Consider the following 54,167-nt stretch of genomic DNA (forward strand, 5'->3'; position numbering starts at 1 on the left):
CGTCCTCGTCCGCCCCGACGGCCACCTCGCCGGGGCCTGGACCGAGCAGGACGACACCGAGCTGCGCGCCGCCGTGGACGGCGCCCTCGCCACCGCCCTCGGCCGGGCCGTCCCGGCCTGACCGCAGGCGGCGCCCGGGAGCTCAGCCCAGCCTGCTGCGCACCACGCCGGGGCCGGGCCGGGACCGGCGGGACAGCGGCGGACGGGACGGGCGGACGTCGAAGCGGGCCGGCTGCTCGGCCGCCTCGGCGGCCCGCCCGGCCAGCGCGGCCCGGGCGGCGGCCAGCGCGACCCGGGCGAGCAGCGGGTCCTCCCGGACGCCGGCCGCGCGCTTGGCGCCCTGGCAGTCGGTGCACCAGACCGGCGAGGCCGGCCCGTCCGGGTACACCATCTCCTCGGGCGGCAGGTAGTGCCCACCGCACTCGACGCACTCGAAGACGAACCTCATCCGACGATCACCGTCCCGGATCCGTGGCACCGACCGCAGGGCGACCAGAAGGTGTGGACGCTGGGCACCATGCTTCCTTCCTCGTCCAGTTCGACCGTTGCCTCGGTCTTCTGGGTCCCCCCGGACCCGCCGCAACCGGAACAGGACTGAACCTCGGGCATATGCCGTCCCTCCGTAGCGGAGCACCACCGTAGCGCGATTCTCCGTCAGGAAGCACCGCCCGCGGCGATCCGCCACCCGTACGGGGAGCGCGAACTCCCGCCGCACGCCCCGCCGGAGGGACGTCGGCCCCCGCCTGAGCACCAGAGCGGGGGCCGACCGTCCGGGGTCGGACGGTACCGGGGGGAGTCGTCAGCCGCGGGCGGCCCGCAGGAACTCCCGGTTCATCGCCGCGATGCTGGGCAGCGGGATGCCCTTGGGGCAGGCGGTGGCGCACTCGCCGGTGTTGGTGCAGCCGCCGAAGCCCTCGGCGTCCATGGCCGAGACCATGTTCCGCACCCGGGCGGAGCGCTCCGGCGCGCCCTGCGGCAGCACGTTGAGGTGCACCACCTTGGCGGAGGTGAAGAGCATCGCCGAGCCGTTCGGGCAGGCCGCCACGCAGGCGCCGCAGCCGATGCACTCGGCGTGCTCGAAGGCGGTGTCGGCGGCCTCCTTGGGGACGGGCGTGGCGTGCGCCTCGGGGGCGCTGCCGGTGGGCGCGGTGATGTAGCCGCCGGAGCCGATGATCCGGTCGAAGGCCGAGCGGTCCACCACCAGGTCCTTGACCACCGGGAAGGCGGCCGCCCGCCAGGGCTCGACGTCGATGGTGTCGCCGTCCTGGAAGTGCCGCATGTGCAGCTGGCAGGTGGTGGTGCGCTCGGGGCCGTGCGCCTGGCCGTTGATGACCATGCCGCAGGCGCCGCAGATGCCCTCGCGGCAGTCGTGGTCGAAGGCGACCGGCTGGTCGCCGCGGGTGATCAGCTCCTCGTTGAGGGTGTCCAGCATCTCCAGGAAGGACATGTCCGGGCTGATCCCGTCGACCCGGTAGGTGGTCATCGAGCCGGGTGCGTCCGGGCCCGCCTGGCGCCAGATGCGCAGGGTGAGGTTCATGCGTAGCTCCGCTGGGTGGGGTGGACGTACTCGAAGGCGAGGTCCTCGCGGTGGAGGACGGGTGCCTCGCCGGTGCCGGTGAACTCCCAGGCGGCGGCGTAGGAGAACTCCTCGTCGCGGCGGGCGGCCTCGCCCTCCGGAGTCTGGCTCTCGGTGCGGAAGTGGCCGCCGCAGGACTCGGCGCGGTGCAGCGCGTCCAGGCACATCAGCTCGGCCAGCTCGAAGTAGTCGACGAGCCGGTTGGCCTTCTCCAGCGACTGGTTGAGCTCCTGCCCGGTGCCGGGGACCTTGATCCGGCGCCAGAACTCCTCGCGCAGCCGCGGGATCCGCTCCAGCGCCCGGGTGAGCCCGGCCGCGTCGCGGGCCATCCCGCACTCGTCCCAGAGCAGTTCGCCGAGCTCGCGGTGGAAGGAGTCCGGGGTGCGGTCGCCGTCCACCGCGAGGATCAGGTTGAGCCGGTCCTCGACCTCGGCCTGCGCCTCGGCGAGCACCGGGTGGTCGGCGGGCACGGCCGGCAGCGGGTGGCGGGCCAGGTAGTCGTTGATCGTGGGCGGCAGCACGAAGTAGCCGTCGGCCAGGCCCTGCATCAGCGCGCTGGCGCCGAGCCGGTTGGCGCCGTGGTCGGAGAAGTTGGCCTCCCCGATGGCGAACAGGCCGGGCACGGTGGTCTGCAGGTCGTAGTCGACCCAGAGCCCGCCCATCGTGTAGTGGATCGCCGGGTAGATCCGCATCGGCACCCGGTACGGGTCCTCGGCGGTGATCCGCTCGTACATCTCGAAGAGGTTGCCGTACCTGGCCTCGACGGCGTCGCGGCCCATCCGGCGGATCGCGTCGGCGAAGTCCAGGTAGACGCCCTGGCCGCCGGGGCCGACGCCGCGGCCCTCGTCGCAGACGTTCTTGGCGGCCCGGGAGGCGATGTCGCGCGGCACCAGGTTGCCGAAGGCGGGGTAGATCCGCTCCAGGTAGTAGTCCCGCTCCTCCTCGGGGATCTCGGCCGGCGGCCGGGTGTCGCCCTGGGCCTTGGGCACCCAGATCCGGCCGTCGTTGCGCAGTGACTCGCTCATCAGGGTGAGCTTGGACTGGTGGTCGCCCGAGCGCGGGATGCAGGTCGGGTGGATCTGGGTGAAGCACGGGTTGGCGAAGTACGCGCCGCGCCGGTGCGCCCGCCAGACCGCGGTGGCGTTGGAGTTCTTGGCGTTGGTGGAGAGGTAGAACACGTTGCCGTAGCCGCCGGTGGCGAGCACCACGGCGTCGGCCGTGTAGGAGCGGATCTCCCCGGTGACCAGGTCCCGGGCGACGATGCCGCGGGCCCGCCCGTCGACCACCAGCAGGTCGAGCATCTCGGTGCGCGGGTGCAGTTCCACGTTCCCGGCGGCGACCTGCCGGGAGAGCGCCTGGTAGGCGCCGAGCAGCAGCTGCTGGCCGGTCTGGCCGCGGGCGTAGAACGTCCGGGACACCTGGACGCCGCCGAAGGAGCGGGTGTCCAGCAGGCCGCCGTACTCGCGGGCGAAGGGCACGCCCTGGGCCACGCACTGGTCGATGATCTCCACCGAGACCTGGGCCAGCCGGTGCACGTTGGACTCGCGGGCGCGGAAGTCGCCGCCCTTGACGGTGTCGTAGAACAGCCGGCGGACCGAGTCGCCGTCGTTGCGGTAGTTCTTGGCCGCGTTGATGCCGCCCTGGGCGGCGATCGAGTGGGCGCGCCGGGGGGAGTCCTGGAAGCAGAACTGGACGACGCGGTAGCCCTGTTCGGCCAGGGTGGCGCCGGCCGCGCAGCCGGCCAGGCCGGTGCCGACCACGATCACGGTGTGCTTGCGCCGGTTGGCGGGGTTGACCAGCCTGGCGTCGAACCGCCGCTGGTCCCAGCGCTGTTCGATCGGGCCGGCGGGGGCCTTGGCGTCGGCCACCGGCTCGCCGACGGTGTAATCCAGGTAGCTCACTTCACCACTCCGGTCATCACGGCGACGGGGACGGACAGGAAGCCGACCGTCAGCACCAGGGCCAGTCCGTTCGCGATCAGCTTGAGCGCCCGGTCGCGGCGGGCGTTGTTGGCACCGAGGGTCTGGGCGGCGCTCCAGAACCCGTGCCGGATGTGCAGGCCGACGGCCAGCATCGCGACGACGTAGAACACGTCGACGTACCAGCGGCCGAAGGAGGCCACGACGTTCTGGTACGGGTGGCCGTGCTCGGCGGCCGGGTTCACGGTCAGCGTGGTGAGGTCGAGGACGTGCCAGACGATGAACAGCGCCAGGATCACCCCGCCCCAGCGCATGGTGCGGGTCGCGTAGCTCGCGCGGCGGCGCTTGTGCACGTACCCGCTCGGGCGGGCCGCGAGGTCGCGGCGGCTGAGCTGGTACGCGGACACGCCGTGCAGCACCACGGCGGCCAGCAGGCCGGCCCGGGCGATCCACAGGAACCACTCGTGGCCCAGGAAGGGCTGTCCGATGGTGCGCAGCCAGGCCGCGTAGCCGTTGATGTCGTCCGGGCCGGCGAACACCTTGAGGTTCCCCAGCATGTGCGCGACCAGGTACAGCAGCATGACCAGTCCGGTGACGGCCATGACCGCCTTCTTGCCGACGGTCGACCGCCACAGGGTCGCCAGGGTGGACGGGTGCCGGGCCGTCCGAGTCGCGGTTGTCATGGCAGCAACGCTAGGGGCGGGGGCCGGGGTGCGTCCAAGACATGATGCGGCTCGCGACGATAGGTGTCGGCTATCGAAGCGGCCTATCCTGGCCCTGTGCAGCTCCAGCAACTCCGCTACTTCCTGGCCGTCGCCGAGACCCGGCACTTCACCCGGGCGGCCGAGGCGGCGCACGTCGCCCAGCCGTCGCTCTCACAGCAGATCCGGGCGCTGGAACGGGAGTTGGGCGCCGAACTGTTCCACCGCGCGCGGGGCAACATCGCGCTGACCGACGCCGGGGACGCCCTGCTGCCGCTGGCCCGGCGCATCCTCGCCGACACCGAGAGCGCCCGGCTGGCCGTCCAGGAGACGGTCCAGCTGCGCCGCGGCCGGGTGCGGCTGGGCGCCCCGCCGAGCCTGTGCACCAGCCTGGTGCCGGACGTGCTGCGGGTGTTCCGGGACCGCTACCCGGGGGTGACCCTGGTGGTCCGCGAGGGCGGCTCGCGCGACCTGGTCGGCTGGCTGGGAGCGGGGGAGCTGGACCTCGCGCTGATCATCACCCGGCCGAGCGGCGAGCAGGCGCCCGCCCTGGCGGTCACCGAACTGCTGCACGAGGAGCTGGTGCTGGTCGCGGCCGAGCGGCGGGCCCGGCGCAGGGTCCGGGTGGCGGAGCTGGAGGGCCGACCGCTGGTGATGTTCCGGGAGGGCTACGACGTCCGCGAGGCGACCCTGGCGGCCTGCCGGGCGGCCGGGTTCGAGCCGGAGTTCGCGGTGGAGGGCGGCGAGATGGACGCCGTCCTGGGCTTCGTCCGGGCCGGGCTCGGGCCCGCCGTCGTCCCCGGCATGGTGGCCGCCCGCTCCGGCCTGGCGGTCACCGCGTTCGCCGGGCCGGGCCTGGGCCGCACCATCGCCGTCGCCCACGGCCAGGAGGTGCCGCTCACCCGCGCGGCGGAGGCGCTGCGCACCACCCTGCTGGCGCACCTCCACGACGCCGCCCGGGACGGCGAACTGCCGCCGGGCACCCGGCTGTTGCTGTGACCTCGCGCGGCTGCCGCGGGGTGGAAGCGGCCGGCCCGGGGCCGCGGCACCATCCGCAGTGGACGGTGCCGCTGCCCCGGGCCGTGGGCTCTGATCGGCGGGCGGGTGCTCAGCCGCCGCCGTAGGTGGCCTGGGTGACCGCGAAGACGTTGCGTCCGCCTGTGGTCTCCTGCAGCGACCACAGCAGGTCGGCGGCGGTGGCGTCCTCCCAGTAGGAGAGGCTCTCGCCGCCGCCCACCCAGGGGAAGGTGGCGGGGCCGGCGGTCGGGGTCCAGTAGTAGAGCTGCTTCTGCCGCGAGGAGTTGAACCACCAGCGGCCGTTGTGGGAGGCCACGCCGTTGAGGTTGTACCAGGGCAGCTGGAGGGCCTGGGTGGCGGTCGTCGTCGCGGCGAAGGTCGTCGCCCCGGAGGCGAACGGGAAGCGGACCGCCCGCGGCGGGCGGTTGGGGTACTTGGTGCAGTCCGCCTGGCAGGTGTACTCCGTCATCACGATCGACTTGCTGACCCGGTCGAGGGAGACCGACGACCACACCAGGCCCTTGCCGGACGGCGCGTGGGAGGTGATCGTGCCGACCTGGGGCAGCACGTAGGCGTAGTTGTGGGCGTAGTAGACGGAGCCGGACTGGCGGCCGATCTGGTCGGCGGTGCCTCCGGTGTCGGTGTTGAGGATCTTGCGCATGTCGAAGACGCGCATGCCGCTCCCGGTGTCGGCGACGTAGAGGTAGTCGCCGTACCAGGAGACGCCGCCGGCGTGGATCGGGATGTCCTTGAAGTCCGGCGCCGCCGCGGTGCCGGTCGGCTCCACCAGGAGGATCTTGCGGTAGGTGTTGGGGTAGGTGGCGTCCCAGTCGACCAGGGTGATCCGGCTGCGCTGCTGGGCGCCGCCGCAGCCGTCCGTGGTGTACCAGCTCACCAGGACGAGCTGGTGGCCGTCGTAGTTGCCGCTGTTCGCGGTCCCCACGGCGTCCCGGCTCGTGGTGATGCCCTGCGGGACGCTCTGGCAGTCGGAGTCGTCGCCGTCGTCGAACCGGAAGCCGGTGGACAGGCCGTTGACGGAGAAGGACGAGGGGAGCGCCTGCCGGTCGTGGTTGGCGTTCTCCATCACCGTGTGCACGGCGGAGGTCCCCAGGGCGGTGACGAGCGCGGAGTTGAGCGTGTCGAACCGGTGGTAGTCCGCGGTGAGGGTGTAGTCGGAGGCGGTCAGGGCCGTCGGTGCCGCGGCGGCCGCGGCCGAGGGCGGTGCGCCGACGAGCGCGCCGGTGACGAGCAGACCGGCCGCGAGCAGCGCTCGGGCGGCGGTCCTGAGGTGACGAGTGATCAAGGCGGTCCTCTCCGCGGGAACGGGGTCGACGGGCACTCACGCTAGGGTCTGTCTTCAAACTCCCGTCGTTCGCCCGGAGGGCGGGCGGGGCGGCGTTGGGGTGCGTGCATCGCAAGGCGGAGGAGGGAGCCACTGCGGAGCATTGGCGACCGACGACAACGCGGCGAGGTGCGTGCCCCGGCGTCGCCCCGCAGACGCGAGTTTGAAGACAGACCCTAGGGGCGTGCTGAGCATGTCCGCAACATCGGGCCGGTTCCGGTCGCCGTCACGCCCCGCCGTCACGCCCCGCCCGCGAGGTCGCGCAGGGTCTCCTCGGCCTTCGCGGTCAGGACGAGCGGGCCCTTCCCGTTCGTCCACACGGCCCGCACGTCCAGGCTGCGCAGGCGCCAGCCGTCGGGGGTGCGCACCGCCTCGCCGGTGAACGTGCCGCCGACGTCGAAGTGGCCGCCGGGCTCCTCGCCCCGCGCCCGCTGGGTCGAGGCGAGGTGGACGTGGGTCATCAGGGCGTTCCAGCGCACCGTGGCCCGGTCCCCGTCCAGGTCGATCATGTAGTTGGCGCCCACGTGCTGGGTGCGCTCGAACTTCCCGAGGGTGGCCTGCTCGGACTCGGCCAGTCCGTCGATCCCCTCGTGCTGCCCCACCGGCGAGGTGATCCGCACGTCGGGGGTGAAGTAGCGCCGTGCCCACGCCTCGTCGAACCGTCCGCCGCCGTGGGGCACCGTGTCGAGGCTGAGCAGGTAGCCGTCGATGAGACCGGTGAGGTCGGCGCGGTCGGTGAGGACCCGGACGCGCTGCTCGAGGGCGGCGAAGTCCGCGGCGGTGGGGGTGACGGGGGCGGGGGCGGTGGTCATGGCGGTGGCTCTCCCGGGGATCGCGGCGGGTGTCGCGGCCGCTCCGGCCGCACACCAGGGAGACTAGGACCTCAAGTCGACTTGAGATCAAGGCCCGGTTCCAGGGATCCGCTGACCGCCCCGGGAGGCGGCGCCCGGCGGACGCGCGACGACCCGGAGCGCGGGGCGCTCCGGGTCGTCAGGCGAGGAGGGGGGTGTCAGGCCGGGAGGACGGCTTCGAGGGCGGTGATCAGCTCGGGGGCCTCCGGGTCGACGCCCGGACGCAGGCGGGCGGCGACGGTGCCGTCCGGGGAGACCAGGAACTTCTCGAAGTTCCAGCTGATGTCCCCGGCCTGGCCCTCGTCGTCGGCGACCTCGGTCAGCCGGGCGTACAGCGGGTGCCGGTCCTCCCCGTTGACGTCGATCTTCTCGAACAGCGGGAAGGTCACCCCGTAGGTGGTGGAGCAGAAGGTCCGGATCTCCTCGGCGCTGCCCGGCTCCTGCCCGGCGAACTGGTTGCAGGGGAAGCCCAGCACGGTGAAGCCGCGCCCGGCGTACCGCTGCTGGAGCCGCTCCAGGCCCTCGTACTGCGGGGTCAGGCCGCACTTGGAGGCGACGTTGACGATCAGCAGCGCCTTGCCCTTGTACTCGGCGAGCGAGGTGGGCGCGCCGGCGAGGGTGCGCAGCGGGATGTCGTACAGGCTCACGGTGGTGGTCCTTTCGGAGGGTCGTCGGGCCGGGCCTCTTCCGGGGCCACGGTAGCGGCCGCGACGGGATCAACCGTGGTCGGCGTGCCGGTGTTCCGGGCGCGCGGGGGCGTACGGAGCCTCGCGTACGCGCCCGCGCGACCGGTGCGCGCGACCGGTCAGGGCACCAGCGGCCTGATCGCCGTCGGGGCGTGCTCCGGGCGGGTGGCGAGCTCCTCGAACTCGGTGACCTTGTCGATGTCGGCGGCGCCCATCGAGATGTCGGTGACCCGCTCCAGGATCGCCTCGACCACGACGGGGACGCGGAACTCGGCGGCCAGTTTCTTCGCCTCCTCGAAGGCCGGCAGCAGGCCCGCCGGCTCGGTGACCCGGATCGCCTTGCAGCCGAGGCCCTCGACGACCTTGACGTGGTCCACGCCGTAGGCGCCCAGCTCCGGCGCGTTGACGTTCTCGAACTCCAGCTTGACCTGGAAGTCGATGTCGAAGGCGCGCTGCGCCTGGCGGATCAGCCCCAGGTAGGAGTTGTTCACCAGCACGTGGACGTACGGGATGCGGTGCTGGGCGCCGACCGCCAGCTCCTCGATCATGAACTGGAAGTCGTAGTCGCCGGAGAGCGCGACGACCTGGGCCCCGGGGTCGGCGGTGGCGACGCCCAGGGCGGCCGGGACGGTCCAGCCGAGCGGGCCGGCCTGGCCGCAGTTGATCCAGTGCCGCGGCCGGTAGACGTGCAGCAGCTGCGCGCCGGCGATCTGGGACAGCCCGATGGTGGTGACGTAGCGGGTCTCCGGGCCGAAGGCCCTGTTCATCTCCTCGTACACCCGCTGCGGCTTGATCGGCACGTCGTCGAAGTGGGTGCGGCGCTGGAGCCGGGCCCTGCGCTCCTGGACGGAGGCGGCCCAGGCGCCGCGGTCCCTGAGCGTGCCGGCGGCCCGCAGTTCGCGCGCCACCTCGACGAGGAGTTCCAGGGCGGCCTTGGCGTCGGAGGCGATGCCGAGGTCCGGGGCGAAGATCCGGCCGAGCTGGGTGGGTTCGATGTCGATGTGGACGAAGGTGCGGCCCGCGGTGTAGACGTCCAGGCCGCCGGTGTGGCGGTTGGCCCAGCGGTTGCCGATGCCGAGGACGAAGTCGGAGGCGAGGAAGGTCTCGTTGCCGTAGCGGTGGGAGGTCTGGAGGCCGACCAGCCCGGCGTTCAGCTCGTGGTCGTCCGGGACGACGCCCCAGCCCATCAGCGTGGGGACCACCGGGACGCCGGTCAACTCGGCGAACTCCAGCAGCAGTTCGGAGGCGTCGGCGTTGATGACGCCGCCGCCCGCCACGATCAGCGGGCGCTCGGAGCGCTGGAGCAGGGCGACGGCCTTCTCGATCTGGACGCGGTTGGCGGCGGGCTTGTGGACGGGCAGCGGCTGGTAGGCCTCCGGGTCGAACTCGATCTCGGTCAGCTGGACGTCGACCGGCAGGTCGATCAGCACCGGGCCGGGGCGGCCGGAGCGCATCAGGTGGAAGGCCTGCTGGAACACCCCGGGGACCTGTGCGGCCTCCAGCACGGTGGTGGCGGCCTTGGTGACGGGCCGTGCGATCGAGGCGATGTCGACGGCCTGGAAGTCCTCCTTGTGCAGCCGGGCGACGGGCGCCTGGCCGGTGATGCAGAGGATCGGGACGGAGTCGGCGATCGCCGAGTACAGGCCGGTGATCATGTCGGTGCCGGCCGGCCCGGAGGTGCCGACGCAGACCCCGATGTTCCCGGCCCTGGCGCGGGTGTAGCCCTCGGCCATGTGGGAGGCGCCCTCGACGTGCCGGGCCAGGGTGTGCCGGATCCCGCCGGCGGCTCGGAGCGCGGCGTAGAAGGGGTTGATGGCCGCGCCGGGCACGCCGAACGCGACGTCCACGCCCTCGATCTTCAGGATCTCCACGGCCGCGCGGGCGGCTGTCATACGAGGCATCGGATCTCTCCTGCGTCGGCCCGCAGGGGCTCGGAGGGCTCATCTCACGAATTCCACCATACGGAAGAATGGTTTCTCTATGTGGAAGCACGGTAGGGCGGGGCCTGTCGGGCCGTCAAGGGGGCTTCAACAGAATGTGGACGCCGGGAGGGGCGGCCCGAGCGGCCCGGATTCGTACGCCCGGACGGCGTTCGCGCTGGTGTACCCGGGGAAGCGGACGTTCCGCGCCGGGAAGCGCAGCCGGTGTGCAGTGCCGGTGAAGGGACGGTGCGGGGTGTCGGGCCGCCCCGCCGCACTGGGTACCGTCGGTGGCACGCCGGGCCCGTGACGTCCGACTGAGGCCGCGGCGGGGGGATTCGGGAGCGCCGAGGAGCGGGGGAACTCCGCCGGCGGCCCCGTCCAGGACCGGCACGCCCGGTCCGCCGCACCCGAGCGAGGGACGCACCCCCCGACCGCACCGACCCGACACCCGCCGCCGCGCGCCGCTCGATCCGGACCCGCGGCCGTACCGCTGTCGCCGCCCCTCCGCGGTCCCCTGTCCCCTTCCCCCGTGCTCCTGCTCCCCGCCCCGCAACGGCGCGCCCGCAGCGGCGGGCGCGCGGAAGGACCCCCCATGCGCTGCTGCACCCCCGACCGGTCCCTGGCGGTGACCGGGTGAACCCGCCGTCCCACCGCAGCGAGAGCCCGCCGGGCCTCCTCCGCAAGCACGGCCCGCCGGGCCGGCCCCGAACCCCGGCCGCGGCCCTGCGCGCCGTCCCCTGGCGCCACGACCTGCCGGCCTCACTGGTGGTGTTCCTGGTCGCCCTCCCGCTCTGCGTCGGGGTGGCCGTCGCCTCCGGCGTCCCCGCCGAACTCGGGCTGGTCACCGGGATCGTCGGCGGCCTGGTGGCCGGCCTGCTGCCCGGCAGCAGCCTCCAGGTCAGCGGGCCGGCCGCCGGGCTGACCGTCCTGGTCGCCGACGCCGTCCAGCGCTTCGGCGTCGGCGCGCTCGGCCTGCTGGTGCTCTGCACCGGCCTGCTCCAACTGGCGATGGGCGCCCTGCGGCTCGGCCGCTGGTTCCGGGCGATGTCCGCCTCGGTGGTGCACGGCATGCTGGCCGGCATCGGACTGACCCTGGTGTTCGGCCAGCTCTACGCGCTCGCCGACCGCCGCGCCCCCGCCACCGGGCCGCAGAAGATCGCCGGACTGCCCGACCTGCTGCACGACGTGCTGACCGGCGCCGCCACCCCGAGCGCGGTCGCCCTCGGCCTCGGCACCCTGCTGGTCCTGGTCGGCTGGAAGTACCTGCCGGAGCGCGCCGCCCGCGCCGTCCCCGCCCCGCTGGCCGCCGTCGGACTGGCCGCCGCCGTCACCGCCGCCGCCGACCTGCCGGTGGCCCGGGTCCGGGTGGCCGGGCTGCTCGACGTGGTGCACCTGCCCGACCGTGACGCGCTGGCCGCCCTGGTCGGCACCGCCGGGCTCGGCACCGTCATCGCCTTCACCCTGATCGCCTCCGCCGAGACGCTGTTCAGCGCCGCCGCCGTCGACCGGATGCACCACGGCCCGCGCACCGACTACGACCGCGAACTCACCGCCCAGGGTGTCGGCAACGCCGTCTGCGGGCTGCTCGGCGCGCTGCCGATGACCGCGGTGATCGTGCGCAGCGCGACCAACGTCCAGGCCGGCGCGCGCACCAGGGCCTCGCGGGTCCTGCACGGCGGCTGGCTGCTGCTGTTCACCGCGCTGCTGCCGGGCGCGCTCGGGCTCGTCCCGCTCACCGCGCTGGCCGCCGTCCTGGTGCACGCCGGCGCCAAGCTGGTGCCGCTGCGCCGGATCGTCGCGCTGTGCCGCGGGCACCTGGGCGAGGCGCTGGTGCTGGTGGTGACGGCGGGCGCGATCATCGCCACCGACCTGTTCGAAGGGGTGCTGGTCGGCGTCGGCCTCGCGGTGGCCAAGTCGGCCTGGCAGACCTCGCAGCTGCAGATCGCGGTGGAGGAGCAGGCGCGGCCGGACGGGGAGCCGCTGCACCGGGTGCGGCTGAGCGGCAACGCCACCTTCCTGCGGCTGCCCCGGCTGCTGGACACCCTGGAACGGCTGCCGGGGGACCGGCCGGTGGAGCTGGACTGGTCCGGGCTGCGCCACCTGGACCACGCCTGCACGGTGGCCCTGGTCTCCTGGGCCGACCAGCACCGGGCCCGCGCCACGGCTCCGCTGGCGGTCGAACCGCCGCTGCCCTCGGTGGCCTGACGTCGAGGGCGTGCCTGACGATTCCCGCCGGGTTCGCGACGCGAATTGTCAGACGCGCCCTAGCCTGGTCGCGGCCCGGGGTGGAGCTCCGGGACGCGACCAGTGCCTTTCGACGCAAGGAGCGCAGAACCGTGATCGCAGCCTTTTCGGTGACCCCGCTGGGGATCGGCGAGGACGTGGGGGAGGCGGTGGCCGCCGCCGTCCGGGTCGTGCGGGAGAGCGGCCTGCCCAACCGTACGGACGCGATGTTCACCAGCATCGAGGGGGAGTGGGACGAGGTGATGCCGGTGATCAAGGCGGCGATCGAGGCGGTGAAGGCCCACAGCAACCGGGTGAGCACGGTCATCAAGATCGACGACCGGGCCGGGGTCACCGACGGCCTCACCGCCAAGGTCGCCTCGGTCGAGCGCCACCTGGCCGCGGGCGGACCGTCAGACCGCTGAGGTCTGCTGGGCCGCCGGTTCGGCCGACGCGGCCACCGGCTGACGGGTGATCAGCCGGTCCAGGGCGTACGGGCCGGAGCCGAGCGCCGCGATGACCAGGAAGGACCAGCAGAACATCACCGAGAGCTCGCCGCCGTTCTGGATCGGCAGCAGGGCGTGCTCCTGGTGGACGGTGAAGTAGGCGTAGGCCATCGAGCCGGAGCAGAGCAGGGCGGCCACCCTGGTGCCGGCGCCGAGCAGCACCAGGGCGCCGCCGACCAGCTGGATCAGAGCGGCCCACCAGCCCGGCCACTGGCCGAGCGGGACGGTGCCGCCGCCCTTGGCGCCGCCGAGCACGCCGAACAGCGAGGCGGCGCCGTGGCAGGCGAAGAGCAGGCCGACGACGATCCGGAACGCCGTCAGGACGACGGGTCTGACGGCGTCGACGGCCTGCCGGGGGGTGGTGGGGCGGGGTGCGGGCATGCGAAGCGCCTCCCGGTGGGGAAGGAGGTGGACGGGGGAGCGGTAAGGGTAGCCTTGGCCGAGTTCCGTTGGCAATGCTCCGTCAGGCATTAGGTCTGGACCAATGGGTGCTCTTTCTTGACCGTTCGGTCCAGAAAGGGATACGGTTCTCGACATGGCGCGAACGAAGGAATTCGACCCGGACGCGGCGCTGCAGGCGGCCCTGGAGCTGTTCTGGGAGCGCGGCTACGAGGCGACCTCGATGGCCGACCTGGTCGAGCGGCTCGGAATCGCCCGGGCCAGTGTGTACGCGACCTTCGGCAGCAAGCACGAGCTGTACCTGCGGGCGCTGGAGCGCTACTGCGAGCAGAGCGACTCGGCGCGGCTGGACGAGCTGTCCCAGCCGGGCCCGGCGCTGCCGGCGGTCCGGGCGATGGTCCGCCACTACGCGACGGCGGACGGGCCGGAGCGCCGGATCGGCTGCTTCGTCACCAACACGGCGGTGGAGCTGGCCGCGCACGACCCGGCCGCGGCCCGCCGGGTGGAGGCGAGCTTCGACCGCCTGGAGACGCTGCTCACCGGCGCCCTGGTGCGCGCCGCCGCCCAGGGCGAACTGCCCGCCGGGCGGGAGCCGCGGGCGCTCGCCCGGATGCTGGTGGTGCTGCTGCAGGGCATCCGGGTGGTGGGCAAGACCGCCGACGGCGCGCCCCGGGCGCGGGACGCCGCCGAGCAGGCGCTGGCACTGCTGGACTGACACCCGGTCGTCCCGGACCGGCTTCTTCTGTTGTGCTGATTCTGGACCGAACGGTCTACATAGGGGGGAGGGTTTTACATGGCCGTCATCACTACCGGCCGGTACGGCTTCGCGCTGCTCGGCGTCGTCCAGGCGGTGCTGGTCTTCACGATCACGATCCTCACCGTGCCGCTGCCCCTGGTGGCACGGGAGTTAGGGCTCGGCCCGTCCGCGGTGCTGTTGCTCAGCGCCTCCTACGGCCTCTCCTTCAGCTCCCTGCTGCTGCTCGGCGGGAGACTGACGGACCGTCACGGCGGACGCCCGGTGCTCCGCGCGGGCCTGGCGCTGCTCGCCGTCGCCTCGGTCGCCTGCGCGCTCGCGCCCGGCTACCCCGTCCTGCTGGCGAGCCGCTTCGCGCAGGGCGCCGGAGCCGCCCTCACCGCCCCGGCGGCGGTCGCGGTGGTCCGGGTGCTGTACCCCCAACCCGCCGCCTACCGCCGGGCGATGGCCACCTGGGGCGGCCTGTCGGTGCTCGGCGCCACCGTCGGCAGCGTGCTCTCGGGCGCGGTCGCCGCCGCGGTCTCCTGGCGCTGGCTGTTCGCGGTGCCCGTCCTGGTCGCGCTGGCCGGGCTCGCCCGCTCCGCCGCCCTGCCCGCCGCCGCCCCCGCCGGGCACCGCCCGGCCAGGCCCGCCGCCGCCCCCGTCAGCCACCGCCCCGCCCTGGACCTGCGCGGCGCCGCCCTCGCCACCACCGGTGTCTGCGCGGCGAGTTACGCCCTGGTGGCGTCCACCGAACACGGCTGGCACGGCCCCGGAACGTACGGCCCGCTGGCCGCCGGGCTCGCCCTGCTGCTCGCCTTCGCCGCCGCCGAACGCCGCACCGCCGACCCGCTGCTGCCGCCCGGCTTCCTCGCCGACCGGCGTCGCGCCACCGGGCTCGCCGCCGTCATGGCCACCGCCGCCGGCACCGCGCTCACCTTCGTCCTGCTCTCGCTCTACCTCCAGCAGCTGCGCGGCTGGAGCGCCGCGGCCACCTCCGCCGCCTTCCTGCCGTACGCGGCCGTCCTGCTGCTCGCCGGCCGGCTGGCCGGGCCGCTGACCGTCCGGTACGGGCCGGTGGCGGTCACCGCCGGCGGCCTCGCCGTGGCGGCCGGCGGACTCGGCCTGCTGGCCGGGCTCGCCCCCGGCAGCGGGTACGCCCTCGGACTGCTGCCCGGACTGCTCCTGCTGCCCGCGGGCGCCGCCGCGGCCTTCGCCGGTGCGGCCGTGCTCGCCACCGGCGGTGTGCCGCCGGAGCGCACCGGGCTGGCCGCCGGAGTGTTCAACACGGCCATGGAACTCGGCCCCACCGCCGGACTGGCCGCCCTGATGGCGCTGGCCGCCACCCGCCCGAGCGTCGTCGGCGGCTACGCCGCGGCCTTCGCGGCGGCCGCCGTCGGGCTGGCGCTCACCGCCGTCGCGGTCGCCGCGCTGCCCCGGACCACCGTCCCCACCGCAACCGAACGCACCACCCGAATCAAGGAGACCACCTCATGACCACGCGTTTCGCCGACAAGTCCGTCCTGGTCACCGGCGGCGGCAGCGGCATCGGCCGGGCGATCGCGCTCGCCTTCGCCCGCGAGGGCGCCCGGGTCGCGGTCGCCGGCCGCACCGCCGGCCCGCTCGCCGAGACCGTCGACCTGGTCGAGCAGGCCGGCGGCAAGGCGGTCGCGCTCACCGGCGACGTGACGAACGCCCAGGACGCCGCCCGGCTGGTCCGGGAGACCGTGGAGAACCTCGGTGGCCTGGACGTCGCCGTCAACAACGCCGGGGTGCTCGGCGCCCTCGGTCCGGTCGCCGACATCGACGAGGCCGAGTGGCAGCGGATGTTCGACATCAACGTGACCGGCACCCTGCTCGCGATGAAGCACCAGATCGGCCACATGCGGGCCCACGGCGGCGGCGCGATCGTCAACGTCTCGTCCAACATCGGCGCCCACAAGCGGATCGCGGGCGTCGGGGCCTACGCCGCCAGCAAGGCCGCGGTCACCGCGCTGACCCGGGCCGCCGCCCTCGACCACATCGCCGAGGGCGTGCGGATCAACACCGTCAGCCCCGGCGCGGTGGACACCCCGATGTCCTCCCGGCCGGGCGAGGACGCCGCGGCCAAGGCCGGGCGGATGAGGGCCGAGGTCCCGGTCGGCCGGGCCGGCGCGACGGAGGAGGTGGCCGCCGCGGTGCTGTACCTGGCCTCGCCGGAGGCGGGCTACACCGTCGGCAGCGACCTGGTCCTGGACGGCGGCTCCTCCGCCTGACCTCGGCGGCTCCTCCGCCTGACCCCGGAGCCGCCGAGCACCGGCCCCCGTCGCCGGGCTACTCGCCCGGCCACTCCCCGGGCACCGCCCCGTAAAGCGCGTCCAGCGCCTCCGGGGTGCGTGCCCGGGCCGCCGCCCAGGCCTCCCCGGCCACGCCGACCAGCACCTCCGGCCCCCGGTACCACCGCAAGCCGCGCCCCAGCGCGGGCAACTCCTCAAGACCGTACGGCAGTTCCCCGTCCGCTCCGGGGAAGTCGGCCGGTTCGAGGAAGTCGGCCAGCTCGTGGTCCTCCAGCAGCTTCTCCGCCATCGCCATCGCCGCGGCCGCCGTCGAGAAGCGCTCCTCCCAGGGCTCCCACCGTTCCCGTGACTTGTCCGCCAGGTCGAGCCGGCCCACCGTCGGCGGGTCCTCCCGGCCGAGGTCCTCCAGCAGCACGCCCCAGTGCGCGCAGCCCTGGTTCTCCGCCCGGTACACCAGCGCGCCGTCCAGCACGTACAGCTCCGCCGGCGTCAGCAGCACGTCCTGACTGCTGGTGAGGTCCGCCCGGCGGCCGAACAGCCGGTACGCCTCCCGCAGCGCCACCGGCAGCCGCAGGCCCAGCCGTTGCTCGGCCGCGTCCAGCTCCGCGTCCGTGAAGCCGTCGCCGGGCCCCAGCGGCTCGCCCCAGTACGCGGCGAAGCCCCTGACGAGCGCCCAGGCGCCCGCGCGGGAGCGCACACTTTCGGCCATTGCGGTCGGGATGTCGAATTCCGTTTCGTCCACCCGCGCACCGTACGGCACCCCTCCGACAGCGCGGTGAACCGCTCAACGGCCGGGCTGCAGCCGGGCTGCGGCCGGTCCGCCGCCGGTCCGTACCGCACCGGCCGAATCTGACGCGAACGCGTAATCCCGGCGACACCCGTTGATCACCGCGGGGTTTCCGCGCCGTCGTGTGGGCAGGACACGGTTTCGGCCGGAACCGACATCACGAAAGGCGGACGCGCGACAGATGCCGACCGCACCGCACCCCGGGCCGCTCCCGGGCCGCCCACGACCGCGACGGGGAGGGCGCTGGGGCGAGCACGGGCTCGCCTGGGCCTTCCTGCTGCCCTCCCTGGTGGTCTTCGTCCTCTTCATCGGCTACCCGCTGGGGCGGACGGTCTACCTGAGCGCACACGCCAACGACCTCTTCGGCGCGCCCTCCCGCTACGTGGGGGCGAAGCACTACACGGACCTCTTCGCCTCGGCCGACTTCGGCCGCACCCTGACCACCACGGCGCTGTTCACGCTGCTCACCGTGGTCCCGGGGGTGCTCGGCGCGCTGGTGCTGGTGCTGCTGCTGGAGAACCGCATCCGCGGCGTGCGGCTGCTGCGCTCGGCGTTCGCACTGCCCTTCGCGTTCTCGGTGGCCAGCGCCTCGGTGGTCTTCGCGGTGTTCTTCAACCCCGCCAGCGGGGTGCTCAACGGCCTGCTCTCGCACGTCGGCCTCGGCCCGGTCGGCTGGCTGACCGACTCCCGGTACGCGCTGGTCTCGGTGGCCGTCACCACGGTGTGGATGAACCTCGGCTACAACGTGCTGGTGCTCTCCGCGGGCATCGGCTCGATCCCGGGGGAGGTGCTCGAGGCGGCCCGCATCGACGGCGCCTCCGGCCTGCGGCTGGCCCGCTCGATCACCGTCCCGATGCTCGGCCCGAACCTGTTCTTCCTGACCGTGGTCTCCACCGTCCACGCGCTCCAGAGCTTCGGCCAGATCCACATCCTCACCAAGGGCGGGCCGGACGGCTCCACCCGGACCCTCGTCTACTCCGTCTACGAGAAGGCCTTCGCCTACGGCTCCAGCGACTTCGGCACCGCCAGCGCCCAGGCCGTGGTGCTGCTCGTGGTCGTCCTCGCCTGCACGGCCGTCCAGTTCGGCGTCCTGGAGCGGAAGGTGCACTACGCATGACCACACTCACCACCGGGGCCGAGGCCGGGGCGGAGGCGCCCCGCCCGCGCGCCCGCGCCCTCGCCGGGCGCTCCCCGCACGACCTGCTCGGCCGCGCCGCCGTCTACCTGCTGCTCGCCGTCGCCGTCGTCACCGTGGCCTTCCCGGTCTACTACGCCGTCGCCGGCGCCTTCATGGGCCCGTCCGAACTCTCCTCCTACCCGCCGGCCCTGGTGCCGCACTCGGTCACCGGACGGAACTTCTCCGGCGCGGTGGAGGCCGTCCCGCTGGCCCGCCAGTACGCCAACTCGGCGATCACGGCGACCGCCATCACCCTCGCCCAGCTGTTCACCTCGGTCCTCGCCGCGTACGCCTTCGTCTTCCTGCCGATGAAGGCGCGGGCCGTGGTGTTCGGGGTGTTCCTGGCCACGCTGATGGTCCCGTGGGAGGCCATCATCATCCCCAACTACCTGACGCTGTCCGACTGGGGGCTCGGCAACACCTACTTCGGCCTGGTGCTGCCCTTCCTGGCCTCCGGCTTCGGCACCTTCATGCTGCGCCAGGCCTTCCGGCAGCTGCCCGGCGAACTGCGCGACGCCGCCCGGATCGACGGGGCCGGCCACTGGCGCTTCCTGTGGCGGATCGTCGTCCCGCTGAACAAGCCGGCCCTGGCGGCGCTGTCGATCTACGTCTTCCTGTCGGCCTGGAACCAGTACTTCTGGCCCCTGATCATCACCCGCACCGCGGACATGCAGACCCTGCAGATCGGGCTGACCTCGCTGCGCGACTCGGAGATGGCCGACCCCGGGCTGATCCTGGCCGGCGTCGTGCTCTCGCTGCTGCCCACCCTCGCCCTGGTGGTCTTCGGCCAGCGCTTCATCGTCCGCGGCCTCACCGCGGGCGCGGTCCGCTGACCCCGCCGCGCTGGTGACGCCCGGTTGGTCCCGTCCCACTGGCCCCGTCCCGTCCACGTCCCCCGCTTTCCCGGATAGAGAGAGAACCCTCGTGAAGAAGAGTGCGCGCGCGCTCGCGGCCCTGCTGGTGGCCGGCCTGTCCCTGACCGCCTGCAGCTCCAGCGGGTCCGGCTCCGGCTCCGGCGGCTCCTCCGACGCCGGCGCGCCCGGCGCCCAGGCCCTCGACCAGGCCTCCGGCGTCACCACCGTCGAGTTCTGGCACTCGATGACCGGCAAGAACGCCGACGTGCTGAACGGGCTGGTCGGCCAGTTCAACGCCGCCCACCAGGGCAAGATCGAGGTCAGGGCGCAGTTCCAGGGCAAGTACGACGAGCTGGTCACCAAGTACAAGGCCGCGGTGCAGCAGAAGGGCACCCCCGCCCTGGCGCAGGTCTACGACATCGGCACCCGGTTCATGATCGACTCCAGGCAGACCGTCCCGGCCCAGGCCTTCGCCGACAAGGACGGCTACTCGCTGGACGACCTGGACGCCAACATCCGGAACTACTACTCGGTCGGCGGCAAGCTCCAGTCGATGCCGTTCAACTCCTCGATGCCGCTGCTCTACCTGAACACCGACGCCTTCAAGGAGGCCGGGCTCGACCCGGCCCAGCCGCCCAAGGACCTCAACGAGCTGGGCGAGCTGGCCAAGAAGCTGACCAGGAAGGACGCCGACGGCAAGACCGTCCGGTACGGCTTCGGCGCCGCCATCTACGGCTGGTTCGTCGAGCAGCTGCTGGCCGAGTCCGGCGCGATGTACTGCGACAACGACAACGGCCGCGGCAACAAGGCCGGCAAGGTCGTCTTCGACTCCGCCCAGGGCGCCCAGGTCGTCCAGTGGTGGGCGGACCTGGTCAAGGGCGGCTACGCGGCCAACACCGGCCGCACCACCGACGACGCCCAGGCCGCGTTCAAGGCCGGTACGGTCGCGATGCACCTGGAGTCCACCGGCGTGCTGCGCGGCTACACCGAGGCCGCGAAGTTCGCCGTCGGCACCGCCGCCTTCCCGAAGGTCGCCGCCGGCGACCAGGGCGGCCCGGTGATCGGCGGCGCCTCGCTGTGGATCAGCGGCCCGGGCCACTCGGACGCCGAGAAGCGTGCGGCCTGGGAGTTCGAGAAGTTCGTCTCCGCCCCCGAGCAGCAGGCCGTCTGGCACACCGGCACCGGCTACTTCCCGGTCAACACGAAGTCCCTGGACGACCCCAAGGACATGGAGTGGGTGGCCAAGTACCCGCAGTTCCAGACCGCGATCGACCAGCTGAAGGCCACCAAGCCGACCCCGGCCACGGCCGGCTGCCTGCTCGGCGTCATGCCGCAGGCCCGCAAGGGCGTGGAGACCGCGATCGAGCAGACCATCGCGGGCACCAAGCCGGCCCAGCAGGCCCTGGCCGACGCGGCGAAGGAGCTCCGGCCGGCGATCGAGAGCTACAACAGCTCGGTCGGCTGACCCAAGCCGCTGAACGGCCCGAGAACGACGGCCCGCCCCGCGCCCCGCGCGGGGCGGGCCGCCGCCGTCCCGGCGGCCGCTGCGCCGTGTCGGGCGCGGAGGTCCCCGACTCCCGAGGGAAGCCGGTGAAGCCCGTTCGACGGCACCGGACGTCGACGATCCGCGTCCCGCCCGCCCCGGCCCGCGCGCACTGGCTAGGCGGAGAGCGCCTCGCCGTCCTCCGAGGGCGCGCACGCGGCCGCCAGTTCGTCCAGCGACAGGTCGAGCGCGAAGGCCAGCGCCGCGATGGTGAAGAAGGACGGCGTCGGTGCCCGGCCCGTCTCGATCTTCCGCAGCGTCTCCGCCGAGACGCCGGCGGCCGCCGCCACCTCGACCATGCTGCGCCCGCCGCGCGCCTCGCGCAGCAGCGCCCCGAAGCGCTCGCCGCGCTCGCGCTCCCACGGGGTCAGCGGAGTCCTCACCATGCCGACGAGTGTAGGGCCTGCCGCCCGGGGCGTCCCGCACCCTGCGGACCGTGATACAAATACCGGTATAAGAATTGGATCCAAGGGGAGGTCGCACCATGGTCGAACTCAAGTCGGACGCCGGGCTGGCCGCGATGCGCGAGGCCGGACGGGTGGTGGCGGACGCGCTGGCGGCCGTCCGGGAGCAGGCGGCGGTCGGCGTCAGCCTGTTGGAGCTGGACGAGGTGGCGCGGGGCGTGCTCAAGGCGGCCGGGGCCACCTCGCCGTTCCTCGGCTACCGCCCGGCCTTCGCGCCCGTCCCGTTCCCGGCCGTCATCTGCGCCTCGGTGAACGACGCGGTGGTGCACGGCATCCCGAACGGCTACCGGCTGCGCGACGGCGACCTGGTGAGCATCGACTGCGGCGCCCTCCTGGACGGCTGGGCCGGGGACGCGGCGGTCAGCTTCACCGTCGGCACCGCCCGCCCCGAGGACACCGCCCTGATCGAGACCACCCGCCGGGCCCTGGAGGCGGGCATCGCCGCCGCCGTGGTCGGCAACCGGACCGGGGACATCGCCCACGCCATCGGCACCGTCGCCCGCTCCGGCCGGTACGGCCTGCTGGACGGCTACGGTGGGCACGGCATCGGCCGCCGGATGCACGAGGACCCCCACGTGGCCAACGAGGGCCGCCCGGGCCGGGGTTACCCGCTGCGCCCCGGCCTGGTGCTGGCGATCGAGCCGATGCTGCTGGCCGGCGGCCGCGACGACCACCGCACCGACTCGGACGGCTGGACCCTGCGCACCGTCGACGGTGCCCGCGCCGCCCACGTTGAGCACACCGTCGCCATCACCGAGGACGGCCCGCGCGTCCTGACCCTGCCCTGACCGCGCCTGATCGTGCCCCGACCGCGCCCCGATCCGGTACCCCGGACGCCCGGGCAGCGCCCGGGCTAGGCTCGGACCATGATCAAAGCTGTGATGTTCGACTTCTCCGGCACCCTCTTCAGGGTCGTCTCCACCGCCGAGTGGCTGACGGCCCACACCGCCGCCGCCGGCCTCGCGCTGCCCGCCGGGGAGGAGGCCGAACTGGTGGCCCGGCTGGAGGAGTTCGGCGCCCTTGCCCGGCGGGGTGCCACCGCGGCGGATCCCGTCGGAGGTCCAGCAGGCCTGGGACACCCGGGACTTGACCCCCGAGCTGCACCGCGCCGCCTACACCGCGCTGGCCCGCGCCGCCGAGCCGCCCGCGGGCCTCGACGTGGACGCCCTCTACGAGACCCACATCGCGCCCGCGAGCTGGCGCCCGTACCCGGACGCCGTCCCCGTGCTGCGCGAGCTGCGCCGCCGGGGCCTGCCGGTCGCGGTGGTGAGCAACGTCGGCTGGGACCTGCGTCCGATCTTCCGCGCGCACGGCCTGGACGAGCTGGTCGACGTCTACGTGCTGTCCTGCGAGGTGGGCGCCCAGAAGCCCGACCCGGTGATCTTCGAGACCGCCTGCGAGCGGCTCGGCCTCGCCCCCGCCGACGTCCTGATGGTCGGCGACGACCTCGTCTGCGACGGCGGCGCGACCGCGCTCGGCTGCGGCTTCCACCCCGTCGAGCACCTGCCGGTCGACGAGCGCCCGGACGCCCTCACGGAGCTGCTGGCCGTCCTGCCCCGCTGAGCGGCCCCCGCCGGGCGGTCCGCGCGGTCCGGGAGGCCGTCCGGCCGGGGTGACGCAGGACACGCGGTGGGGCCCCGGCGGCCCGGAGTACCGTGCGGGGCATGAGTGATCAGGACTTCACCACGCACATCACCGTCCGGGGGTACGAGACCGACTCCCAGGGACACCTCAACCAGGCGGTCTACCTCCAGTACGCCGAGCACGCCCGCTGGGAGTACCTCCGGGCGGCCGGGATCCGCCAGGCGGACCTGGTCGCCGAAGGGGTCGGCCCGGTCGTCCTGGAGACCACGGTCAAGTACCTGCGGGAGCTGCGCGCGGGCGACTCGGTGGAGGTCGGCTGCTCGTTCACCTGGCGGGACGGCAAGACCTTCCAGGTGGTGCAGCGGCTGGTCCGCGAGGACGGCGTACTGGCGGCCGAGATCACCGGCGTCGGCGGCATCCTCGACCTGGCGGAACGCAGGCTGGTCGCCGACCCGCGAGAGCCGCTGCGCGCCCTGGCCACGGATCCGGGTGTGCTCGGCCTCTAGGCCTCTCACCCGCCCCCTCGTCCCGCACGGTGGGAGACCGCGAGCGCAGCGGTCTCCACCCCGCCCCCCGGGGGATTTCCCCACCCCCGACCGGCCCGCTGCCCGGATGGGCCCAAGTGCCGTACCACAGCAGACTCCTGGGCATGCCGAAGCCCACCCGCACCATCACCGCCGCGGCCACCGCGGCCGCCGCCATCGCCGTCACCGCGCTGACCGCCCTGCCCGCCGGCGCGGCCGGCACCGCGAAGCCGGGGAGCGACCGCCTCGCCTGGACCACCTGTCCGGACGCCCCGGCCGACAGCCCGCAACGCTGCGCCGACGTCACCGTCCCCCTGGACTACGCCGACCCGGGCGGCGCCCGCGTCACCATCGCCGTCTCCCGGATCACCGCCGCCGACCCGCGGCTGCGCCGCGGCGTCCTGCTGGCCGTGCCCGGCGGCCCGGGCGGCTCCAGCCTCGACCTCGTCAAGGGCATGGCCGGGCGCCTGCCGCAGTCCGTCCGCGACCGCTACGACGTGGTGGGCTTCGACCCGCGCGGCGTCGGCCGCTCCACCCCGGTCGACTGCGGGTTGGACACCGCCGACCTGGCGATGTCCAAGGTGCGCCCCTGGCCGGCCGCCGACGGCTCGATCGAGGAGAACCTGGCCACCGCCCGCCGCGTCGCCGAGACCTGCGCCCGCAACGGCGGCCCGGTGCTGCGCAGCATCTCCACCGCCAACGAGGCCCGCGACATCGACAGCGTCCGCCACGCCCTCGGCGAGCGCCGGCTGTCCGTCTGGGGCGTCTCGTACGGCACCTACGCGGGCGCGGTCTACGCCACCATGTTCCCCCAGCGCACCGACCGGATCGTGCTGGACAGCAACGACGACCCGGATCCGGCCAGGGTCGGGCGCGGCTGGCTGGAGGGCTACGGCCAGGGCATCGAGGACCGCTTCCCGGACTTCGCCAGGTGGGCGTCCGCGCCGGACAATCCGGACCGGCTGGCGAACACCCCGGAGGAGGTCCGCCCGCTCTTCCTGGACCTCGCGGCCCGCCTCGACCGGGCCCCGCTGCCGTGGGAGGGCGCCAACCCGGCGGAGCTGAACGGCAACGTGCTGCGCGAGACCCTGCTGGAGAGCCTCTACTCGGACGCCAGGTTCCCGGGCCTCGCCCGGCTGATGCTGGCCGGACTCGGCCGTGCCCCGCTGCCCGCCGCCCCGAAGCCGAGCGAGCGGGACCTGCGGGCGGTGCAGAACACCCTCGCCGTCTCGGTCGGCACCCTGTGCAACGACGTCCGGTGGCCCACCGATCCGGCCGGCTACGCGAAGGCCGTCACCGCCGACCGGGCCGCCCGTCCGCTCACCGCCGGCCTGCCGGTGAACGTGATGCCCTGCGCCTTCTGGCCGTTCGCGCCCGCCGAGCCGCCGGTGCGGGTCACCGACAGGGGCCCGTCCAACGTGCTGCTGACGCAGAACCTGCGCGACCCGGCGACCCCGTACACCGGTGCGCTCAAGCTGCGCGCGGCGCTGGGGGACCGGGCCCGGATGGTGACGGTGGACTCGGGCGGCCACGGCGTCTACCGGTCGACCGGGAACGCCTGCGGCGACGAGGTGGTGACGGACTACCTGGTCAGCGGCCGACGACCGGCCCGGGACGTCTTCTGCCCGGCGGGCTGACCGGGACGGGTGGGGCAGGCGGGGCAACGGGCCGTGGACGAACGGCCCTTGCTCCGCCGTGCACGCCCGTTCGACCCTCGGGAATGAGTCGAATCCGTCGCGATTTTGTGACAATCCTTCGCCGACACCCGCTCCCCGTGGCCTGGCCACGGCCGTAGTGTTCGATCTATGTCACCGAAGAGCCGCATACCCGCCGCCTCGGACCCGGGCGACACCTGGGTGCCGCGCCCGAGGCGCCGCGAGACCCCGCTGGGCATCCTGCGTCACGCGGCCACCTTCCTCGGCGCCAGCGCGTTGGGCGGCGTCCTGCTGGCGGGCCTGATCCTCCCGGCGGCCGGGGCTGTCGGACTCGGCGTGAAGAACGGCGCCGAGGGCTTCGAAAGCATCCCCGACGACTTCAGGACCCCGCCGCTGACCCAGGCGACGAAGATCTTCGACGCCAGGGGCGGCCTGATCGCCAAGGTGTACGAGCGCGACCGCACCGTCATACCCGCCGACCAGATGTCCCCGCTGATCCGCACCGCGCAGGTCGACATCGAGGACGCCCGCTTCTACGAGCACGGCGCCGTCGACCTCAAGGGCATCCTGCGGGCGCTCACCAAGAACGCGGAGAGCGGGGCCGCCGTCCAGGGCGCCTCCACCCTGACCCAGCAGTACGTGAAGAACGTCAACGTGGAGAAGGCCGGCGACGACCCGGACGCGGTGCGCGAGGCGCAGCGCAAGACCCTCGGCCGCAAGATCCAGGAACTCCGGTACGCCATCAAGCTGGAGGAGGACCTGACCAAGGAGCAGATCCTCACCAACTACCTGAACATCACCTTCTACGGCCACCAGGCGTACGGCATCCAGGCCGCCTCCCAGCGCTACTTCAGCAAGGACGCCAAGGACCTCAGCCTGCCCGAGGCGGCGATGCTCGCCGGGCTGGTGCAGAACCCGTCCCAGTACGACCCGAAGCTGCACCCGGTGGCCGCCCAGAAGCGCCGCGACACCGTCATCGACAAGATGGTGGAGAACAAGCACATCACCGCGGAGCAGGCCAGGGAGGCGAAGGCCGCGCCGCTCGGCCTCGTCTACAAGGACCCGCGCAACGGCTGCATCACCGCCGAGGCGGGCATGGGCTTCTTCTGCGACTACGTGCGCCACGTGGTCAAGCAGGACCCGGTGTTCGGCAAGAGCTCGGCCGAGCGCAAGAAGCTCTGGGACACCGGCGGCCTGAACATCCACACCACGCTGGACCCGGACAAGCAGGCCGCGGCCCAGAAGGCCGTCTCCACCAAGGTGTACGTCACCGACCCGGTCTCGGCCGCGATGACGATGGTCGAGCCCGGCAGCGGCAACATCCTGGCGATGGCGCAGACCCGCCCGTACGGCCTGGCCAAGGAGAAGAACGAGACCGTCGTCAACTACAACGTGGACGCGGCGATGGGCGGCGGCATCGGCTTCCAGCCCGGCTCCAACTTCAAGCCGATCGTGGCCGCCGCCGCCCTGGAGGCCGGTCTGTCGCCCACCCAGCGGTACGACTCGCCGAACCGGATGGACTGGCCTTCGATGCGGACCTGCGACGGCACCTGGAAGAACCTCAGCAAGGGGAAGAAGGAGGGGAGCATCCCCAACGAGAGCCCCCAGGAGATCGGCCCGTACGAGCTCAAGCAGGCCATGGCGCTCTCCGTGAACACCTACTTCGTGCAGATGGAGCAGGAGATCGGCCTCTGCGCGGTCAAGCAGATGGCCAACAAGCTGGGCATGGAGGGCAAGGCGGACGGCTCGGCCCTGCAGGAGGTGCCCGCGCTCGGCCTCGGCACCCAGGAGGTCAGCCCGCTGACCATGGCCAACGTGTACGCGACCTTCGCCGCCCGGGGCACCTACTGCGCGCCGCTGGCGATCAACCGGATCACCACCGTGGACGGCGCCGACGTCCCGGTGCCCCAGGCCCGGTGCACCCCGGCGATGTCCGAGAGCACCGCGGACGTGATCAACAGCGTGCTGCTCGGGGTGACCGAGAAGGGCGGCACCGCGCGGGACCTCGGCCTGGACGACGGCCGCCAGATCGCCGGCAAGACCGGGACCACGGACGAGAAGAAGTCGGCCTGGTTCACCGGCTACACCGGCAACCTGGCGGGCTCGGTCTGGCTGGGCAGCCCGGGCACCAAGGTGCCGATGCGCAACATCCGGATCGGCGGCAGGTACCAGGCCGAGGTCTTCGGCGCCACCGGCCCCGGACCGATCTGGCAGCAGGCGATGAGCGACGCCGTCCGGGACATGCCGGAGAAGGCCTTCGCCACCGTCCACATCCCGGACCCGCCCCGGCGGGACGCCAACTGCCCCACCCCCGGCGGCTCGCCGGGCCCGGCCACCTGTGCCGGCACCCCCGCCACCGGCGGCCCGGCGAACACCGGCCGGCCGCGCGGCGCCACCCCGGCGCCCGGCCGCACCGGGCCGTCCGTACCGACCGTGCCGCCCGGCGCCACCGACCCCGAGGACCGGTGAGCCCCGAGGGCCGGTGAAACCCGAGGACCGGTGAACCCCCGGCCCCGCATGAGTACGGGTACTCATGCGGGGCCGCGGCCGTTCGGCGGACGATGACCGCATGCCGCACAGCGTCCTCGGCGTCCCCGCCGTCCTCTGCCCCTCCATCGGCTACCTGGCCGGCTACCTGGTGATCGGCCTGGCCGCCGCCCACGAGCTGCGCGCCGAACCGCGCGCTTCGCCGCGTGCCGAACCGCGCGGCGGGGCGGGCCCGGCGGGCGCCGTGCGGCAGTGGACGGCGGTGGTGTGGACGATGCCGGGCTTCCTGCACGCGATGACCCTCAACCCGTTCCCGGACGGCACGGCGGCCCGCTTCCTGTCCGCCACCGCGCTGGGCGCCGCCGGCAACGCGGCCCTGCTGGCGCTCGGCGCGCACGCCCTGGGGCTGGGCTGAACCCCCGCGACCTGGCCGAACCCGGCCGGGCTAGCGCGCCTCGACCGGCTCGCCGCTGTCCTGGTCGAGGTTGAACACCCGCCGGTAGGAGTCGGTCACCACGGTGATCTGCGAGCGCCCGGTCCAGTTCGCGGTCACCAGCCGGGCGTCGCCCGGGCCCCGGCCGATGTCCGCCAGCGACCAGCGCCGGGCCGACCAGCCCGCACCGCTCTCCAGCAGCACCTGCCAGTGCTCGCCCGCGGCCGACCCGGCGGCGTACGAGCGGTGCACCACGATCAGGGCGTGCTCGGCCCCGGCCGGGGCGTCCTCCCGGCTGCGGGTCTCGGCCGCCGACACCTTGTGCGCGGCCAGCACGCCGGTCAGGAACACCACCCCGGCGGTCACCGTGACCGTCCGGGTGGCCGTCCGCACGGCGGGGCGCGAGTCGCCCAGCCAGGCGGCCGCGATCAGCGCCGCCAGCGCCCCGCCGAGCAGCGGCTCCGGCCGGTTGAGCAGGTCGGCGACCAGCATCCGCCCGCCCGAGCGGCTCTCCCACTGCCCCTCGGTGTAGAGCAGCACGGCGGCCAGCCCGGCGACCGCCAGCAGCCGGACCAGGACGCGCCTGGCCCGGGACGTCCCCCGCTTCATCGTCCCCCGGTCCATCGTCCCCCCGCCCCGGCTTCCCCCGTGGCCGCTTCCCCGGTCACCGCTTCCCCCGTGGTCGCGGTCACAGCTCGGCGAGCAGCTTGCGGCCCTCCGGCCAGTCGCCCAGCCCGGAGTCGGAGTTGAGGTGCCCGTACGCACCCGGCTCGACGTACCGGGCGCCCCAGGCGGCGGCGAACGCGCGGGCCCGCTCGGGGGAGACCCACGGGTCGTCGGTCGAGGAGACCACGACGGACGGGAACGGCAGCCGCTCCAGCGCCACCGGGCGGAAGCCGACCAGCTCCGGGACCTCGGCGGTGTCGACGTCCGCCGGGGCCACCAGCAGCGCGCCCCGGACGGCGGCGGTCCGCTCGGCGGACGCGGTGGCCGCCCAGTGGGCGGCCGTGACGCAGCCCAGGCTGTGGGCGACCAGCACCACCGGGCCCTCGGCGGCGGCCGCTGCCACCGCCGCGTCCACCCGGGCCACCCAGTCCGCCCGCTCCGGGTGGTCCCAGTCCGCCTGCTGGACCCGGCGGAAGGACTCCGGCTCGGCCTCCTCCCAGTGGGTCTGCCAGTGCGCAGGGCCGGAGTTCTGGTAGCCGGCGAGGACGAGGTAGGTGGTGCGGGCGGGCATGGGCTCCTCCGGAGCAGGGCGGTCACGGGCAGCAGGAGTCTAGGCCGCGGGCCGCCGGCCCCCGCAGCCGGGCGGCCGACCGGCGCGCACCCCCCGCAAGCGGCGCACGGTGGTCCGTACGCGCTGTTGCGCGCCCGGTGCGCCCCGTTGCCAACGGTGTCGCCGTACGGGAGGTTGGACCGGGCCCGGGCCGGTCGCCACCGCCCCTCGCCCGTACCCGACCTGAGGCTCGACCACGTGGAGGGATGTCGGCGATGACATCGAAGATCCTGCTCGTCACCGGGGACGCCGCCGAGTCACTGGAGGTGTTCTACCCCTACCAGCGGCTGCGCGAGGAGGGCTACCAGGTCGACATCGCGGCCCCGACCAGGAAGCGCCTCCAGTTCGTGGTGCACGACTTCGTCGAGGGCTTCGACACCTACACCGAGAAGCCCGGCTACACCTGGCCCGCCGACCTGGCCTTCGCCGAAGTCGACCCGGCCGACTACGTGGCCCTGGTCATCCCCGGCGGCCGTGCCCCCGAGTACCTGCGCAACGACCCGGACGTGCGGCGGATCGCCCAGCACTTCTTCGCCGGGGACAAGCCCGTCGCCCAGATCTGCCACGGCCCGCTGATCACCGCCGCCGCCGGCGTCCTGGACGGCCGCCGCAGCTCCGCCTACCCCGCGCTGGCACCGGACATCAGGGCCGCGGGCGCCGAGTTCGTGGACGGCGCGGCGGTGGTGGACGGCGTGGTCGTCTCGGCCCGCGCCTGGCCCGACCACCCGGCCTGGCTGCGGGCCTTCGTCGAGGTCCTGCGCAAGCACGCCCCTGTCACCTGACGCACGCCCCGCCGCTGGTCCCGGAGCCGTACCCCGAGCCGTCCCGGGGTACGGCTCCGGGTTCGTTCGGGGTTCGCTCCGGGTCCGTTCCGGGTCGGACACCGACCAGCGGCCGACGACCGCCGCCCGGATCCCTGACACGGTGTCAGAGGCCGGGGCCCGTAACCCGGTCGACCGCCGCCACGACCCAGACCAGGGAGACCGGCATGACCGACGCCCCGACCACTCCGACCACCCGGCGCCGCCGACCGGCCCTGCGCACCGCCGTCGCGGCCGCCGTCGGCGCGGGCCTGCTCCTCGCGCTCGCCCCCGCCGCCGCCGTCGCCCGGCCCGCCGCCGGACCGGGCACCGCCGACTGCGGCGGCCCGCACGGCGGCCGCGCCACCGGCGCCGCCCGGGCCGGCGCCGTCGCCACCCCGGAGCGCCGCGCCGACTGGGAGGCCGCCGACGCCGCCCTCGCCGGGATGACCGGCCCCGGCTACTCGACCTCCGCCCTCGGCGCCGTCCGCGAGGACGGCCGGCTGGTCTGGCGCAACGCCACCGGCGTCACCGAACTCGACGGCGCGCCCGCCGACCCCCGGGGCTCCTTCCGGATCGGCAGCGCCACCAAGCCCTTCGTCGCCACCACGCTGCTCCAGCTGGTCGGCGAAGGGCGGCTGGACCTCGACGACCGCCTGGAGTGCCTGCAGCCGGGCATCGTCCCGAACAGCACCGCGATCACCGTCCGGCAACTGCTCAACCACACCAGCGGCGTCGCCGACTACACCCAGGACCCGGCCTTCGACTTCCGGCGCCCGGAGTGGCTCGACGGCGGCCGCTTCAAGCACTACGGCCTCCGGGACCTGGTCGACATCGCCAAGCGCTACCCGCCCGCCTTCCCGCCCGGCCAGGACTGGCAGTACTCCAACACCAACTACATCCTGATCGGGATGATCATCGAGAAGCTCACCGGCCGCGGCTGGAACGAGGAGGTGACCCGCCGGATCATCCGCCCGCTCGGCCTCACCGGCACCTGGATGCCCGGCGACTCGCCCTTCCTCCCCGGCCCGCACGCCCACGGCTACTACAAGTCCGGCACCGGCCCGGTCGACGTCACCCTGTTCAACCCCTCGATGGCCGGCCCGTCCGGCGCCGGCGTCTCCACCACCGCCGACCTCACCGCCTTCCTCCACGCCCTGCTCGGCGGCCGCCTGCTGCGCCCCGCCGAACTCGCCGCCATGCGGCAGACCACCGACCACGGCGAGGGCCGGACCTACGGCCTCGGACTGCAGCGGCTGGACACGCCCTGCGGCTCCTTCTGGGGCCACGCCGGCGGCATCCCCGGCTACAGCACCATGCTGCTCGGCTCGGCGGACGGCAGGCGCGAGTTCGCCGGGAGCGCCACCGTCTACGACGCCCCGGACGAGCCCGCCAACGCGGCCTGGCAGAAGGTCTTCGTCACCGCCCTGTGCGGACCCCGGCCCGGAGCCGCCGGAACCGACCTCGCCCGCACGGCGCCGTGACCGACCCCCTACGCTGACCCGCGACCCGGGGGCACGTCCGGCGACCGGCGCCGCGCACCCGGCGGCAACCGTCGGACCCGCCCCACCGGCCACCGTCACCAGGAGGACGAGACATGGCAGAGCCGCTGATCGCCGCCGTCGCGGGCAGGACACCCGCCGTCGACCCGGGCGCCTTCGTGGCGCCGAACGCCGTCGTGGTCGGGAACGTCGCCGTCGCCGCCGGCGCGAGCATCTGGTACGGCGCGGTGCTGCGCGGCGACGCCGAGTCGATCAGCGTCGGCGCGGGCAGCAACATCCAGGACAACTGCACCCTGCACGCCGACCCCGGCTTCCCGCTGGTGGTCGGCGAGCGGATCTCGGTCGGCCACAACGCCGTGCTGCACGGCTGCACCGTCGAGGACGACGTCCTGGTGGGCATGAACGCCACCGTGCTCAACGGCGCCCGGATCGGCACCGGCTCGCTGGTCGCGGCCGGAGCGGTGGTGCCGCAGGGCATGGTCGTCCCGCCCGGCTCGCTGGTCGCCGGCGTCCCGGCCAAGGTCCGCCGCGAGCTGACCGAGGACGAGAGGTCGGGCATCAAGGCCAACGGCGCCGGCTACCAGCTGCTCGCCGACGCCCACCGGGAGGCCCAGGAGGTCCAGGAGGTCTAGGAGCCTCCCGGAGGGCCTCAGGCCGTGGCGATCGCGGCCGCCGCCGGTTCCGCCGCCACCGGGGCGGGCCGCCGGCGGTCGGCCACCCAGGCGAGCACCGCGATCAGCGTCCCGGCGGCGGCCAGGCCCGCGCCGACCAGCGTCGGCGAGGTCCAGCCGAACCCGGCGGCCAGCGCCAGCCCGCCGAAGTACGCGCCCTGGGCGTTGGCCAGGTTGAAGGCGCCCTGGACCGTCGCCGAGGCCAGGGTCGGCGCGCTGCGCGCCTTCTGCAGCACCAGGGTCTGCACGGCCGGCACGATGGCGAAGCCGAACAGCCCGATCAGCACCACCGTGACGGCCGCCGACCAGCGGGCGTGCGCGGTCACCGAGAACAGCGCCAGGGTGGCGGAGAGCAGCACGAAGGCCACGCAGACGGTGGGGCGCAGCGCCCGGTCGGCGGCGAACCCGCCCAGCACGTTGCCGATCGTCATGCCGACCCCGAACAGCGCCAGCACCAGGGTCACCGAGCCGGTGGCGTACCCGGAGACCTCGGTGAGCAGCGGCGCGATGTAGCTGTAGCAGGCGAAGAAGCCGCCGCAGCCGAACACCACGGTGGCCAGCGCCAGCCAGAGCTGCCCGCTGCGCAGGGCCCGCAGTTCGTGCCGCAGCCCGGACTGGCCGGGGGAGGGGAGTGCGGGCACCAGCCGGGCGATGGCGGCCGTCCCGGCGGCCGCGATCAGCACCACCACCAGCATGGTCGCCCGCCAGCCCAGGTGCTGGCCGAGCAGGGTCGCGGCCGGGACGCCGACGATGTTGGCGACGGTCAGCCCGGAGAACATCACGGCCACCGCCCGGGCCCGCCGGTCCGGCGCGACCAGCTCGGCCGCCGCCACCGCGCCGGCCCCGAAGAAGGCACCGTGCGGCAGCCCGGTGACCAGCCGGGCGGCGGCCAGCGTCCAGAACTCCGGGGCCAGCGCACACAGCAGGTTGCCGGTCGCGAACAGCCCGGCCAGCGACACCAGCACCGCCTTGCGCGGCCGCCCGGCGGCCAGCGCGGTGAGCAGCGGCGCACCGACGACCACGCCCAGCGCGTACGCCGAGATCAGCCAGCCGGCCTGGGGGATGGACACGTGCAGACTGTCGGCGACCTGGGGGAGCAGCCCCATGGCGGCGAACTCGGTGGTTCCGATGGCGAACGCGGTGACGGCCAGCGCGAGCAGCGCGAGAGGCAAGGGGATGACTCCGGAGTGACGCCGACGGACCAAGGGAGCGCGCGGCGGGGGGATGAGGAGAACGGATTCGTTCGTCCGGCATCCTAATCCGGTCGGATGGCGTCGCCGTGAGGTGCGGGTGACGAACGGGGGTCGCCGACGCGGCTCCCGCGCGCGAGACTGGGAGCATGTGCCGCAACATCAAGACGCTGCGACCCCCCGTCACCCCCGACGCCGACGAGGAGGACTTCCACGCCGCCGCGCTGCAGTACGTCCGCAAGGTCTCCGGGTTCCGCGCCCCCGCGGCGCACAACCGGGAGGCCTTCGACCGCGCGGTGGAAGCGGTGGCGGAGGCCACCGCCCGGCTGCTGGCCGAGCTGGAGGTCCGCGGCTCGCACACCCGGGCCGCCGAGCCCGCCGAGGCCGTCGGGTAGGCAGGAGCAGGTGCGATGAACCCCGCCGAGCGCTACGCCCTCACCTTCCCCGGTACCCCGGGCACCCAGGCCCCGCAGGACGTCGTGGTGGTCAGCCGCACCGACGCCGCGGGCCCGGGCGGCCACCCGGTGTACGAGGACGAGAGCGGGATCGTCCGGGCCGAGATCAGCGACGCCGGCGAGGTCCGGATGCTCGCCAGCGGCGGCCACCAGAGCCCGCACGTGCCGGTGCACGCCCAACCGCTGCCCTGACCGCCGGTGCCCTGCCCGAGGCTGCCGTGACCGGCGCGGCACCGACCGCTGCCGTGCACCGACCGCTGCCGTGCGCCGACCGCCACGGTGCGGACCGTCGGTCCGTGCCGGGAAGCGCGGGCGCGGCCTCCCCGAGTCGGGCACAATCGCCATATGACCACAGCGAGTTGGCAGGGCGTCGTCATCGCCGAGAGCGACGACACGGTCGTCGTCGAGGGCAACCACTACTTCCCGGCCGAGGCGGTGCGCAGCGAGTACCTGCGGCCCTCGGACACCACCACGGTGTGCGGTTGGAAGGGCACCGCCGACTACTACACCCTGGAGGTGGACGGGCGGACCAACCCGGACGCCGCCTGGTTCTACACCGACCCGAAGCCCGAGGCCGAGCACGTGCGCGGCCGGGTGGCCTTCTGGCGGGGGGTGGAGGTCGTCGAGTAGGCGGCCCCGGTCGGTGCCGTCGTCGCGAAAGGGGTACCGGATTCCCATGGCAGTCTTCCGCAGGCCGGGCCGCTCCCGGCCGTCCGCCGAGCCCGAACCGACGGCGCCCGATCCGACGGCACCCGATCCGGTGGTGCCCGTCCTGACCGAGCGGCTCGTCGAACTGGTCGAGGAGTCCGAGCAGCCCGTCGGCAGGGGCCCGGGCGCCGAGTACGCGGCGAAGCAGCGCGGCCGCGGCCGGGCCGTGGTGCTGCACGGCGCCCGGCTGCTCGGCCACGGCGGCCGGGCCGCCGCCAGGGGAGCGGCCAAGGGCGCCGCGTACGGCGGCAAGGCCCTGACCGAACAGCTGGTGCAGGCCGCGCCGCGGATCCCGGTGCGCGACCTCGCCACCCTGCGGGCGCAGCACCCGGGGGCGGCCTTCCCTGAGGAGCTGGCCGACGTGCTGGTCACCGGCGCCGTCCGGGCCTCCAGCGCGCTCGGCGCGGGCGTCGGCGCGGCGGCGATGCTGCCGGTGCCGCCCGCGATGCCGCTGGAGATCGCGGCCGAGACGCTCGCGGTGGCGGCCGTGGAGGTCAAGCTGATCGCCGAGCTGCACGAGGTCTACGGCATCCCGGCGCAGGGCACCGCCACCCAGCGGGGCGGCGCCTACCTCGGCGCCTGGGCCAACCGCCGCGGGATCGACGCCGGCCTGCTGGTCCGGCCGGCCGGCTTCGCCGCGCTGGCGATCAGCTCGGAGGTGCGCCAGCAGGTCCGCCGCCGGCTGACCCGCAGCTCGCTGCGCCACCTGCCGGCGGTCACCCCGCTGCTGGTCGGCGCCGGCATCGGCGCCACCATGAACCGCCGCGACACCCGCCGGCTGGCCGACGAGGTGCGCGAGGACCTGCGCAGGCGCCGCCCGGCGGACGGCGCCTACTGGGCCGCGGCCGCGCCCGCCCCGAAGGGCGGCACGGCTCCGTAGCGGCGGGGAGTGCCGGGAAACGGCGCGCCCGGGACCGGTCACCGGTCCCGGGCGCGCCGCGCTGCCGCTGTTCCCCGAGGTTCCTGGAGAGGTTCCCGGAGGTTCGGGTTTCCTAGGGTTTCGGCAGTGCCGGGGCACCCGCGCCCCGGCCGGCCTTGACGCCGTTCACCATCGCCTGGTGGATCGCCCGTGCGGTGGTCTCGTCGTCCGCCGGCACCGGGCTGCCGGCGACCGTGTACCAGTCCAGCGCGCCGGTGTACTGGACGGTCAGCCTCGCCTCGCCGTCCACCCACGTGGTGTGCACGGTGAGGTCCCCGGAGATCGGACCGATCTCGGTGGTGGTCACCCCGCCGGGGCCGCTGATGATCGATTGGGTGGTCCAGGTCGCCCACGACGCGCGCGGGTCCGCGGGCGGCCGGGCCTGGCGGTTGCCTGGGTCGTGTTCGGTCATGCGCCTATCCTCCCCCCGCGGGTGGTCCGCCGTCGGAGCGGCGGCACCCGCGGTCGCGGCGACCGCCCGGTCCCACCGGGCGGTCGAGTCGGTACGGCGGACGGTCAGCCGCGCCGGCCGGGTTCGTCCAGGATGGGGCTGCCCTCCGCCTGGGAGGTGTCCTGCGCGTGCAGGTTCTGCATCGAGGGGATGCCCTCCTCGGGTTCCGCGGCGCGGATGTCGTCGTCGTCCTCGGTGCTCACCTTGGACCGGTCGCTCATGTCGGTCATCGCGGGCTCCGTCTCCTTTGGCCGGCCGGGGCGCGCCGGGCCGGAGGCGCGGCGGGGCCGGTGGTGTCTCTTCGCCCCTCCAGCCTGCCCCCGCCCCGGCGCGGGGGCCAGCCGGGTGACCCGCGAAGCGTCCGCCGGCCCCGCTCCGCGGTCACCAGGTGACGGGCAGCGACCGCATGCCGTAGATGAACGAGTCGGTGCGGAACGCCAGCTCGGCGCGCGGCACCGCCAGCCGCAGCCCGGGCAGCCGCCGGAACAGCGTCGCCAGCGCGATCTGGAGCTCGGCGCGGGCCAGCGGCTGGCCGAGGCACTGGTGCACGCCGAAGCCGAAGGCCATGTGCCGCCGGGCGTCCCGGTCGAGGTCCAGCTCGTCGGCCGGCAGCCGGCCGGGGCCGCCGAACACCTCCTCGTCCCGGTTGGCGGTGGAGAGCATCGCGATCACGCCCTCCCCGGCCCGGACCGTCGTGCCGCCCAGCTCCACGTCCTCCAGCGCCACCCGGGGCACCCCGGTGTGGACGATGGTGAGGTGGCGCAGCAACTCCTCCACCGCGCCGGGCAGCGCGGCCGGGTCGGCCAGCCTGGCGACCTGCTCGGGCCGGTCCAGCAGCAGGGCGGTGGAGAGCGCGATCATGTTGGCGGTGGTCTCGTGCCCGGCGATCAGCAGCAGGATGCCGGTGGCGGCGGCCTCGCGCGGGGTGAGGTCGTCCCGGGCGGCGAGCCGGCTGAGGATGTCGTCCCGCGGCTCCTCCCGCTTGCGGGCCGTCAGCGCCTCCAGGTACTGAAGCAGCTCGTCCTGGGCCTCGAGCAGCCGCTCGAGCGTGCTGGTGTTGCTGAGCAGGGTACGGCTGACGCTCTGGAAGAACTCGCGGTCCTCGTACGGGACGCCGAGCAGCAGGCAGATCACCAGCGAGGGGACGGGCAGCGCGAAGTCGGCGACCAGGTCGGCCTCGGCGCGGCCCTCGGTCATCGCGTCCAGCGCCTCGTCCACGATCCGCTGGATGTCCGGGCGCATCGCCTCGACCCGTTTGACCAGGAAGTCCCCGGTGACCATCCGGCGCAGCCGGGCGTGCTCGGGGTCGTCGAGCCGCAGGAAGGTCGGGTTCTCGGCGATCCGTTCCCGGCTGCCGGCGACCAGCAGCGGGAAGGACGGGTGGCGCACGTCGGCGCTGAACCGGCGGTCGGACAGGATGGTGCGGACCTCGGCGTAGCCGGTGGCCAGCCAGCAGGACTCGCCCCCGGGCAGGTCGGCGCGGGTCAGCGGGGCGGTGGCGGCGGCCTCGGTGTACGCGGGCGGCGGGCCGAACGGGCAGCCGGCGGAGTGCGGGGCCGGGAGCGGGACGGCGGGGGCGGTGGGTGTGCTCGTCAAGGCGGGGTCTCCTTGCGTCGCGATGGTTCTCCGGTGGGGGTGGTGTGGTGGCCGGACGGCCCGTCAGACGGGCTGTGCCCCGGCCTGCTCGGCCGCTGCCGGCTCGTCCTCGACCACGGTGATCGCGCCGCCCGGGCAGAGCTGGGCGGCCAGTCTGAGATCGTCGAACTGGTCCGGCCGGAAGGTGGTCTGACGGAGTCTCACCAGACTGTCGTCGTCGTCCTGGTCGAAGACCTCGGGAACGTTCGTGACGCACATCCCGGAGCTGCAGCAGCGGTCCCGGTCGACACTCACCCGCATGGTCGGGCACCTCTCGCCAGTGCGCCGCCGGCTGCCCGGCGGCCGCCTCCCGTTGTCATTGCCAACCTAACCGCCGCTGATCCGTCCACGGAGGGTGCGGTGGCGGGATCGCCGAGAATGGCCGATTCGGTTCGCGCCGGAGCGGCCGGGTGGCGGGGCAGGTTTGAATCGACGTCACCCGGGCGAGCGTCGGGTGCCGCAGCCCCTTCCCTCGGCTCTCCTCACCCGGCCCCGACCCGGCTCACAGCCCCTCGGCGGCGGCGATCTCCCGTACGGTCGCGACGGTGTCGGCCTCGTCGGCGGCCTTGTCCGGCCGGTAGCGCACCACCCGGGCGAACCGCAGGGCGAGGCCGGCCGGATAGCGGGGGCTGCGCTGCAGCCCGTCGAACGCGATCTCGACGACCAGTTCCGGCCGGACCCGCACCGTCCAGGCGTCCCGCCCGGTCTCCCGGGCCAGCAGTTCGGCGGTCTGCCAGGCGAGCGTCTCGTCGGTCAGGCCCTTGAAGGTCTTGCCCAGCATCACCCACGGGCCCAGCCCCGGCTCACCCGCCGCCCGGGCGCCCAGGTGCAGGTTGCTGAGGAAGCCGTGCCGGCGCCCGCTGCCCCACTCGGCGGCCAGCACCACCAGGTCCAGGGTGTGCCGGGGCTTCACCTTGATCCAGCCCGCGCCGAGCCGGCCGGCCGCGTACGGGACCGCCGGGTCCTTCACCAGCACGCCCTCGTGGCCGAGCGCCAGCGTCTCGCGGAAGAAGGCCAGCGCCCGGTCGCGGTCGCCGGTCTCGACCCGGGCCACCCGCAGGCCGTCCGGCACCGCCTCCTCCAGCGCCGCCCAGCGCTCCCGGCCGGGGCGGTCCACGAGGTCCTCGCCGTCCCGGTGCAGCAGGTCGAAGAAGTAGGCGTCCAGCGGGACTTCGGCGCGCAGCCGGTCCGGGTCGCGCCGGGAGGCGGTGCGCGCGGCGGTCTCCTGGAACGGGCGCGGCCGGCCGTCCGGACCGAGCGCGACCGCCTCGCCGTCCAGCACCGCCGAGCGCAGCGGCAGCGCCAGCGCGGCCTCGACCACCTCGGGGACGCGCGCGGTGATGTCGTCCAGGCCGCGGGTGAACACCGCGACCTCCGTGCCGTCCCGGTGCACCTGCAGCCGGATGCCGTCCAGCTTCCACTCCAGCGCGGCCGGACCGGTGCGCTCCAGCGCCGTGGCCACGTCCGGCGCGGAGGCGGCCAGCATCGGCCGCACCGCCCGTCCGACCTCCAGCCGGAACGCCGCCAGTGCCGCCTCCCCGCCGGTCAGCGCCGCCTCCGCCACCGCCCGGGCCGACCCGCGGAACATCAGCGCCCGCCGCACCGCCGCCGCCGGCACCCCGGCCGCCTGGGCGACGGCGTCCCCGACCACGGCGTCCAGCGCCCCCTGCCGCAGGTCCCCGACCAGCACCGCTCGCAGGAACCCCTGCTCCACCTCTGTCGCCCGGGCGAACAGCCCGTGCAGCAGCCGCCGCCGCTCCGCCTGTGCCCCCGCCCCGTGCACGCCGGCGATCCGCTCCAGCTCCCGCTCCACCTCCCGCACACCGAGCGACGCCTCCACCGCGGGCTCCGGCAGCCCCCGCAGCGCCGCCGGCCCGATCCCGGTCCGCAACCGCTGCGACTCCCCGGACAGCAACGCCACCGCCGCCGGCCCGTCCACCGGCCCCAGGCCCCGCAGACACCCGGCCAGCAACCCCGTCTTCGCCCGCCGCCCCGCCTCCGCCGCCACCTCCCGCGACACCGACGCCAACCGCGACAACCCCGCCACACCACCACCTCCGCCCTCAGCATCGGCCCCCACCCCGCCCCCCGCACGGCGGCCCCGCCCCTGGGGCCGGCGGTCGCACCGCCGACGCCGCCCGGGGCGTGCTCCGCCAGTAGGGGGACGCGAGGACGACCGGGCAGGACGCCCGCCCACCTGCCCGGGTCGCCACGTGCCGCCCTCCGTCTGCACTTCCGCAGCAAGGCGGACCCAGCTCCGGGCCGGGGTGCCGGGAGCCTCCCGGGCGGCCCCGGTGAGGGGCTACCCCGGATCGGCACGGCTACGCCGGCCGCTGTTCCTCCACCTGATCGGCGTAGGAGTCGCTTCCCCTCCTCGACCGCCTCTGCCGGCAGGGAGCCTTCGGGCCCAGGGCGGCGACGGCCGCGCGCTATGAACTGCGAAGTACGGGATCGATCTCCGCCAGGATTCCGTGCAGCTGACGAGCCCCCAGGGCGACCCGATCGTCGCCGTCCCGCGACATCTCCTCACACAGCCGCATCGCGGCGTCCCGGTCGTCGGAGAAGATGCCGAACACGTCGTGGACGGCGGTGTGGATCCAGTCGGTGTGATGCGGACCGGCGACGGCCAGCGCGGACGCGACTACCGTCAGCCCGGCTCCGTCCTTCCGCCGGAGCAGGGCTTCCACGGTCCGTCGGGTGACGAAGGTGTCACCCGGGTCGAGCACGAGCTCCAGCAGTGGTCCCACGGCCTCCCACATCTCGGCGAACCCCGCGAGGCCGTGACCGGCGTCCGCCCGGTCGCGGTGGTCGTGACTCCGCCCGAGTTCTCCGAGCGCCACGACGGTCGCGTGCCGCAGGCCACTGTCCATCTGCTCGTCCGCCCCTCCTGCGGTTCCGGGAAAACTACCATCGGGGCGCTTCGGCAAGGTGCCGCGGTGGCGTGGGGGGTGGGCGGTCTTGGCCGGGGCGGTGGTCGGCGGCGGGGTGACGGGGCGGCATGCTGAGGGCTCGCATTCGCCCGCTGAGCGACGGAGACCGAGATGAGTGAGACCCCCACGACCCGCTGGAGCGTCGGCGCGCCCGAGCCCGGTGACTACGCCGCCTGGCGTGAACTCTTCCGTGGGTACTGCGAGTTCTACCGGGTGCCGATACCGGAGGAGAAGGCCGAGCTGGTGTGGTCCTGGCTGATGGACCCGGGGCACGAGCTGGCGGGCCTACTGGTCCGGGACGGGGACGGTGGACCGGTCGGGCTCGCCCACTACCGGCCGTTCGCGCGACCGTTGCACGGGGCGGTCGGGTGCTTCCTGGACGACCTGTTCGTCGCGCCGGAGGTCCGGGGCGGCGGGGCGGTGGACGCGCTGTTGGGCCGCCTGCGGGAAATCGCGGCGGAACGCGGGTGGAACACCGTCCGCTGGATCACCTCCGAGGACAATTACCGGGCCCGCGGCAAGTACGACCAGGTCGCCACCCGGACCAGGTTCCTCACCTACGACATGGCTCCGGAGGCCCCGGTCGGCTGAGGTCGCGGCCCGACCGCCGGACATTCGTTCGGAATTTCTGTTATCGGCGCCCCGCCGGGAGGTCTCCCCAGTGTCGGCACCCGACCAGTCGACCCGGAACAGAAAGCGTGGCCACGTGAACAGCGACGACAGGACGACCATCCTCCCGGCGATCGGAGGCGGCGCCGGCGACGACAGCGGGAGCGGAACCCGTGGCCGCTCGGGCGGCCGGGCGGCGCGGCGGGCTGCCGAGCGGCACGCCGGCCGGGGGCGGCGGGCGCGGCGGCGCGGCGGGATCGTGCCGGTCACCGCGGTCGTCGCCGCCGTGGCCGGTACCGGGCTGTTCGCCGCGCTGGCCGGCGCGGGCTACGCGGCGTACGGCGGCAAGCAGACCGACCGCGACATGGCCGGCCAGTCGCTGGCCGCCGACGCGCTGATCTCCGCGGAGCTGGGCACCCACGAGGGCATCCAGGTGCCCGGCACCGGGGGGACGAACCCGGACGTCCCGCCGCCGGCCGCCCCCGCTGCCCCCACCACGGACCCGGCGGCCGTCCCGAGCGCCCTGGCCGCGCCGACCGCGACCGCTCCGGCCGCCCCGACGGCCGTGGCCGTCGCCACCCCGACCGCCGTCCCCACCCCCGCGGCCTCCACGGTCAAGCCGACCCCGAGCGCCACCCGCTCCGCCACCGCCGCCCAGCCCGCGCCCAAGCGGGCCACCGCGGCCCCGCCGGCGGGCGGGGGCGCGTCTCCGTCGTACGCCCAGCAGGTCGTGGACCTGGTCAACGTCGAGCGTTCCAAGGCCGGCTGCGGTCCGGTCAGTGCCGAGCCGCGGCTGGCGAGCGCGGCCCAGTCGCACAGCGACGACATGGCCGACCGCGGCTACTTCGACCACGCCAGCCCCGAGGGCAACCACGCCGACCACCGGATCGAAGCGGCCGGCTACAGCTGGAGCACCTGGGGCGAGAACATCGCCCGGGGCCAGAAGGACCCGGCCGCGGTGATGGTGTCCTGGATGAACAGCCCGGGCCACCGGGCCAACATCCTGAACTGCTCGTTCAAGCAGCTCGGCGTGGGCGTGCGGACCGGCACCAACGGCCCGTGGTGGACCCAGGTGTTCGCCGCCCCGGCGTGAACCGGCCGCGGCTCGCACCCGACGGCTCCGGTTCTCCGGGCCCCGGCCCGGTCTGACCCCCGGACCGGGCCTGCCGATCCGGGCTGATCGTTCCGGTCCGATTTTCCGATTCCGTGCACATTGTTGTTATCTGATCACTCCCCACGGGTCTCCGAGGAGGCAGCGGCGGACGGAAACACGGCAAGACGGAGTGCGGACCATGAACGCTGATGTGCAGAACAGGACCGGGACCACCCTGGTGCTCGCGGCGCAGGCAGGTGACCGGCAGGCCCAGGAGGCGCTGGTCGCCACCTGGCTGCCGCTCGTCTACAACGTGGCCGGCCGCGCCCTCGGCGGCCACGCCGACGTGGACGACGTCGCGCAGGAGACCATGATCCGGGCCCTGGACGGCCTGGACGGGCTCCGCGAGCCGGAGTCCTTCCGGTCCTGGCTGGTCGCCATCACCATGAACCAGGTGCGCCGTCGACACGCCGCCGGCCAGCAGCAGCCGACCGTCGGCGGCCTGGACGAGACCTGGGAGGTCCCCGACCCGCGGGCCGACTTCACCGACCTCACCATCCTGCGCCTCGGCCTGTCCGGCCAGCGCCGCGAGGTGGCCGAGGCGACCCGCTGGCTGGACCCCGACGACCGCGAGCTGCTCGCCCTCTGGTGGCTGGAGGCAGCCGGCGAGCTGACCCGCGCCGAACTCGCCGAGGCCCTCGACCTGAGCCCGCAGCACACCGCCGTGCGCGTGCAGCGGATGAAGAAGCAGCTCGAAGCGGGCCGCGTCGTCGTCCGCGCGCTCGGCGCCTACCCCCGCTGCCCCGGGCTGACCGAGCTCACCGCGGGCTTCGACGGCACCCCGAACTCGGTCTGGCGCAAGCGCATCGCCCGCCACATCCGCGACTGCTCCGACTGCGGCGGCCTCGGCCGGGACCTGTTCCCCGCCGAAGGGCTGCTGGCCGGCCTCGCCCTGGTGCCGATCCCGCTGGACGCGCCCGTACTGCTGCACTTCCAGCACACCGCGGCCGCCGTCGCGTCCTCGACGACCGCCACCGGAGCGGGCTCCGGTGCGGGTATCGGAACGGGCGGCGGCGCAGGCGGCGGAACCCACGCCGGAGCCGGTGCGCACGCGGGAGGGCACGGCGGCTGGGCGGGCACCGCTGCCCGCAAGGCCGTCCTGGCGAGCGGCGCGGCCGCGGCCGTCGCCGTGACCACCCTCGCCCTGGTCTGGCCGCAGGCCGGCGAGCCGCCGCAGCCGACGGCCCCGGAGCCCACTGCCCCGGCCGCGGCCCAGGACACCCCGACCGCTGCCGCCGCACCCGCCACCGCCACCCCGGTGCCGACCCCGACACCCGCGGAGAGCCCGACGCCGACGGCGACGCCCACCCCGACGCCGACCGTGACTCGCAGCGCCACCGCGACACCGCAGCCCAACCCGGAGCGCCAGCTGGTCGACCTGGTCAACGCCGAACGCGCCAAGGCCGGTTGCACCCCGCTGCGGATCGACCCCCGGCTGCACGGCACGGCGCAGAAGCACGCGGAGGACATGGCCACCCGCGGCTTCTTCGACCACGTCAACCCGGACGGCGTCCGGACGGAGGCCCGGATCACCGCCGCCGGCTACCGCTGGTCCCAGTGGGGCGAGAACCTCGACCGGGGCCCGACCACCCCGGCCGCCGTCTTCGCCCGCTGGATGGACGGCGGAATCCACCAGTCCAACATGCTCGACTGCGGATTCAAGGACATCGGCGTCGGCTTCGCCACGAGCTCGGCCGGCACCCCCCACTGGACCCAGGACCTCGGAGCCCCGCTGTCCTGAACCCCGCTGTCCTGAAGCCCGGCCGACGGCGACCGGGCAGCGGTGACCGGCCGGAGGCCGTGGGGACTACGCGGGCGTGGCCGCCACCAGGCCGTCCGCCGACCCGGTCACATAGCCGGTGGCCTCCCCGAGGACACCGCCCGCGTCACCGACCTGCCCGGGCGCCACGTCCGTGGCACTGCTCAGCGGCCCGGGCAGCCCCTCCTGCCCGCCCACGGCACTGGCGTGCGCACTCGGCGCGGTGAGGGAGGCCACGACACCCACGGCGAGCGAGGCGACGGCAAGCATGCTGCGCTTCTTCATGGCCGGTCCAACGACGCTGCGCCGGAAGGGTTACGGCCTACCGCGGCCCCACCCGCCCCACCGGGCCCCACCATGCCCGACCGCGGCGTCAGGCCCGGTAGAACGTTCGCCCGGCGGCACCCGAGGAGACCGACCACACCTCGGTTATGAGCCCACCGCTGAGCCGCAGGGTGTCCGTCCCGCTGCGCGCCGTCACACCACCCTCGCCGTCCGGGAAGCTCGCCCGGTACGGCCGGGCCACCAGGCCGGACAGCGCGCCGTCGACCGACTCCACGTCCACCACCGGGACGCCCTCGGCCTCGAACCGCAGCCCCGGCCGCCCGGCGCGCCACCGCCCGATCAGCTCCGCCAGCCCGGCCGGCGTCCGCACGCCGTCGAACGCCTCCGTGCCCGCCTGCGCGTACCGCAGGGTGAAGTCGGGCGCCATGATCTCCTCGGCCGGCCCCGACTCACCGTTCCACAGAGCCGTCCAGCGGTCGTAGACCCCGGCCCCGGCCTCCCGCAGTTCGCCGCCCGTCAGCTCGACGCCCGCCTGCGCGCCACCCGTCAGATGGCCACCCGTCAGATCGACACCCATCACTGAACCCCCGTTCGTTCCCGATCGTGCTGGGGACGCTAGCACCGGGGACTGACAATCCGGCCGGGAGTCCTGCCGCCCGCTCACCGGCGGGGGCGCGGGGGAACGTTGGACGGCCCGCGAGCCGACCGGGGCTGTGCCGGGCGGCGGGCGGGCCGTGGGAACCACCATGGCCCCACCAGCCCCTGTCGGTCAGGGGCGTGCGAGGGGTGATCGGACGCACGGCGGCGCGCCGGGCGTGCACCAGCAGCCCCAGCCGCGCCGTTCAGAGCGTCCCGGAGCCCCGCGCCACCCCGGGCCCGCCGGCCACTGCGGCCCCACCCTCCCGGACCCGCGCCCCGGGAGCCGACACCCCCGGAGCGGCGCCCAGTCGGCCCACCGGGCCCACCACCCAGTCCGGATGCCCCGGCATCGGCGGCGTCCGCAGCCCGTACAGCCAGTCGTCGAGGAAGCCCCGCAGGTCCTGCCCGGACACCGCCGAGGCCGTCCGCACGTAGTCCTCGGTGGTCGCGTTCCCGTACCGGTACGTGCGCAGGAAGGTGCGTTCGATCCGGTCGAAGGTCTCCGCCCCGACCTTCTCCCGGAGCGCGAACAGCACCAGCGCGCCGCCCGTGTAGCGCTGGCTGTCGAAGAGGTCGGCGGCGGTGGGGGAGGCCACCGGCCCGGAGTCGTGCCGCCACTGGTCGCCCAGGCCGTAGAGGTAGCGCATCCGGTCGACCAGCGTGGTGTACCCCCAGGCGTCCGGCCAGCCGCGCTCGTAGCGGTAGGCCAGGCCGTAGAAGTCGGCGTGGCCCTCGTTGAGCCAGAGGTCGGACCACCGGGCGGGGGAGACGCTGTTGCCGAACCAGGAGTGCACCAGCTCGTGCATCATGTGCGAGCCGATCGCCGGCTCCGGCTGCCGCAGGAAGTTCGGCTTGTAGAGGGTGAGCGTCTGGGTCTCCAGGCCGGTGAAGGCGAACGCGGCCGGGTCGTCGGTGTTGACCGGCAGGATCCCGTACGTCTCGAACGGGAACGGCCCCAGGTGCGCTTCGGCCCAGGCGAGTTGGCCGGGGGTGAGGGCGAGCGCCGGCTCCAGCTCGGCGGCGCGCGCGGTCGGCACCACGTCCCGCAGCCGCAGGCCGTGCGGGCCGGTGCGCTCGCGCACCGTGTAGTCGCCGACCGAGACCTGCACCAGCTCGGTGGCCATCGGCTCGCGCGAGACGTACCGGCGGGTGGTGCGGCCGTCGCCGTGCCGCTCGGTGGCCGCCAGCTCCCCGTTGGCCACGCCGAGGAGGCCGTCCGGGGCGGTCACCGCGATGGTGAACCGCGCCTTGTCGCTCGGGTGGTCGTTGCACGGGAAGACGGTGTGCGCGCTGTTCGGCTGGCCGGCCACCGCGAAGCCGTCCGGCGTGGGGACCCAGCCGGTGTGCGGCAGCGGGGCGCGCGGGTCGGCGGTGTACTCGACGGTCAGCCGGGTGACGCCGCCCGGGAGGAACGGCCTGGCCGGGGTGACCGTCAGCTTCTCGTCGTGGGCCGCGAACTCCGCCGGCCGCCCGTCGACCCGGACGGCGCGCACGGTCAGTCCGAGCGCGTCCAGCTCCAGCCGGGCCAGCGCGCGGTCGGGCCGTACGGTCACCACGGCGGTGCCGTCCACCGTCCGGCTCCCGGCCCGGTAGTCGAAGGCCAGGTCGTACCCGAGCGCCTGGTACCCGGCGTTCCCGAGCGAGGGGAAGACCGGATCGCCCAGCCCGTCGGCGGCCCCGGCCGTCGGCACGCTCGCGGACAGCAGCACCGCGCTGAGCGCGAGCGACGGGACGAGACCGGCGCGGGGCCTGACCATGGGTGATCACCGCACTTCGGGAGCGGGAGCGGAGGCGGGGGCCGCCGGGACGGAAGGCCCGGCCACGGATGCTAGTGGACCGCCCGACCACCCCGGGCGCGATCGGCCCGGTTCGACGACGCACCGTGGTCCCCCGGACGGCCCACGGTGATGGCGGTCCACCCCCGCGCGCTCTAACGTCAGGAGTGCACCTTCCCCTGACGGACGGTGCCACGGCCGTCGGAACACCTGGCCAGGTCCGGCGGCCGTACTTCTGTGCCCTGGCGCCGCGCGCCCGGAGGCAACCCGTAGGCTGGCAGCCGAGACGACGCCCGCGTACCGGATGCCAGGAGCCGCCGTGACCAGCCCCGAATCGCCCGTTCTGGTGATCGGCGAGTGCGTCGCCGACATCGTCCGTACGGGTGAGGCCCCGGACCGGGTGCACCCCGGCGGCAGCCCCGCGAACGTCGCCTACGGCCTGGCCCGGCTGGGCCGCCCGGCCACGCTGCTCACCGAACTGGGCCCGGACGCCAACGGCCGGCTGATCCGCCGGCACCTGGAGTCGGCGGGCGTGCGGGTGGAGGCGGTCGAGGCCTCCCGGACGCCCTCGGCGGTGGTCGAGCTGGACGGTCAGGGCCGGGCCCGCTACTCCTTCGACATCCGCTGGACGCTGCCGCCGACCGAACCCGCCGAGCCGCCCGCGGCGATCCACGTCGGCTCGATCGCCGCGGTCACCGAGCCCGGCGCGTCATCGGTGCGGGCGCTGGTGGAGCGCTGGCGCGGGCGGGCGCGGATCAGTTACGACCCCAACGTGCGCCCGGCGCTGATGGGGGACCGGGCCGAGGCAGTGCGCCGGGTCGAGGGCCTGGTGGCGCTGAGCGACCTGGTCAAGGCCAGCGACGAGGACCTCGCCTGGCTCTATCCGGGTGAGCCGCCCGAGGCGGTGGCCGAGCGCTGGCTGGCCCTCGGCCCCGCCGTGGTCGCGGTCACCCTCGGCGCGGAGGGCGCCTTCGCCCGCACCGCGGACGGCGGACGCGCCGAGGCCGCGGCCCTCCCGGTACCGGTCGCGGACACCGTCGGCGCCGGCGACTCCTTCACGGCCGCCTTCCTGCACGCCCGTGCGACGGGCGCCGACCTCGCGGCCTGCCTCACCCACGCGGTGACGGCGGCGGCGCTGACCGTCGCCCGCCCGGGCGCCAACCCGCCCTCGGCGGCCGAACTCGCGGCCGCCCTGGCGGGCGGCCCGCCGCCCCGCTCCGGCGCGAGCGCCGGGTAGCCCCGGCTCAACTGCCCTGCCGCACCTCGACGGTGAGGTCCTTCCCGTACCAGACCTCGGCGTACGGCCCGCTGCTGTAAGCGGGGATCTCCCGGTACCCGTTGCGCAGGTACAGCGTGCGGGCCTCGATCAGGTCGAGGCGGGTGTCGAGGACGATCCGCTCGGCGCCCAGTGAGCGGGCGGCCCGGTCGACGGCGGCCAGCAGGACGGCGCCGCCGCCGGTGCCGCGCAGGCCGGGGCGGACGAAGACGCGGGTGAGCTCGGCGGTGGTGGCGTCGATCCGCCGCAGGCCCGCGCAGGAGTGGGCGACGCCGTCGTGGCGACCGATCAGGAAGACGCCGTCCGGGGCGGCGAGGTCGTCGCTGGGGGAGCCGGCCAGGCCGGACTCCAGCTCCTCGGGGGTGCCCTCCCGGCCGAAGTGCAGGCGGTAGTAGCGGTTGGCCACGTCGTAGTAGTACTCGCGCAGCAGGTCCAGGGCCTCGGGGGTGGTCACGTCGGCCGTGGTGATGGTCCAGAGGGCTGAGCGGCCGGGCGCGGTGTTCGTCATGGGCGCATGATCCGGTTCGGGGGCCGGCACCGCAATCGGTTTTCCCGGCGGCCCCGCCCGTCGCCGGAGGCCGCTGATCACCCGGCCGCCCGCCGCCGGGCAAAGGAACGGCAAGGACCCCGGTGCGTCGTTGCCCCGCACGGGTGACGAGGGGATTGGCGGTGGTGCGCGGCGGGGGAGCAGTGCACCCATGAACAGACCATCAGGTTGTCGCATTAGTGGGGGTCTGAGGGGGAATCAGCACCACCGGAGCGGTGTGCGGACCGGCCTGCTGGCCACCGCCTGCCTCTCCGCCGTCCTCGCCGGCTGCGCCGGTCCGGCCGCTCCCGCCGGGCCGAAGTCGGCCCCGGCCGCCGACGCCAAGGCGACGCCGGCGCCCGCCGCCGAGGCCGTCGCGGCGGCCGAGGACGCCGACCGCGCGGGCGCCCCGCCCGCGGCGCAGCTGCTGCCCGGCCTGGCCCGCAAGGAGGAGCAGAACAGCAGCGAGGCCATGGCCCGCCAGGAGGCGGCCGTCCGAGCCGCGCTGGAGACCGCCCAGCGCTGGGGCCTGGAGCGTCCGCCGCTGAAGGCCCCGCCGCGCCCGGCGACCAGGGCCGCCCTCACCCCGGTGCAGGGCGTCAAGCTCGCGGACGGCCGCCCGCCCGTCGTCTACCGGGTGCCGACCGACGACAAGGTGGTCTTCCTGACCGTCGACGACGGCGCCGAGAAGGACCCGGAGTTCTCCCGGATGGCCGAGGAGCTGGGCATCCCGCTCAGCGCCTACGTCTCCGACTACCTAGCCCGGGAGAACTACGGCTACTTCCGCGACCTCCACGCCCAGGGCGTGGAGATCAACAACCACACGATCAACCACCGCAACCTGAAGGTGCTGGACTACGAGAGCCAGCGCCAGGAGATCTGCACCCAGCAGGACCAGCTGGAGCAGCAGATCGGGGCCCGCCCCCGGCTCTTCCGGCCGCCGTACGGCGAGTACAACGACGACACCCTGCGCGCGGCGGCCTCCTGCGGGGTCGAGGCGGTGCCGCTGTGGAACGAGGAGGCGTTCCCGGACCACATGGAGTGGCGCTACGACGACCGGAAGCTCCATCCGGGCGACATCATCCTGACCCACTTCCGGGGCGCCGACATCTGGAAGGCCTCGATGCCGGACCTGCTGCGCAAGGTCCTCAACGAGGTCACCGAGCAGGGCTTCGCGCTGGCCCGGCTGGACGACTACCTGTAGCGGCCACCCGCAGCCGCCGGCCGCAGCGCCGACCGCGGGCCGGGCGGCTCAGCCGAGCGAGAGGGCGTCGAGGTACACCCAGGCGCCCTCGTGCCGCACGAAGCGGCTGTTCTCGGTGAGCACGCCCGCCTCGCCGCCCTCGGTCCAGTGCGCCCGGAAGGCGACCGTGCCCTCCGCGTGGAACGCGCCGCCCTCGGTGGTGCCGACCACCTCCAGCCCGGTCCAGCGCAGCCCCGGATCGAAGTCGACCTCCGCGGGCCGGGTGTCCGGGTGCCAGGTGCGCAGCAGGTACGCCTCGTCCTGCGCGGCGAAGGCGCTGAAGCGGGAGCGCATCAGGGACTCGGCGGTGCTGGCCTTCGCCTGGCCCCGGTGCAGCCGGCCGCAGCAGTCGCCGTAGGCGGCGGGCAGGCCGCAGGGGCAGGGGGAGGAGGGCAGCAGCCGGGGCGCGGCGGCGCGGGACTCGGAACGACGTCGGGACATGCCGTCCATTCTCCCCCACCCGTCGGACGGCTCCCCGGCGGGCCCGCCCCCGCCGCCCCTGGTCCGCCCGCGACTGCCACCCGGGTCAGCGGCCGAGCCGGACAGCGGGCCGGGGCGGGCCCAGAGCGGGCGGCGCCGACCGCGGCGGCGGCGTCGGTCGTCCCGAACCCCCTCGGGTACGGCGGGTTCACCCGTTCCGCGGATCGGGCAGCCCGGCCGCCGGCTGTCGCAGGGCTTCGCCGAACAGCGGCTGGAACGGCACCGCCGGGTCGGCGGTCAGGTGGTGCTCGTCGGCGACCTGCAGTGCGCAGAGCGCGGCCGAGGCGACCAGCTTCGGGTAGAGGTCCCGGTCGGGGTCGGTCCCGGTGCGGGCGGCCACCGCCGCCGCCAGGCCGGCCCGGGTGGCGGCGGTGGCGCGGACCACCTCGGCCTGGAGCGCGGGCTCGCCCAGGAGCAGCCGGACGGCGGCCGTCCACTGCACGTGGGGCTCCTCGGCCGCGCCGTCGAACGGCACGGCCGGCGACCGGGTCAGTGCCTCCCAGAGCGGTTCCTCCGCCGGGCGTTCTCCAGCCCCCGTTCGATCGCCGGGCACAGTGCCGCCCGGCTGAGGGCCTCCCGCGTCGCGGCCTTCTTCCGTTCCCGCAGTCCGGGTTGACCGTTCGTCCGGGTATCACTGTCCCGGCAGAGGTGCGCGGTGCCCGATCGTGCGCGGCACGCAAGATTTTCCCGGGTGTACGGGTTCTGGCGAGCCGTCCCCCCACCTGCGGTTCGTCGCTGGTAGTAGTTGCCTGGTTGCGGAGCGATCCCCGCCGGGAGCCCGTGCCCGCAGGATTTCCGACGGGACGACTCGACACGACTTGAGGAGCGGTCATGGGTGGCAGACAGCGTCCGCCGAGAGCGCGGACCCCCCGCCAGGGCAGGCCCGCCGGGGCCGGTGCCCGGGTGAACTCGCGGGCGGGGTTCGCTCGCATCGAGGGGTTCCTGGCCTGGGAGGCGGAGGTCGCGGCGGCCGAGCGGGACGCCCGCGCGTTCGCCGCGCAGTTCCCGTGGCTTCCGGAGCCGGAGCGGGAGTTCCTCGAACAGGCCTACGCCGCAGACCGGTTGCGCTACGCCGAGGAGGTCGTCGACCGCGCGGTCGAGCGCTGCCGGCGGCTGGCCGCCCGCTACCGCGTCGAGTGCCGCCGGATCTGCGCCCGCTGGGCGGCGCTCTGCCTCTCCGTCACCGTGGCGGCGGCGCTGATCGCCGTCGTCCCGGCCGTCCTGCGCGGCTGACCCGCCGTTCCGGCCGTCACCGTCCGGTGCGGCCGGGTGCGCCCGGGCCGCCGTCGACCGCCCCGGGCACGACGAGGGCCCGCTGTGCCGTCTCCGGCACAGCGGGCCCTTTCCGACGTCGGGGACCGGTCGGGGGATCAGTGGTGGCCGTGGCCGCTGGTGATCTCCTCGTGCTCCTCGACGGTGGGCTTGGCGATCTGGCTGTACTCGCCGTAGAAGCCGCGGGAGAGCTTCACCCGCGCGCGGGTCCACAGTCCGGCCTTGCGGGCCACCCCGTTCTCGTCCACCGCGGGCGGCAGCACGGAGGGCTGGGGCTGGTCGTGCGAGGTGAGGGTGTAGAGCCGGCCCTGCGGCAGCGGGGCGTGCACCTCGACGAACTCGCCGTGCTGGAGCCGGTTGATGACGCCGGTCTCCCGGCCGTGCAGCACCTTCTCCCTGTCCCGCCGCTGGAGGCCCAGGCACCACCGCTTGGTGATCACGAAGACGACCACCGGCAAGGTGAAGAAGCCGGCCCGCACCGCGTAGGTGATCGCGTTGATCGAGAGGTGGAAGTGGGTGGCCAGCAGGTCGTTGCCGCCGCCGGCCAGCAGGAGCAGGTAGAGGGCCATCCAGGCCGCGCCGAAGGCGGTGCGGACCGGCGCGTTGCGGGGCCGGTCGGCGATGTGGTGCTCACCCCGGTCCCCGGTGATCCAGGCCTCCAGGAAGGGGTAGCACCAGATCACCAGCAGCACCAGCGGGAAGACCATCAGCGGGATGAACACCCCGAGGTTGAGGGTGTGGCCGCCCCAGACGCTGATCTCCCAGCCCGGCATCACCCGGATCAGGCCCTCGGAGAAGCCCATGTACCAGTCCGGCTGGGCGTCGGTGGACACCTGGTCCGGACGGTACGGCCCGTACGCCCAGATCGGGTTGACCGTGGCGATCGCCGACATCACCGCGACCACGCCGAAGACCAGGAAGAAGAACCCGCCCGCCTTGGCCGTGTAGACCGGCAGCAGGGGCATGCCGACCACGTTGCTGTTGGTCCGGCCGGGCCCGGCGAACTGGGTGTGCTTGTGGTAGAAGACCAGGATCAGGTGCGCTGCGAGCAGGCCCACCATGACGCCCGGGATCAGCAGGACGTGGACGGTGAACAGCCGGGGGATGATGTCGGTGCCCGGGAACTCGCCGCCGAAGAGGAAGAACTGCAGGTACGTCCCGACGATCGGGATGGACAGGACGGCGCCCTCCATGAAGCGGATGCCGGTGCCGGAGAGCAGGTCGTCCGGCAGCGAGTAGCCCATGAAGCCGTCGAACATGCCGAGGATCAGCAGCAGCGCGCCGAAGACCCAGTTGACCTCCCGCGGCTTGCGGAACGCGCCGGTGAAGAAGACGCGCATCATGTGGGTCAGCATCGAGGCGACGAAGACGATCGCGGCCCAGTGGTGGATCTGGCGCATCAGCAGGCCGCCGCGCACGTCGAAGCTGATCCGGACCGTCGAGGAGTAGGCCTCGGACATCGGGATGCCCTTGAGCGGCACGTACGACCCGTCGTAGACGACCTCGCCCATGCTCGGCGTGAAGAACATGGTGAGCCAGACGCCGGTGAGGATGATGATGACGAAGGTGTAGAGCGCGATCTCGCCCAGCATGAAGGACCAGTGGTCGGGAAAGATCTTGCGCAGGTTGGCCTTGGCCAGGGAGTAGATGCCGAGTCGGCCGTCCGTCCAGTCGGCCAGGGCCTCGGCCGGGTTGGCGGGGTTGGCGCGCGTGCTGGTCACCGGTCCCGGCTGCGACTGCTGGTCGGTTCTCACGACGGGCTCCCCGGCGTCCTCGGCGTACCGTGCTGGAGGCCCGCCGGCGGGAACGCCGGCCGGCGAAGTGTTGTGATCATGGGACCTCTCGATACGGGCCCGCCGGCCGGACCGGCGCGCGGACCAGGTGTTCCGCTGGACCCGTTGCTCAGGGTGATGGAGCGCTTACTCTGTCATGCTGTCGGCAGGGGGCCGACTGTGCACGTCCATCGGCCCGTCCGGCCGCTCGTGTCGGGCCGGACGGGGGGCTCTGACGCCCGATCGGCTGGCCGCCGCTCGGCCCAACGGGTGCCGATGCTGCGGTCGGGTGCCCCCGAAGCGTGTCGGCGCGCGCCGTGTCCGGGGGTCTCCCGGTCCAGGGCCTACGCTTCGCCAATGGCGGATCACCGTGAACTCTTCGAGGACGTCACCGAGGCCCTGGCCCGCGCCGGGTTCGACACCGGCCCGGGCGCCTCACCGCTGTGGATCGACCGTCACCCCGAGGGCGTGCTGGTCGGCTGGACGCCGGGCGCGGAGCCGGGCGGTCCGCCCTCCCGGGAGGCGGTCGCGGCACTGAGCGGCGCGGCCGCGGTCGTCCTGCGCGAGTGCGGCTACCTGGTCGCCGGTACGGAGGAGGGGGATCTGCTGGTGCGTTGCGCCGAACCGGTGACGGTTCCGGACTCGCCCGAGCCGGAGCCGGTGCCGGAACAGTGGTGGGGCTGAGCGGGGCCGTCCGACGGGCAGGGGCGGGCTGCGGCGGCCGCCGGTTTCGCGCGGTGCTTCGCGGGCGTACGGTGGCCGTACGGTGGCGCGCCGCCGGGTGGGCGGGCCGCTTGGTCCGTGTCGGCACGCCCTGCCGGAGGCCGCGATGGCAGACCGGATGGCCTTCTTCACCACCCCGCGCGCGGAGCGGGCGCGGCGGGACGCGCGGGAGCGGCTGGGGGACTGGCGGGAGGTGTACCGGCCGGGGTCGCTGCTGCCGCTGGTGGGCCGGCAGGCGGGGCGGTGCATGGAGTGCGGGCTGCCGTTCTGTCACAGCGCCTGTCCGCTGGGGAACCTGGTGCCGGAGTGGAACCGGCTGGTGGCGGCGTCGGATCCGGGGTCGGAGCCGGATCCTGGGGCCGGGTCGGACCCGGGGCCGGCGTCTGGGACGGGGTCGGCGTCGGCGTCGGGGACGGGGACGGGGACGGGGACGGGGTCGGGGGAGGAGCGGGGCGCGGG

Annotated in this window: 57 protein-coding genes and 1 pseudogene (2 of these 58 only partly in view); 31 read left to right on the forward strand and 27 right to left on the reverse strand. The window is 74.5% G+C overall.

The genetic code is table 11. The features are described from left to right. Window positions 1-121, forward strand: partial view of an FAD-dependent monooxygenase gene (locus ACFY0X_RS16995; RefSeq protein WP_387755044.1) — the 3' portion only. The gene continues 1,394 nt to the left of window position 1, outside the view; the window shows 121 of its 1,515 coding nt (coding positions 1,395-1,515); its start codon lies off the left edge, out of view; it ends in the stop codon at window positions 119-121. A gap of 21 nt (window positions 122-142) precedes the next feature. On the opposite strand, the gene ACFY0X_RS17000 is transcribed toward ACFY0X_RS16995, so the two are convergent. From ACFY0X_RS17000 to ACFY0X_RS17015, 4 genes are all read right to left on the reverse strand, one after another. After that, window positions 143-448 carry a hypothetical protein gene (locus ACFY0X_RS17000; RefSeq protein ID WP_387755047.1) on the reverse strand — a complete coding sequence of 102 codons (306 nt, stop codon included), beginning with the start codon at window positions 446-448 and terminating at the stop codon, window positions 143-145. A gap of 351 nt (window positions 449-799) precedes the next feature. Next, window positions 800-1,537: a succinate dehydrogenase/fumarate reductase iron-sulfur subunit gene (locus ACFY0X_RS17005; RefSeq protein WP_387755049.1), complete on the reverse strand. Its 738-nt coding sequence runs from the start codon at window positions 1,535-1,537 to the stop codon at window positions 800-802. After that, window positions 1,534-3,477 (reverse strand): fumarate reductase/succinate dehydrogenase flavoprotein subunit, encoded by a 1,944-nt coding sequence (locus ACFY0X_RS17010; RefSeq protein ID WP_387755052.1) that lies wholly within the window; start codon window positions 3,475-3,477, stop codon window positions 1,534-1,536. The genes ACFY0X_RS17005 and ACFY0X_RS17010 overlap by 4 nt, the downstream gene beginning before the upstream one ends. Continuing rightward, on the reverse strand, window positions 3,474-4,178 hold the full coding sequence (locus ACFY0X_RS17015) for a succinate dehydrogenase cytochrome b subunit (RefSeq protein WP_387755055.1): 705 nt from the start codon (window positions 4,176-4,178) through the stop codon (window positions 3,474-3,476). The genes ACFY0X_RS17010 and ACFY0X_RS17015 overlap by 4 nt, the downstream gene beginning before the upstream one ends. Window positions 4,179-4,274: 96 nt before the next feature. Between ACFY0X_RS17015 and ACFY0X_RS17020 the strand changes: the two genes are divergently transcribed. After that, window positions 4,275-5,195, forward strand: a complete 921-nt coding sequence (locus ACFY0X_RS17020; protein WP_387755057.1) for a LysR family transcriptional regulator — start codon at window positions 4,275-4,277, stop codon at window positions 5,193-5,195. 109 nt (window positions 5,196-5,304) lie between these two features. Here ACFY0X_RS17020 and ACFY0X_RS17025 read toward each other — a convergent pair whose 3' ends face one another. The 4 genes from ACFY0X_RS17025 to gcl form a co-directional block, all read right to left on the reverse strand. Further along, a complete protein-coding gene (locus ACFY0X_RS17025; RefSeq protein WP_387755060.1) occupies window positions 5,305-6,516 on the reverse strand; it encodes a hypothetical protein in 1,212 nt (403 codons plus the stop codon). A 278-nt stretch (window positions 6,517-6,794) separates the two neighbouring features. Then, a complete protein-coding gene (locus ACFY0X_RS17030; protein WP_387755062.1) occupies window positions 6,795-7,367 on the reverse strand; it encodes a nuclear transport factor 2 family protein in 573 nt (190 codons plus the stop codon). 197 nt (window positions 7,368-7,564) lie between these two features. Beyond that, a complete protein-coding gene (locus ACFY0X_RS17035; RefSeq protein ID WP_387755065.1) occupies window positions 7,565-8,053 on the reverse strand; it encodes a glutathione peroxidase in 489 nt (162 codons plus the stop codon). A 158-nt stretch (window positions 8,054-8,211) separates the two neighbouring features. Next, window positions 8,212-9,993, reverse strand: a complete 1,782-nt coding sequence (gcl, locus tag ACFY0X_RS17040) for a glyoxylate carboligase (RefSeq protein WP_387755067.1) — start codon at window positions 9,991-9,993, stop codon at window positions 8,212-8,214. A 744-nt stretch (window positions 9,994-10,737) separates the two neighbouring features. On the opposite strand from gcl, the gene ACFY0X_RS17045 reads away from it, so the two are divergent. Together ACFY0X_RS17045 and ACFY0X_RS17050 are read left to right on the forward strand one after the other, a co-directional pair. Next, on the forward strand, window positions 10,738-12,219 hold the full coding sequence (locus ACFY0X_RS17045; RefSeq protein ID WP_387755716.1) for a SulP family inorganic anion transporter: 1,482 nt from the start codon (window positions 10,738-10,740) through the stop codon (window positions 12,217-12,219). Between the two features lie 131 nt (window positions 12,220-12,350). Continuing rightward, complete coding sequence (locus ACFY0X_RS17050; protein ID WP_387755070.1) at window positions 12,351-12,662, forward strand: MTH1187 family thiamine-binding protein; 312 nt, start codon at window positions 12,351-12,353, stop codon at window positions 12,660-12,662. On the opposite strand, the gene ACFY0X_RS17055 is transcribed toward ACFY0X_RS17050, so the two are convergent. Beyond that, window positions 12,651-13,124, reverse strand: a complete 474-nt coding sequence (locus ACFY0X_RS17055; RefSeq protein WP_387755072.1) for a DoxX family protein — start codon at window positions 13,122-13,124, stop codon at window positions 12,651-12,653. The genes ACFY0X_RS17050 and ACFY0X_RS17055 overlap by 12 nt on opposite strands. Before the next feature lie 154 nt (window positions 13,125-13,278). Between ACFY0X_RS17055 and ACFY0X_RS17060 the strand changes: the two genes are divergently transcribed. The 3 genes from ACFY0X_RS17060 to ACFY0X_RS17070 all read left to right on the forward strand — a co-directional run bounded on the left by ACFY0X_RS17060 (window position 13,279) and on the right by ACFY0X_RS17070 (window position 16,130). Continuing rightward, complete coding sequence (locus ACFY0X_RS17060; protein WP_387755075.1) at window positions 13,279-13,857, forward strand: TetR/AcrR family transcriptional regulator; 579 nt, start codon at window positions 13,279-13,281, stop codon at window positions 13,855-13,857. Between the two features lie 78 nt (window positions 13,858-13,935). Further along, complete coding sequence (locus tag ACFY0X_RS17065; protein ID WP_387755078.1) at window positions 13,936-15,372, forward strand: MFS transporter; 1,437 nt, start codon at window positions 13,936-13,938, stop codon at window positions 15,370-15,372. Then, window positions 15,369-16,130, forward strand: a complete 762-nt coding sequence (locus tag ACFY0X_RS17070; protein WP_387755081.1) for an SDR family NAD(P)-dependent oxidoreductase — start codon at window positions 15,369-15,371, stop codon at window positions 16,128-16,130. The genes ACFY0X_RS17065 and ACFY0X_RS17070 overlap by 4 nt, the downstream gene beginning before the upstream one ends. A gap of 58 nt (window positions 16,131-16,188) precedes the next feature. Here ACFY0X_RS17070 and ACFY0X_RS17075 read toward each other — a convergent pair whose 3' ends face one another. Then, window positions 16,189-16,893 carry an SMI1/KNR4 family protein gene (locus ACFY0X_RS17075; RefSeq protein ID WP_387755084.1) on the reverse strand — a complete coding sequence of 235 codons (705 nt, stop codon included), beginning with the start codon at window positions 16,891-16,893 and terminating at the stop codon, window positions 16,189-16,191. Window positions 16,894-17,119: 226 nt separating this feature from the next. Between ACFY0X_RS17075 and ACFY0X_RS17080 the strand changes: the two genes are divergently transcribed. The 3 genes from ACFY0X_RS17080 (at window position 17,120) to ACFY0X_RS17090 (ending at window position 20,434) form a co-directional block, all read left to right on the forward strand. Continuing rightward, complete coding sequence (locus tag ACFY0X_RS17080) at window positions 17,120-18,055, forward strand: carbohydrate ABC transporter permease (RefSeq protein ID WP_387755087.1); 936 nt, start codon at window positions 17,120-17,122, stop codon at window positions 18,053-18,055. Next, window positions 18,052-18,948, forward strand: coding sequence for a carbohydrate ABC transporter permease (locus ACFY0X_RS17085; protein WP_387755089.1), 897 nt, complete (start codon window positions 18,052-18,054; stop codon window positions 18,946-18,948). The genes ACFY0X_RS17080 and ACFY0X_RS17085 overlap by 4 nt, the downstream gene beginning before the upstream one ends. Before the next feature lie 91 nt (window positions 18,949-19,039). Continuing rightward, entirely contained in the window at window positions 19,040-20,434 is a 1,395-nt protein-coding gene (locus tag ACFY0X_RS17090) for an ABC transporter substrate-binding protein (protein WP_387755092.1), read from the forward strand. 194 nt (window positions 20,435-20,628) lie between these two features. On the opposite strand, the gene ACFY0X_RS17095 is transcribed toward ACFY0X_RS17090, so the two are convergent. Beyond that, entirely contained in the window at window positions 20,629-20,898 is a 270-nt protein-coding gene (locus ACFY0X_RS17095; protein ID WP_387755095.1) for a helix-turn-helix domain-containing protein, read from the reverse strand. 98 nt (window positions 20,899-20,996) lie between these two features. On the opposite strand from ACFY0X_RS17095, the gene map reads away from it, so the two are divergent. The 6 genes and pseudogenes from map to ACFY0X_RS17125 all read left to right on the forward strand — a co-directional run bounded on the left by map (window position 20,997) and on the right by ACFY0X_RS17125 (window position 27,641). Next, a complete protein-coding gene (gene map / locus ACFY0X_RS17100) occupies window positions 20,997-21,764 on the forward strand; it encodes a type I methionyl aminopeptidase (RefSeq protein ID WP_387755098.1) in 768 nt (255 codons plus the stop codon). A gap of 78 nt (window positions 21,765-21,842) precedes the next feature. Beyond that, window positions 21,843-22,539, forward strand: a pseudogene (locus ACFY0X_RS17105) (HAD family hydrolase). Window positions 22,540-22,640: 101 nt separating this feature from the next. Further along, entirely contained in the window at window positions 22,641-23,066 is a 426-nt protein-coding gene (locus tag ACFY0X_RS17110; RefSeq protein ID WP_387755100.1) for an acyl-CoA thioesterase, read from the forward strand. 143 nt (window positions 23,067-23,209) lie between these two features. After that, on the forward strand, window positions 23,210-24,721 hold the full coding sequence (locus ACFY0X_RS17115) for an alpha/beta hydrolase (protein WP_387755103.1): 1,512 nt from the start codon (window positions 23,210-23,212) through the stop codon (window positions 24,719-24,721). 168 nt (window positions 24,722-24,889) lie between these two features. Then, entirely contained in the window at window positions 24,890-27,208 is a 2,319-nt protein-coding gene (locus ACFY0X_RS17120; RefSeq protein ID WP_387755106.1) for a transglycosylase domain-containing protein, read from the forward strand. Window positions 27,209-27,308: 100 nt separating this feature from the next. Next, complete coding sequence (locus ACFY0X_RS17125; RefSeq protein ID WP_387755108.1) at window positions 27,309-27,641, forward strand: hypothetical protein; 333 nt, start codon at window positions 27,309-27,311, stop codon at window positions 27,639-27,641. 30 nt (window positions 27,642-27,671) lie between these two features. Here the strand turns inward: ACFY0X_RS17125 and ACFY0X_RS17130 are convergent, their stop codons facing one another. Together ACFY0X_RS17130 and ACFY0X_RS17135 are read right to left on the reverse strand one after the other, a co-directional pair. Further along, window positions 27,672-28,268, reverse strand: coding sequence for a hypothetical protein (locus tag ACFY0X_RS17130; RefSeq protein ID WP_387755111.1), 597 nt, complete (start codon window positions 28,266-28,268; stop codon window positions 27,672-27,674). 79 nt (window positions 28,269-28,347) lie between these two features. Next, window positions 28,348-28,896, reverse strand: a complete 549-nt coding sequence (locus ACFY0X_RS17135) for an RBBP9/YdeN family alpha/beta hydrolase (protein WP_387755114.1) — start codon at window positions 28,894-28,896, stop codon at window positions 28,348-28,350. Between the two features lie 254 nt (window positions 28,897-29,150). On the opposite strand from ACFY0X_RS17135, the gene ACFY0X_RS17140 reads away from it, so the two are divergent. The 3 genes from ACFY0X_RS17140 to ACFY0X_RS17150 all read left to right on the forward strand — a co-directional run bounded on the left by ACFY0X_RS17140 (window position 29,151) and on the right by ACFY0X_RS17150 (window position 31,869). After that, window positions 29,151-29,717 carry a DJ-1/PfpI family protein gene (locus ACFY0X_RS17140; RefSeq protein WP_387755117.1) on the forward strand — a complete coding sequence of 189 codons (567 nt, stop codon included), beginning with the start codon at window positions 29,151-29,153 and terminating at the stop codon, window positions 29,715-29,717. A 206-nt stretch (window positions 29,718-29,923) separates the two neighbouring features. Continuing rightward, complete coding sequence (locus ACFY0X_RS17145) at window positions 29,924-31,219, forward strand: serine hydrolase domain-containing protein (protein WP_387755120.1); 1,296 nt, start codon at window positions 29,924-29,926, stop codon at window positions 31,217-31,219. Window positions 31,220-31,332: 113 nt separating this feature from the next. After that, window positions 31,333-31,869, forward strand: a complete 537-nt coding sequence (locus tag ACFY0X_RS17150) for a gamma carbonic anhydrase family protein (RefSeq protein ID WP_387755122.1) — start codon at window positions 31,333-31,335, stop codon at window positions 31,867-31,869. 17 nt (window positions 31,870-31,886) lie between these two features. On the opposite strand, the gene ACFY0X_RS17155 is transcribed toward ACFY0X_RS17150, so the two are convergent. After that, a complete protein-coding gene (locus ACFY0X_RS17155) occupies window positions 31,887-33,080 on the reverse strand; it encodes an MFS transporter (RefSeq protein ID WP_387755125.1) in 1,194 nt (397 codons plus the stop codon). Window positions 33,081-33,247: 167 nt separating this feature from the next. Between ACFY0X_RS17155 and ACFY0X_RS17160 the strand changes: the two genes are divergently transcribed. The 4 genes from ACFY0X_RS17160 (at window position 33,248) to ACFY0X_RS17175 (ending at window position 35,141) form a co-directional block, all read left to right on the forward strand. Continuing rightward, the gene (locus ACFY0X_RS17160; protein WP_387755128.1) at window positions 33,248-33,493 is read left to right on the forward strand and encodes a DUF2277 domain-containing protein; all 246 of its coding nucleotides are present in this window, start codon (window positions 33,248-33,250) and stop codon (window positions 33,491-33,493) included. Between the two features lie 15 nt (window positions 33,494-33,508). Next, window positions 33,509-33,745: a DUF6296 family protein gene (locus ACFY0X_RS17165; RefSeq protein ID WP_387755130.1), complete on the forward strand. Its 237-nt coding sequence runs from the start codon at window positions 33,509-33,511 to the stop codon at window positions 33,743-33,745. Between the two features lie 153 nt (window positions 33,746-33,898). Next, complete coding sequence (locus ACFY0X_RS17170; protein WP_387755133.1) at window positions 33,899-34,183, forward strand: DUF427 domain-containing protein; 285 nt, start codon at window positions 33,899-33,901, stop codon at window positions 34,181-34,183. A 46-nt stretch (window positions 34,184-34,229) separates the two neighbouring features. Next, on the forward strand, window positions 34,230-35,141 hold the full coding sequence (locus tag ACFY0X_RS17175) for a hypothetical protein (protein WP_387755135.1): 912 nt from the start codon (window positions 34,230-34,232) through the stop codon (window positions 35,139-35,141). A gap of 112 nt (window positions 35,142-35,253) precedes the next feature. Here ACFY0X_RS17175 and ACFY0X_RS17180 read toward each other — a convergent pair whose 3' ends face one another. The 6 genes from ACFY0X_RS17180 to ACFY0X_RS17205 form a co-directional block, all read right to left on the reverse strand. Then, window positions 35,254-35,592: a hypothetical protein gene (locus tag ACFY0X_RS17180; RefSeq protein ID WP_387755138.1), complete on the reverse strand. Its 339-nt coding sequence runs from the start codon at window positions 35,590-35,592 to the stop codon at window positions 35,254-35,256. 104 nt (window positions 35,593-35,696) lie between these two features. Beyond that, window positions 35,697-35,861, reverse strand: a complete 165-nt coding sequence (locus ACFY0X_RS17185; RefSeq protein ID WP_387755140.1) for a hypothetical protein — start codon at window positions 35,859-35,861, stop codon at window positions 35,697-35,699. A 151-nt stretch (window positions 35,862-36,012) separates the two neighbouring features. Beyond that, window positions 36,013-37,227 carry a cytochrome P450 gene (locus tag ACFY0X_RS17190; RefSeq protein ID WP_387755142.1) on the reverse strand — a complete coding sequence of 405 codons (1,215 nt, stop codon included), beginning with the start codon at window positions 37,225-37,227 and terminating at the stop codon, window positions 36,013-36,015. 63 nt (window positions 37,228-37,290) lie between these two features. Further along, window positions 37,291-37,527, reverse strand: coding sequence for a ferredoxin (locus ACFY0X_RS17195; protein WP_387755145.1), 237 nt, complete (start codon window positions 37,525-37,527; stop codon window positions 37,291-37,293). Between the two features lie 241 nt (window positions 37,528-37,768). Further along, window positions 37,769-39,313 carry an ATP-dependent DNA ligase gene (locus ACFY0X_RS17200; RefSeq protein WP_387755147.1) on the reverse strand — a complete coding sequence of 515 codons (1,545 nt, stop codon included), beginning with the start codon at window positions 39,311-39,313 and terminating at the stop codon, window positions 37,769-37,771. 382 nt (window positions 39,314-39,695) lie between these two features. Further along, on the reverse strand, window positions 39,696-40,136 hold the full coding sequence (locus ACFY0X_RS17205; RefSeq protein ID WP_387755150.1) for a hypothetical protein: 441 nt from the start codon (window positions 40,134-40,136) through the stop codon (window positions 39,696-39,698). A gap of 171 nt (window positions 40,137-40,307) precedes the next feature. Here ACFY0X_RS17205 and ACFY0X_RS17210 point away from each other — a divergent pair, with 171 nt between their 5' ends. The 3 genes from ACFY0X_RS17210 (at window position 40,308) to ACFY0X_RS17220 (ending at window position 43,699) form a co-directional block, all read left to right on the forward strand. Next, a complete protein-coding gene (locus ACFY0X_RS17210; protein ID WP_387755152.1) occupies window positions 40,308-40,787 on the forward strand; it encodes a GNAT family N-acetyltransferase in 480 nt (159 codons plus the stop codon). A gap of 115 nt (window positions 40,788-40,902) precedes the next feature. Beyond that, entirely contained in the window at window positions 40,903-41,898 is a 996-nt protein-coding gene (locus tag ACFY0X_RS17215) for a CAP domain-containing protein (RefSeq protein WP_387755155.1), read from the forward strand. A gap of 199 nt (window positions 41,899-42,097) precedes the next feature. After that, entirely contained in the window at window positions 42,098-43,699 is a 1,602-nt protein-coding gene (locus tag ACFY0X_RS17220; protein ID WP_387755157.1) for a sigma-70 family RNA polymerase sigma factor, read from the forward strand. Window positions 43,700-43,765: 66 nt separating this feature from the next. On the opposite strand, the gene ACFY0X_RS17225 is transcribed toward ACFY0X_RS17220, so the two are convergent. The 3 genes from ACFY0X_RS17225 to ACFY0X_RS17235 all read right to left on the reverse strand — a co-directional run bounded on the left by ACFY0X_RS17225 (window position 43,766) and on the right by ACFY0X_RS17235 (window position 46,398). Continuing rightward, window positions 43,766-44,002, reverse strand: a complete 237-nt coding sequence (locus ACFY0X_RS17225) for a hypothetical protein (protein ID WP_387755160.1) — start codon at window positions 44,000-44,002, stop codon at window positions 43,766-43,768. 88 nt (window positions 44,003-44,090) lie between these two features. Continuing rightward, window positions 44,091-44,579, reverse strand: a complete 489-nt coding sequence (locus tag ACFY0X_RS17230) for a hypothetical protein (RefSeq protein ID WP_387755162.1) — start codon at window positions 44,577-44,579, stop codon at window positions 44,091-44,093. A 265-nt stretch (window positions 44,580-44,844) separates the two neighbouring features. Further along, on the reverse strand, window positions 44,845-46,398 hold the full coding sequence (locus ACFY0X_RS17235) for a M1 family metallopeptidase (RefSeq protein ID WP_387755165.1): 1,554 nt from the start codon (window positions 46,396-46,398) through the stop codon (window positions 44,845-44,847). 337 nt (window positions 46,399-46,735) lie between these two features. Between ACFY0X_RS17235 and ACFY0X_RS17240 the strand changes: the two genes are divergently transcribed. After that, a complete protein-coding gene (locus tag ACFY0X_RS17240; RefSeq protein WP_387755168.1) occupies window positions 46,736-47,653 on the forward strand; it encodes a carbohydrate kinase in 918 nt (305 codons plus the stop codon). 7 nt (window positions 47,654-47,660) lie between these two features. Here ACFY0X_RS17240 and ACFY0X_RS17245 read toward each other — a convergent pair whose 3' ends face one another. Beyond that, window positions 47,661-48,200 carry a GNAT family N-acetyltransferase gene (locus tag ACFY0X_RS17245; protein WP_387755170.1) on the reverse strand — a complete coding sequence of 180 codons (540 nt, stop codon included), beginning with the start codon at window positions 48,198-48,200 and terminating at the stop codon, window positions 47,661-47,663. A gap of 256 nt (window positions 48,201-48,456) precedes the next feature. On the opposite strand from ACFY0X_RS17245, the gene ACFY0X_RS17250 reads away from it, so the two are divergent. Continuing rightward, window positions 48,457-49,422 carry a polysaccharide deacetylase family protein gene (locus ACFY0X_RS17250; RefSeq protein WP_387755173.1) on the forward strand — a complete coding sequence of 322 codons (966 nt, stop codon included), beginning with the start codon at window positions 48,457-48,459 and terminating at the stop codon, window positions 49,420-49,422. 48 nt (window positions 49,423-49,470) lie between these two features. Here ACFY0X_RS17250 and ACFY0X_RS17255 read toward each other — a convergent pair whose 3' ends face one another. Further along, window positions 49,471-49,902 carry a YchJ family protein gene (locus ACFY0X_RS17255; RefSeq protein WP_387755176.1) on the reverse strand — a complete coding sequence of 144 codons (432 nt, stop codon included), beginning with the start codon at window positions 49,900-49,902 and terminating at the stop codon, window positions 49,471-49,473. A 187-nt stretch (window positions 49,903-50,089) separates the two neighbouring features. After that, entirely contained in the window at window positions 50,090-50,494 is a 405-nt protein-coding gene (locus tag ACFY0X_RS17260; protein ID WP_387755179.1) for a hypothetical protein, read from the reverse strand. A gap of 350 nt (window positions 50,495-50,844) precedes the next feature. Between ACFY0X_RS17260 and ACFY0X_RS17265 the strand changes: the two genes are divergently transcribed. Further along, the gene (locus tag ACFY0X_RS17265) at window positions 50,845-51,174 is read left to right on the forward strand and encodes a hypothetical protein (protein WP_387755182.1); all 330 of its coding nucleotides are present in this window, start codon (window positions 50,845-50,847) and stop codon (window positions 51,172-51,174) included. 137 nt (window positions 51,175-51,311) lie between these two features. On the opposite strand, the gene ACFY0X_RS17270 is transcribed toward ACFY0X_RS17265, so the two are convergent. Further along, entirely contained in the window at window positions 51,312-52,934 is a 1,623-nt protein-coding gene (locus tag ACFY0X_RS17270; RefSeq protein ID WP_387755719.1) for a cytochrome bc complex cytochrome b subunit, read from the reverse strand. A gap of 408 nt (window positions 52,935-53,342) precedes the next feature. Between ACFY0X_RS17270 and ACFY0X_RS17275 the strand changes: the two genes are divergently transcribed. Then, on the forward strand, window positions 53,343-53,669 hold the full coding sequence (locus tag ACFY0X_RS17275) for a hypothetical protein (RefSeq protein ID WP_387755184.1): 327 nt from the start codon (window positions 53,343-53,345) through the stop codon (window positions 53,667-53,669). A 145-nt stretch (window positions 53,670-53,814) separates the two neighbouring features. Next, window positions 53,815-54,167, forward strand: the beginning of a protein-coding gene (locus ACFY0X_RS17280; protein ID WP_387755186.1) for a glutamate synthase subunit beta. 1,258 nt of this gene lie beyond the right edge of the window; only the first 353 of its 1,611 coding nucleotides appear in the window; the start codon lies at window positions 53,815-53,817; its stop codon lies off the right edge, out of view.

It is taken from the genome of Kitasatospora sp. NPDC001547, from assembly GCF_042894165.1.
In the GTDB taxonomy this organism is placed as follows: Bacteria; Actinomycetota; Actinomycetes; order Streptomycetales; family Streptomycetaceae; genus Kitasatospora.

Excerpts from the sequence above, each read along its gene's own strand:
- ACFY0X_RS17000 (WP_387755047.1), bottom strand. The coding sequence starts at position 448 with ATGAGGTTCGTCTTCGAGTGCGTCGAGTGCGGTGGGCACTACCTGCCG.
- ACFY0X_RS17005 (WP_387755049.1), bottom strand. The coding sequence starts at position 1,537 with ATGAACCTCACCCTGCGCATCTGGCGCCAGGCGGGCCCGGACGCACCC.
- ACFY0X_RS17015 (WP_387755055.1), bottom strand. The coding sequence starts at position 4,178 with ATGACAACCGCGACTCGGACGGCCCGGCACCCGTCCACCCTGGCGACC.
- ACFY0X_RS17030 (WP_387755062.1), bottom strand. The coding sequence starts at position 7,367 with ATGACCACCGCCCCCGCCCCCGTCACCCCCACCGCCGCGGACTTCGCC.
- gcl (WP_387755067.1), bottom strand. The coding sequence starts at position 9,993 with ATGCCTCGTATGACAGCCGCCCGCGCGGCCGTGGAGATCCTGAAGATC.
- ACFY0X_RS17055 (WP_387755072.1), bottom strand. The coding sequence starts at position 13,124 with ATGCCCGCACCCCGCCCCACCACCCCCCGGCAGGCCGTCGACGCCGTC.
- ACFY0X_RS17060 (WP_387755075.1), top strand. The coding sequence starts at position 13,279 with ATGGCGCGAACGAAGGAATTCGACCCGGACGCGGCGCTGCAGGCGGCC.
- ACFY0X_RS17065 (WP_387755078.1), top strand. The coding sequence starts at position 13,936 with ATGGCCGTCATCACTACCGGCCGGTACGGCTTCGCGCTGCTCGGCGTC.
- ACFY0X_RS17070 (WP_387755081.1), top strand. The coding sequence starts at position 15,369 with ATGACCACGCGTTTCGCCGACAAGTCCGTCCTGGTCACCGGCGGCGGC.
- ACFY0X_RS17080 (WP_387755087.1), top strand. The coding sequence starts at position 17,120 with ATGCCGACCGCACCGCACCCCGGGCCGCTCCCGGGCCGCCCACGACCG.
- ACFY0X_RS17085 (WP_387755089.1), top strand. The coding sequence starts at position 18,052 with ATGACCACACTCACCACCGGGGCCGAGGCCGGGGCGGAGGCGCCCCGC.
- ACFY0X_RS17095 (WP_387755095.1), bottom strand. The coding sequence starts at position 20,898 with ATGGTGAGGACTCCGCTGACCCCGTGGGAGCGCGAGCGCGGCGAGCGC.
- map (WP_387755098.1), top strand. The coding sequence starts at position 20,997 with ATGGTCGAACTCAAGTCGGACGCCGGGCTGGCCGCGATGCGCGAGGCC.
- ACFY0X_RS17110 (WP_387755100.1), top strand. The coding sequence starts at position 22,641 with ATGAGTGATCAGGACTTCACCACGCACATCACCGTCCGGGGGTACGAG.
- ACFY0X_RS17115 (WP_387755103.1), top strand. The coding sequence starts at position 23,210 with ATGCCGAAGCCCACCCGCACCATCACCGCCGCGGCCACCGCGGCCGCC.
- ACFY0X_RS17120 (WP_387755106.1), top strand. The coding sequence starts at position 24,890 with ATGTCACCGAAGAGCCGCATACCCGCCGCCTCGGACCCGGGCGACACC.
- ACFY0X_RS17125 (WP_387755108.1), top strand. The coding sequence starts at position 27,309 with ATGCCGCACAGCGTCCTCGGCGTCCCCGCCGTCCTCTGCCCCTCCATC.
- ACFY0X_RS17130 (WP_387755111.1), bottom strand. The coding sequence starts at position 28,268 with ATGAAGCGGGGGACGTCCCGGGCCAGGCGCGTCCTGGTCCGGCTGCTG.
- ACFY0X_RS17135 (WP_387755114.1), bottom strand. The coding sequence starts at position 28,896 with ATGCCCGCCCGCACCACCTACCTCGTCCTCGCCGGCTACCAGAACTCC.
- ACFY0X_RS17140 (WP_387755117.1), top strand. The coding sequence starts at position 29,151 with ATGACATCGAAGATCCTGCTCGTCACCGGGGACGCCGCCGAGTCACTG.
- ACFY0X_RS17145 (WP_387755120.1), top strand. The coding sequence starts at position 29,924 with ATGACCGACGCCCCGACCACTCCGACCACCCGGCGCCGCCGACCGGCC.
- ACFY0X_RS17150 (WP_387755122.1), top strand. The coding sequence starts at position 31,333 with ATGGCAGAGCCGCTGATCGCCGCCGTCGCGGGCAGGACACCCGCCGTC.
- ACFY0X_RS17160 (WP_387755128.1), top strand. The coding sequence starts at position 33,248 with ATGTGCCGCAACATCAAGACGCTGCGACCCCCCGTCACCCCCGACGCC.
- ACFY0X_RS17165 (WP_387755130.1), top strand. The coding sequence starts at position 33,509 with ATGAACCCCGCCGAGCGCTACGCCCTCACCTTCCCCGGTACCCCGGGC.
- ACFY0X_RS17170 (WP_387755133.1), top strand. The coding sequence starts at position 33,899 with ATGACCACAGCGAGTTGGCAGGGCGTCGTCATCGCCGAGAGCGACGAC.
- ACFY0X_RS17175 (WP_387755135.1), top strand. The coding sequence starts at position 34,230 with ATGGCAGTCTTCCGCAGGCCGGGCCGCTCCCGGCCGTCCGCCGAGCCC.
- ACFY0X_RS17180 (WP_387755138.1), bottom strand. The coding sequence starts at position 35,592 with ATGACCGAACACGACCCAGGCAACCGCCAGGCCCGGCCGCCCGCGGAC.
- ACFY0X_RS17185 (WP_387755140.1), bottom strand. The coding sequence starts at position 35,861 with ATGACCGACATGAGCGACCGGTCCAAGGTGAGCACCGAGGACGACGAC.
- ACFY0X_RS17195 (WP_387755145.1), bottom strand. The coding sequence starts at position 37,527 with ATGCGGGTGAGTGTCGACCGGGACCGCTGCTGCAGCTCCGGGATGTGC.
- ACFY0X_RS17205 (WP_387755150.1), bottom strand. The coding sequence starts at position 40,136 with ATGGACAGTGGCCTGCGGCACGCGACCGTCGTGGCGCTCGGAGAACTC.
- ACFY0X_RS17210 (WP_387755152.1), top strand. The coding sequence starts at position 40,308 with ATGAGTGAGACCCCCACGACCCGCTGGAGCGTCGGCGCGCCCGAGCCC.
- ACFY0X_RS17220 (WP_387755157.1), top strand. The coding sequence starts at position 42,098 with ATGAACGCTGATGTGCAGAACAGGACCGGGACCACCCTGGTGCTCGCG.
- ACFY0X_RS17225 (WP_387755160.1), bottom strand. The coding sequence starts at position 44,002 with ATGAAGAAGCGCAGCATGCTTGCCGTCGCCTCGCTCGCCGTGGGTGTC.
- ACFY0X_RS17230 (WP_387755162.1), bottom strand. The coding sequence starts at position 44,579 with ATGGGTGTCGATCTGACGGGTGGCCATCTGACGGGTGGCGCGCAGGCG.
- ACFY0X_RS17235 (WP_387755165.1), bottom strand. The coding sequence starts at position 46,398 with ATGGTCAGGCCCCGCGCCGGTCTCGTCCCGTCGCTCGCGCTCAGCGCG.
- ACFY0X_RS17245 (WP_387755170.1), bottom strand. The coding sequence starts at position 48,200 with ATGACGAACACCGCGCCCGGCCGCTCAGCCCTCTGGACCATCACCACG.
- ACFY0X_RS17255 (WP_387755176.1), bottom strand. The coding sequence starts at position 49,902 with ATGTCCCGACGTCGTTCCGAGTCCCGCGCCGCCGCGCCCCGGCTGCTG.
- ACFY0X_RS17275 (WP_387755184.1), top strand. The coding sequence starts at position 53,343 with ATGGCGGATCACCGTGAACTCTTCGAGGACGTCACCGAGGCCCTGGCC.